Origin of the sequence: Kaistia sp. MMO-174 (assembly GCF_037147815.1) — a bacterium.
In the GTDB taxonomy this organism is placed as follows: domain Bacteria; phylum Pseudomonadota; class Alphaproteobacteria; order Rhizobiales; family Kaistiaceae; genus Kaistia; species Kaistia nematophila.
The window spans coordinates 56,091-112,174 of record NZ_JBBCUO010000005.1 but is presented as its reverse complement, the minus strand read 5'-3'; the positions used below and the strand labels follow the sequence as shown (position 1 = coordinate 112,174).

General features: G+C 67.6%; 55 protein-coding genes (2 of these 55 cut by a window edge). 26 read left to right on the top strand and 29 right to left on the bottom strand.

The window, feature by feature from the left end:
* Both WFK98_RS18385 and mutS read right to left on the bottom strand, forming a co-directional pair.
* Positions 1-1,634: the 5' portion of a [protein-PII] uridylyltransferase gene (locus tag WFK98_RS18385; protein ID WP_420909591.1), read on the bottom strand. It extends 1,153 nt beyond the left edge of the window; only the first 1,634 of its 2,787 coding nucleotides appear in the window; its start codon is at positions 1,632-1,634; the stop codon falls past the left edge of the window.
* A gap of 72 nt (positions 1,635-1,706) precedes the next feature.
* Positions 1,707-4,421: a DNA mismatch repair protein MutS gene (gene mutS, locus WFK98_RS18380; RefSeq protein WP_336801251.1), complete on the bottom strand. Its 2,715-nt coding sequence runs from the start codon at positions 4,419-4,421 to the stop codon at positions 1,707-1,709.
* A gap of 151 nt (positions 4,422-4,572) precedes the next feature.
* Between mutS and WFK98_RS18375 the strand changes: the two genes are divergently transcribed.
* The gene (locus WFK98_RS18375) at positions 4,573-6,855 is read left to right on the top strand and encodes an NADP-dependent malic enzyme (protein ID WP_266336654.1); all 2,283 of its coding nucleotides are present in this window, start codon (positions 4,573-4,575) and stop codon (positions 6,853-6,855) included.
* Between the two features lie 56 nt (positions 6,856-6,911).
* On the opposite strand, the gene pncA is transcribed toward WFK98_RS18375, so the two are convergent.
* Positions 6,912-7,538 carry a bifunctional nicotinamidase/pyrazinamidase gene (pncA, locus tag WFK98_RS18370; protein ID WP_266336653.1) on the bottom strand — a complete coding sequence of 209 codons (627 nt, stop codon included), beginning with the start codon at positions 7,536-7,538 and terminating at the stop codon, positions 6,912-6,914.
* Between the two features lie 41 nt (positions 7,539-7,579).
* Positions 7,580-8,236: an alpha-ketoglutarate-dependent dioxygenase AlkB family protein gene (locus WFK98_RS18365; protein WP_336801250.1), complete on the bottom strand. Its 657-nt coding sequence runs from the start codon at positions 8,234-8,236 to the stop codon at positions 7,580-7,582.
* A gap of 232 nt (positions 8,237-8,468) precedes the next feature.
* Between WFK98_RS18365 and dnaK the strand changes: the two genes are divergently transcribed.
* The 6 genes from dnaK (at position 8,469) to WFK98_RS18335 (ending at position 14,730) form a co-directional block, all read left to right on the top strand.
* Positions 8,469-10,370, top strand: coding sequence for a molecular chaperone DnaK (gene dnaK / locus WFK98_RS18360; protein ID WP_266336651.1), 1,902 nt, complete (start codon positions 8,469-8,471; stop codon positions 10,368-10,370).
* A 138-nt stretch (positions 10,371-10,508) separates the two neighbouring features.
* Positions 10,509-11,645, top strand: a complete 1,137-nt coding sequence (gene dnaJ / locus WFK98_RS18355; protein WP_266336650.1) for a molecular chaperone DnaJ — start codon at positions 10,509-10,511, stop codon at positions 11,643-11,645.
* Positions 11,646-11,786: 141 nt separating this feature from the next.
* The gene (locus WFK98_RS18350) at positions 11,787-12,314 is read left to right on the top strand and encodes a class I SAM-dependent methyltransferase (RefSeq protein WP_336801249.1); all 528 of its coding nucleotides are present in this window, start codon (positions 11,787-11,789) and stop codon (positions 12,312-12,314) included.
* Positions 12,315-12,511: 197 nt separating this feature from the next.
* Complete coding sequence (pyrF, locus tag WFK98_RS18345; protein ID WP_336801248.1) at positions 12,512-13,219, top strand: orotidine-5'-phosphate decarboxylase; 708 nt, start codon at positions 12,512-12,514, stop codon at positions 13,217-13,219.
* 57 nt (positions 13,220-13,276) lie between these two features.
* The gene (gene dapB / locus WFK98_RS18340; RefSeq protein ID WP_336801247.1) at positions 13,277-14,089 is read left to right on the top strand and encodes a 4-hydroxy-tetrahydrodipicolinate reductase; all 813 of its coding nucleotides are present in this window, start codon (positions 13,277-13,279) and stop codon (positions 14,087-14,089) included.
* Between the two features lie 20 nt (positions 14,090-14,109).
* On the top strand, positions 14,110-14,730 hold the full coding sequence (locus WFK98_RS18335; protein ID WP_266336646.1) for a 2,3-bisphosphoglycerate-dependent phosphoglycerate mutase: 621 nt from the start codon (positions 14,110-14,112) through the stop codon (positions 14,728-14,730).
* A gap of 142 nt (positions 14,731-14,872) precedes the next feature.
* Here WFK98_RS18335 and queG read toward each other — a convergent pair whose 3' ends face one another.
* Positions 14,873-16,012: a tRNA epoxyqueuosine(34) reductase QueG gene (gene queG, locus WFK98_RS18330; protein ID WP_442907465.1), complete on the bottom strand. Its 1,140-nt coding sequence runs from the start codon at positions 16,010-16,012 to the stop codon at positions 14,873-14,875.
* A gap of 8 nt (positions 16,013-16,020) precedes the next feature.
* The gene (locus tag WFK98_RS18325) at positions 16,021-16,713 is read right to left on the bottom strand and encodes a glutathione S-transferase family protein (RefSeq protein WP_266336644.1); all 693 of its coding nucleotides are present in this window, start codon (positions 16,711-16,713) and stop codon (positions 16,021-16,023) included.
* A 154-nt stretch (positions 16,714-16,867) separates the two neighbouring features.
* Between WFK98_RS18325 and WFK98_RS18320 the strand changes: the two genes are divergently transcribed.
* Positions 16,868-17,674 (top strand): undecaprenyl-diphosphate phosphatase, encoded by an 807-nt coding sequence (locus tag WFK98_RS18320; RefSeq protein WP_266336643.1) that lies wholly within the window; start codon positions 16,868-16,870, stop codon positions 17,672-17,674.
* Between the two features lie 79 nt (positions 17,675-17,753).
* On the opposite strand, the gene WFK98_RS18315 is transcribed toward WFK98_RS18320, so the two are convergent.
* Entirely contained in the window at positions 17,754-18,725 is a 972-nt protein-coding gene (locus WFK98_RS18315) for a complex I NDUFA9 subunit family protein (RefSeq protein WP_336801245.1), read from the bottom strand.
* Positions 18,726-18,801: 76 nt separating this feature from the next.
* Positions 18,802-19,887, bottom strand: coding sequence for a heat-inducible transcriptional repressor HrcA (gene hrcA, locus WFK98_RS18310; protein WP_336801244.1), 1,086 nt, complete (start codon positions 19,885-19,887; stop codon positions 18,802-18,804).
* A 134-nt stretch (positions 19,888-20,021) separates the two neighbouring features.
* Between hrcA and rph the strand changes: the two genes are divergently transcribed.
* Genes rph through hemW form a run of 3 tightly spaced genes read left to right on the top strand, consistent with a single transcriptional unit; the run spans position 20,022 to position 22,547 of the window.
* Positions 20,022-20,738, top strand: coding sequence for a ribonuclease PH (gene rph, locus WFK98_RS18305; protein WP_336801243.1), 717 nt, complete (start codon positions 20,022-20,024; stop codon positions 20,736-20,738).
* Positions 20,735-21,385, top strand: a complete 651-nt coding sequence (locus tag WFK98_RS18300) for a non-canonical purine NTP pyrophosphatase (protein ID WP_266336639.1) — start codon at positions 20,735-20,737, stop codon at positions 21,383-21,385. The genes rph and WFK98_RS18300 overlap by 4 nt, the downstream gene beginning before the upstream one ends.
* Positions 21,386-21,389: 4 nt before the next feature.
* Positions 21,390-22,547, top strand: a complete 1,158-nt coding sequence (hemW, locus tag WFK98_RS18295; protein ID WP_266336638.1) for a radical SAM family heme chaperone HemW — start codon at positions 21,390-21,392, stop codon at positions 22,545-22,547.
* 346 nt (positions 22,548-22,893) lie between these two features.
* Here hemW and WFK98_RS18290 read toward each other — a convergent pair whose 3' ends face one another.
* Entirely contained in the window at positions 22,894-24,117 is a 1,224-nt protein-coding gene (locus WFK98_RS18290) for a penicillin-binding protein activator (RefSeq protein ID WP_336801242.1), read from the bottom strand.
* A 130-nt stretch (positions 24,118-24,247) separates the two neighbouring features.
* Between WFK98_RS18290 and rsmI the strand changes: the two genes are divergently transcribed.
* The 5 genes from rsmI to WFK98_RS18265 all read left to right on the top strand — a co-directional run bounded on the left by rsmI (position 24,248) and on the right by WFK98_RS18265 (position 29,416).
* Positions 24,248-25,237, top strand: coding sequence for a 16S rRNA (cytidine(1402)-2'-O)-methyltransferase (gene rsmI, locus WFK98_RS18285; RefSeq protein WP_336801241.1), 990 nt, complete (start codon positions 24,248-24,250; stop codon positions 25,235-25,237).
* Positions 25,188-25,592 carry a YraN family protein gene (locus WFK98_RS18280; protein ID WP_336801240.1) on the top strand — a complete coding sequence of 135 codons (405 nt, stop codon included), beginning with the start codon at positions 25,188-25,190 and terminating at the stop codon, positions 25,590-25,592. The genes rsmI and WFK98_RS18280 overlap by 50 nt, the downstream gene beginning before the upstream one ends.
* Positions 25,593-25,656: 64 nt before the next feature.
* Entirely contained in the window at positions 25,657-26,598 is a 942-nt protein-coding gene (gene gshB / locus WFK98_RS18275) for a glutathione synthase (protein ID WP_266336634.1), read from the top strand.
* A 114-nt stretch (positions 26,599-26,712) separates the two neighbouring features.
* Positions 26,713-28,245: a YifB family Mg chelatase-like AAA ATPase gene (locus tag WFK98_RS18270; RefSeq protein WP_336801565.1), complete on the top strand. Its 1,533-nt coding sequence runs from the start codon at positions 26,713-26,715 to the stop codon at positions 28,243-28,245.
* A gap of 334 nt (positions 28,246-28,579) precedes the next feature.
* The gene (locus tag WFK98_RS18265; RefSeq protein WP_266336632.1) at positions 28,580-29,416 is read left to right on the top strand and encodes a GNAT family N-acetyltransferase; all 837 of its coding nucleotides are present in this window, start codon (positions 28,580-28,582) and stop codon (positions 29,414-29,416) included.
* A gap of 30 nt (positions 29,417-29,446) precedes the next feature.
* Here WFK98_RS18265 and WFK98_RS18260 read toward each other — a convergent pair whose 3' ends face one another.
* From WFK98_RS18260 to hisB, 10 genes are all read right to left on the bottom strand, one after another.
* Positions 29,447-30,085 (bottom strand): trimeric intracellular cation channel family protein, encoded by a 639-nt coding sequence (locus WFK98_RS18260; protein ID WP_336801239.1) that lies wholly within the window; start codon positions 30,083-30,085, stop codon positions 29,447-29,449.
* Positions 30,086-30,098: 13 nt separating this feature from the next.
* Entirely contained in the window at positions 30,099-30,704 is a 606-nt protein-coding gene (gene grpE, locus WFK98_RS18255) for a nucleotide exchange factor GrpE (protein WP_336801238.1), read from the bottom strand.
* A 121-nt stretch (positions 30,705-30,825) separates the two neighbouring features.
* A complete protein-coding gene (locus WFK98_RS18250) occupies positions 30,826-31,725 on the bottom strand; it encodes a cation diffusion facilitator family transporter (RefSeq protein WP_266336629.1) in 900 nt (299 codons plus the stop codon).
* A gap of 120 nt (positions 31,726-31,845) precedes the next feature.
* Positions 31,846-32,799 carry a type I pantothenate kinase gene (gene coaA / locus WFK98_RS18245; RefSeq protein WP_336801237.1) on the bottom strand — a complete coding sequence of 318 codons (954 nt, stop codon included), beginning with the start codon at positions 32,797-32,799 and terminating at the stop codon, positions 31,846-31,848.
* 21 nt (positions 32,800-32,820) lie between these two features.
* A complete protein-coding gene (locus WFK98_RS18240) occupies positions 32,821-33,144 on the bottom strand; it encodes a phosphoribosyl-ATP diphosphatase (RefSeq protein ID WP_336801236.1) in 324 nt (107 codons plus the stop codon).
* A 12-nt stretch (positions 33,145-33,156) separates the two neighbouring features.
* The gene (gene hisF, locus WFK98_RS18235; RefSeq protein WP_266336626.1) at positions 33,157-33,945 is read right to left on the bottom strand and encodes an imidazole glycerol phosphate synthase subunit HisF; all 789 of its coding nucleotides are present in this window, start codon (positions 33,943-33,945) and stop codon (positions 33,157-33,159) included.
* On the bottom strand, positions 33,945-34,685 hold the full coding sequence (gene hisA, locus WFK98_RS18230) for a 1-(5-phosphoribosyl)-5-[(5-phosphoribosylamino)methylideneamino]imidazole-4-carboxamide isomerase (protein WP_336801235.1): 741 nt from the start codon (positions 34,683-34,685) through the stop codon (positions 33,945-33,947). The genes hisF and hisA overlap by 1 nt, the downstream gene beginning before the upstream one ends.
* The gene (gene hisH / locus WFK98_RS18225) at positions 34,685-35,335 is read right to left on the bottom strand and encodes an imidazole glycerol phosphate synthase subunit HisH (RefSeq protein WP_336801234.1); all 651 of its coding nucleotides are present in this window, start codon (positions 35,333-35,335) and stop codon (positions 34,685-34,687) included. The genes hisA and hisH overlap by 1 nt, the downstream gene beginning before the upstream one ends.
* Positions 35,332-35,808: a DUF2628 domain-containing protein gene (locus WFK98_RS18220; protein ID WP_336801233.1), complete on the bottom strand. Its 477-nt coding sequence runs from the start codon at positions 35,806-35,808 to the stop codon at positions 35,332-35,334. The genes hisH and WFK98_RS18220 overlap by 4 nt, the downstream gene beginning before the upstream one ends.
* A 9-nt stretch (positions 35,809-35,817) precedes the next feature.
* Positions 35,818-36,411: an imidazoleglycerol-phosphate dehydratase HisB gene (gene hisB, locus WFK98_RS18215; RefSeq protein ID WP_336801232.1), complete on the bottom strand. Its 594-nt coding sequence runs from the start codon at positions 36,409-36,411 to the stop codon at positions 35,818-35,820.
* 210 nt (positions 36,412-36,621) lie between these two features.
* Between hisB and hslV the strand changes: the two genes are divergently transcribed.
* From hslV to WFK98_RS18200, 3 genes are all read left to right on the top strand, one after another.
* A complete protein-coding gene (hslV, locus tag WFK98_RS18210) occupies positions 36,622-37,188 on the top strand; it encodes an ATP-dependent protease subunit HslV (protein WP_336801231.1) in 567 nt (188 codons plus the stop codon).
* Positions 37,189-37,197: 9 nt separating this feature from the next.
* Positions 37,198-38,502: an ATP-dependent protease ATPase subunit HslU gene (gene hslU / locus WFK98_RS18205; protein ID WP_336801230.1), complete on the top strand. Its 1,305-nt coding sequence runs from the start codon at positions 37,198-37,200 to the stop codon at positions 38,500-38,502.
* A gap of 168 nt (positions 38,503-38,670) precedes the next feature.
* Positions 38,671-39,618, top strand: a complete 948-nt coding sequence (locus WFK98_RS18200; protein WP_336801229.1) for a DUF1402 family protein — start codon at positions 38,671-38,673, stop codon at positions 39,616-39,618.
* Between the two features lie 17 nt (positions 39,619-39,635).
* Here WFK98_RS18200 and WFK98_RS18195 read toward each other — a convergent pair whose 3' ends face one another.
* The 4 genes from WFK98_RS18195 to WFK98_RS18180 are packed head-to-tail and all read right to left on the bottom strand — an operon-like array spanning position 39,636 to position 42,435.
* Complete coding sequence (locus WFK98_RS18195) at positions 39,636-40,016, bottom strand: helix-turn-helix domain-containing protein (protein ID WP_336801228.1); 381 nt, start codon at positions 40,014-40,016, stop codon at positions 39,636-39,638.
* On the bottom strand, positions 40,013-40,603 hold the full coding sequence (locus WFK98_RS18190; RefSeq protein ID WP_336801227.1) for a Smr/MutS family protein: 591 nt from the start codon (positions 40,601-40,603) through the stop codon (positions 40,013-40,015). Before WFK98_RS18190 ends, WFK98_RS18195 begins: the two co-directional genes overlap by 4 nt.
* The gene (mltA, locus tag WFK98_RS18185) at positions 40,600-41,697 is read right to left on the bottom strand and encodes a murein transglycosylase A (RefSeq protein ID WP_336801226.1); all 1,098 of its coding nucleotides are present in this window, start codon (positions 41,695-41,697) and stop codon (positions 40,600-40,602) included. Before mltA ends, WFK98_RS18190 begins: the two co-directional genes overlap by 4 nt.
* Positions 41,698-41,712: 15 nt before the next feature.
* The gene (locus WFK98_RS18180; RefSeq protein ID WP_336801225.1) at positions 41,713-42,435 is read right to left on the bottom strand and encodes a Tim44/TimA family putative adaptor protein; all 723 of its coding nucleotides are present in this window, start codon (positions 42,433-42,435) and stop codon (positions 41,713-41,715) included.
* Between the two features lie 267 nt (positions 42,436-42,702).
* Between WFK98_RS18180 and secB the strand changes: the two genes are divergently transcribed.
* Positions 42,703-43,188, top strand: coding sequence for a protein-export chaperone SecB (secB, locus tag WFK98_RS18175; RefSeq protein ID WP_266336614.1), 486 nt, complete (start codon positions 42,703-42,705; stop codon positions 43,186-43,188).
* 82 nt (positions 43,189-43,270) lie between these two features.
* Here secB and dnaQ read toward each other — a convergent pair whose 3' ends face one another.
* Genes dnaQ through WFK98_RS18150 form a run of 5 tightly spaced genes read right to left on the bottom strand, consistent with a single transcriptional unit; the run spans position 43,271 to position 46,966 of the window.
* Positions 43,271-43,990 (bottom strand): DNA polymerase III subunit epsilon, encoded by a 720-nt coding sequence (dnaQ, locus tag WFK98_RS18170; RefSeq protein WP_336801224.1) that lies wholly within the window; start codon positions 43,988-43,990, stop codon positions 43,271-43,273.
* 26 nt (positions 43,991-44,016) lie between these two features.
* Complete coding sequence (gene coaE, locus WFK98_RS18165) at positions 44,017-44,637, bottom strand: dephospho-CoA kinase (RefSeq protein WP_336801223.1); 621 nt, start codon at positions 44,635-44,637, stop codon at positions 44,017-44,019.
* On the bottom strand, positions 44,634-45,512 hold the full coding sequence (locus WFK98_RS18160; protein WP_336801222.1) for a shikimate dehydrogenase: 879 nt from the start codon (positions 45,510-45,512) through the stop codon (positions 44,634-44,636). The genes coaE and WFK98_RS18160 overlap by 4 nt, the downstream gene beginning before the upstream one ends.
* A gap of 9 nt (positions 45,513-45,521) precedes the next feature.
* Positions 45,522-46,118 carry a Maf family protein gene (locus tag WFK98_RS18155; protein WP_336801564.1) on the bottom strand — a complete coding sequence of 199 codons (597 nt, stop codon included), beginning with the start codon at positions 46,116-46,118 and terminating at the stop codon, positions 45,522-45,524.
* The gene (locus tag WFK98_RS18150; protein WP_336801221.1) at positions 46,115-46,966 is read right to left on the bottom strand and encodes a pyruvate, water dikinase regulatory protein; all 852 of its coding nucleotides are present in this window, start codon (positions 46,964-46,966) and stop codon (positions 46,115-46,117) included. Before WFK98_RS18150 ends, WFK98_RS18155 begins: the two co-directional genes overlap by 4 nt.
* A 437-nt stretch (positions 46,967-47,403) precedes the next feature.
* Here WFK98_RS18150 and hemE point away from each other — a divergent pair, with 437 nt between their 5' ends.
* The 3 genes from hemE (at position 47,404) to rho (ending at position 50,439) form a co-directional block, all read left to right on the top strand.
* A complete protein-coding gene (gene hemE, locus WFK98_RS18145; protein ID WP_336801220.1) occupies positions 47,404-48,426 on the top strand; it encodes a uroporphyrinogen decarboxylase in 1,023 nt (340 codons plus the stop codon).
* 96 nt (positions 48,427-48,522) lie between these two features.
* A complete protein-coding gene (hemJ, locus tag WFK98_RS18140) occupies positions 48,523-48,951 on the top strand; it encodes a protoporphyrinogen oxidase HemJ (protein ID WP_266336608.1) in 429 nt (142 codons plus the stop codon).
* Positions 48,952-49,173: 222 nt separating this feature from the next.
* Positions 49,174-50,439 (top strand): transcription termination factor Rho, encoded by a 1,266-nt coding sequence (rho, locus tag WFK98_RS18135; RefSeq protein ID WP_201401535.1) that lies wholly within the window; start codon positions 49,174-49,176, stop codon positions 50,437-50,439.
* Between the two features lie 92 nt (positions 50,440-50,531).
* On the opposite strand, the gene WFK98_RS18130 is transcribed toward rho, so the two are convergent.
* Positions 50,532-52,562 (bottom strand): thioredoxin domain-containing protein, encoded by a 2,031-nt coding sequence (locus WFK98_RS18130; protein WP_336801219.1) that lies wholly within the window; start codon positions 52,560-52,562, stop codon positions 50,532-50,534.
* A 116-nt stretch (positions 52,563-52,678) separates the two neighbouring features.
* Between WFK98_RS18130 and mnmE the strand changes: the two genes are divergently transcribed.
* The 3 genes from mnmE to rsmG form a co-directional block, all read left to right on the top strand.
* A complete protein-coding gene (gene mnmE, locus WFK98_RS18125) occupies positions 52,679-54,007 on the top strand; it encodes a tRNA uridine-5-carboxymethylaminomethyl(34) synthesis GTPase MnmE (protein ID WP_336801218.1) in 1,329 nt (442 codons plus the stop codon).
* 94 nt (positions 54,008-54,101) lie between these two features.
* Positions 54,102-55,985, top strand: coding sequence for a tRNA uridine-5-carboxymethylaminomethyl(34) synthesis enzyme MnmG (mnmG, locus tag WFK98_RS18120; protein ID WP_336801217.1), 1,884 nt, complete (start codon positions 54,102-54,104; stop codon positions 55,983-55,985).
* On the top strand, positions 55,982-56,084 hold the beginning of the coding sequence (rsmG, locus tag WFK98_RS18115) for a 16S rRNA (guanine(527)-N(7))-methyltransferase RsmG (protein ID WP_336801216.1). It continues 533 nt past the right edge of the window; 103 of the gene's 636 nt are visible here — the first part of the coding sequence; its start codon is at positions 55,982-55,984; its stop codon lies beyond the right edge, outside the window. The genes mnmG and rsmG overlap by 4 nt, the downstream gene beginning before the upstream one ends.

The window sequence follows — 56,084 nt, the reverse complement described above, 5'->3', positions numbered from 1 at the left end:
CGGCCCTTGGCGACATCGTGCAGGAACATCGCGACATAGAGCGCGGTGCGGTCCTGGATCGTCGGCATCACCGTGTTGGCGAGCGGATGCTCCTCGCTGCGCGCGCCGGCGTCGATCTCGGCCAGCACGCCGACCGAGCGGATCAGATGCTCGTCCACCGTATAGTGGTGGTACATGTTGAACTGCATCATCGCCACGACCTTGCCGAACTCCGGCACGAAGCGGCCGAGCACGCCAGCCTCGTTCATGCGGCGGAGCACGGTTTCGGGCTGGTTGCGCGAGGCGAGCAGTTCCACGAAGAGCCGGTTTGCCTCGGGATCGTCGCGCAGCTTGGCGTCGATCAGCTTCAGCGAGCGCGTCACCTCCTTCATCGCATCGGGATGGAAGGCGAGGTTCTGCTTGTCGGCGAGATGGAAGATGCGGATCAGATTGACGGGATCGCGCTCGAAGATGTCCGGCGCCGCCATGTTGATGCGGTCATGCTCGACGATGAAATCGCTCGTGCCGGTGATCTTGCGATGGCGGCGGCGCGAGCCGAAGTTGAAGAACCGGTTCAGGAGCGGCGCCGGCTTGGCGTTCTCCTCCTCCAGCCCGGCGCAGAAGATCATCGTCAGGTCGCCAACGTCCTTGGCGACGAGGAAGTAGTGCTTCATGAAGCGCTCGACATCCTTCATGCCCGGATGCGAGGTGTAGCCGAGCCGCACCGCCATCTCGCGCTGGACGTCGAAGGACAGCCGCTCCTCCGGCCGGCCGGTCAGGAAATGCAGGTGGCAGCGCACCGACCAGAGGAAATCCTCGGACTTGCGGAACAGCGCGAGCTCGGAGCGCGAGAACAGCCCGGCCTCGACCAGCGCGTCGCCGGAGCGGACGCGGTAGAAATACTTGGCGATCCAGAACAGCGTATGCAGGTCGCGGAGGCCGCCCTTGCCTTCCTTGACATTCGGCTCGACCAGATAGCGCGAGGCGCCCTGGCGCCGATGGCGCTCGTCGCGCTCGGCGAGCTTGGCGGCGATGAACTCCGGCCCGGTGCCCTTGACCACCTCGGCGTCGAAGCGCTGGGTCAGTTCGTCGAACAGCTTCTGGTCGCCCCAGAGGAAGCGCGCCTCGAGGATCGCGGTGCGGATCGTCATGTCGCCGCGCGACAGGCGGATGCACTCGTCGACATTGCGGGTGGCGTGGCCGACCTTCAGGCCGAGGTCCCACAGCATGTAGAGCACGAATTCGACGATGCTCTCGCCCCAGGGAGTCTGCTTGTAGGGCAGCACGAAGAGCAGGTCGATGTCGGAGCCGGGCGCCAGCATGCCGCGGCCATAGCCGCCGACGGCAACCAGCGCCATGCGCTCGGCCGAGGTCGGGTTCTCGGCCGGATAGATGTGCCGGGACGCCACCTCGTAGATGGCGCCGATGATCTCGTCCTGCAGGGCCGAGAGGCTGCTGGCGCAGACGCTGCCGCGCCCGTCGGCGATCAGTTGCGCCTCGGCGCTCGCGCGCCCCTCGCGCAGGCGCTGCTTCAGATGAGCGAGGACCGCCGCCCGGATGGCCGATTTCTCCAGCCCGGCCGCCAACGCGAGCAATTCCGCCGCGAGGGATGGGCGGTCGAGAAGCGCGGTATCGGATCGGGTCATGGAGGCAATCGGCCTTGAGGCGTGACGGGAGGCGAGGACCGTAAACCGCTTTTTCCGCGCACGCCAACAAAAGGCGGCGCCTCAGGCCCGGCGGGGCCGTAGCGCCTTCAACCGGTAGAGCGCCTCCAGCGCCTCGCGCGGGGTCATATCGTCCGGCAACAGCCCGTCGAGCACGGGACCGAGGGGATCTTCCGCAACGACGGGCGCCGGTTTCGCCACCAGCGCGGCAAAAAGCGGCAAATCGTCTATCAGCGTCGCGGCAGGGGATTTCCGGTCGGTTTCCTCCAGATGCGCCAGCACGTCGCGCGCCCGCGCCACCACCGAGGCCGGCAGGCCGGCGAGCTTCGCCACCTGGATGCCATAGGAACGGTCGGCGGCGCCGGCGACGATCTCGTGCAGGAAGACGACGTCGCCGTTCCATTCCTTGACGCGGACAGTGGCGTTCTCCAGCCTGGCCAGGCGCTGCGAAAGCGCGGTCAGCTCGTGGTAATGCGTCGCGAACAGGCCGCGCGCGCGATTGACCTCGTGCAGGTGCTCGATCGCCGCCCAGGCGATCGACAGGCCGTCGAAGGTCGCCGTGCCGCGACCGATCTCGTCGAGGATGACCAGCGAGCGGTCGGTCGCCTGGTTGAGGATGGCCGCCGTCTCGACCATCTCGACCATGAAGGTCGAACGGCCACGGGCGAGGTCGTCGGCCGCGCCGACGCGGCTGAACAGCCGGTCGACGATGCCGAGATGCGCGCTTTGCGCCGGCACGTAGGAGCCGATCTGCGCCAGGATGGCGATCAGGCCGTTCTGGCGCAGGAAGGTCGACTTACCGGCCATGTTCGGTCCGGTGATCAGCCAGATCAGGCCCGGGTCGCCCTCCTTGCGGGCGCCGAGGTCGCAGCCATTGGCGACGAAGGCGGCGCCGCCCTCGCGCTTCAGCGCCTGCTCGACCACGGGATGCCGGCCGCCCTCGATCGAGAAGGCCAGCGAGCGGTCGACCACCGGGCGGGCGTAATTGTCGGTCTCGGCGAGCGTCGCCAGCGCGGCGGCGACGTCGATGACCGCGAGCGCCGCCGCCACGGCGCGCAACGCGTCGGAGACGGCGACGACATGGGCGAGCAGCGCGTCGAAGGTCGCCTGCTCGACCGCCAGGGCCCGGTCGCCGGCCGAGGCAATTTTCGCCTCGAGATCGGCGAGCTCGGTGGTGATGAAGCGCATCGCCCCCGCCATGGTCTGGCGGTGGATGTAGCGGCCGGCATAGTCGGCGCCGAGCAGGCGCTCGCCATATTGCTGCGGCACCTCGATGAAATAGCCGAGCACGTTGTTGTGCTTGATCTTCAGCGCCTTGATGTCGGTCTCGGCCGAATAGGTCGCCTGCAGCCCGGCGATCACCTGCCGGCTTTCGTCGCGCAGCGCCCGCGTGGTGTCGAGATCGGCGTCATAGCCGGGCCGCACGAAGCCGCCGTCGCGCTTCAGGAGCGGCAGCTCGTCGGCCAGCGCCGCCGCCAGCTCGGCCGCGAGATCGTGCGGCGCGCCAGCCAGCACGGCACAGGCCTCCGCCAGTTCGTCGGGCAGCGCCTGACCGTCGCCGCCCAGGACCTCGGCGAGCCGCGCCGCCGCGTCGAGGGAGTAGCGGATGCCGGCGAGGTCGCGCGGGCCGCCGCGATTGAGCGACAGGCGCGACAGGGCGCGGGCGAGATCAGGGCTCGCCGCCAGCGCCTCGCGGATGGCGGCGCGGCGACGGCCCTGGCGCAGCAGATGGTCGAGCGCGTCGAGCCGGCGCTCGATCCGCTCCGGATCGGTGGAGGGGCTGGCGAGCCGCTCGGCCAAAAGCCGCGAGCCGGCGCCGGTGACGGTGCGGTCGATGGCGGCGAGCAGGCTTCCGCGCCGCTCGCCCGAGAGCGTGCGGACGAGCTCCAGATTGGCGCGCGTCGCCGCGTCGATCAGCATCACCGCGCCATCGCTCTCGCGGACCGGGCGCGACAGCGGCGGTCGCTCGCTGATCTGCGTCTTCTCGACATAGGCGAGCGCCGCCGCGGCGGCCGAAAGCTCGACGCGCGAGAAGGAGCCGAGGCCGTCCAGCGTGCCGACTCCGTAATAGGCGGCAAGCCGCGCGCCCGCGGTCGAGCCGTCGAAGAAGGCGCCCGGCAGCGGCGTCACCGACACGGGCAGCTCGCGCACATAGGGGCCGAGCTCGTCATCGGCGAAGAAGCTGTCCGGCACCAGCAGCTCGCGCGGATCGACGCGGGCGATATCGGCGGAAAGACGCAGCTGGTCGGTCTCGGCGAGGCGGAAATCGCCGGTCGAGATGTCGATCCAGGCGATGGCGAAGCGATCGCTGCCATCCACCGCGCCGCCGCGCAGGCGGGCGACCGAGGCGAGGTAGTTGTTGCGGCCGGCCTCGAGCAACGTGTCCTCGGTCAGCGTGCCGGGCGTGACCAGGCGGACGACGCCGCGCTTCACCACCGACTTGCCGCCGCGCTTCTTCGCCTCGGCCGGATCCTCCTGCTGCTCGCAGACCGCGACCCGATGTCCCAGCGCTATCAGCTTCTGCAGATAGTCGTTGGCGGCGTGGACCGGCACGCCGCACATCGGGATGTCCTCGCCGAGATGCTTGCCGCGCTTGGTCAGCGTGATGCCGAGCGCGCGCGACGCGATCTCCGCATCGTCGAAGAACATCTCGTAGAAGTCGCCCATGCGGTAGAAAAGCAGGCTGCCCGGGTTGGCTTCCTTGATCTCAAGGAACTGTTCCATCATGGGCGTCGGGCGGAGCGCGGCGGCGTCGGAGGTCGGGCTGGAGTCGAGCATGGCCGAACGCTAGCAAAACGTTGAAGGTGTTTCACCCTCGTCCGCGTGAAGGGCAGGCTTGAGATCACAGAAACCGGTGATATCGTCGCCGTCCACCAAACGAGACGGCTCATGCCGTCCGCCCCGGAAACGCCCACGCCGAGCTCCATACATGACCGAGACCAAACGCCCCGCCAAGAGCGGCCCTGCGCTGACCGACAAGGAGGCGCTGGATTTCCACGCCCTGGGGCGGCCCGGCAAGCTGGAAATTTCACCCACCAAGCCGATGGCGACGCAGCGCGACCTGTCGCTGGCCTATTCGCCCGGCGTCGCCGTGCCGGTGAAGGCCATCGCCGAGGACCCCTCCCGCGCCTTCGACTACACCACGCGCGGCAACCTCGTCGCCGTCATCTCGAACGGCACCGCCATCCTCGGGCTCGGCAATCTCGGCCCGCTCGCCTCAAAGCCGGTGATGGAAGGCAAGGCCGTCCTGTTCAAGCGTTTCGCTGACGTCGATTCGATCGACCTCGAGCTGGATACGGAGGACGTCGACGCCTTCGTCAATTCGGTGCGCTATCTCGGGCCGTCCTTCGGCGGCATCAATCTCGAGGACATCAAGGCGCCGGACTGCTTCATCATCGAGAGCCGCCTGCGCGAGCTGATGGACATCCCGGTCTTCCATGACGACCAGCACGGCACGGCGATCATCGCCACCGCCGGCATGATCAACGCGCTGCACCTGACCGGCCGTGACATCAAGACCACCAAGCTCGTCTGCAACGGCGCCGGCGCAGCCGGCATCGCCTGCATCGAGCTGGTCAAGGCGATGGGCATGCCGTCGGAAAACGTGCTGCTCTGCGACACCAAGGGCGTGGTCTACCAGGGCCGCACCGAGGGCATGAACCAGTGGAAGACGGCGCATGCGACGGCGACCGAGGCCCGCACGCTCGAAGACGCCATGAAGGGCGCCGACATCTTCTTCGGCGTCTCGGCCAAGGGCGCGCTGACGCCGGACATGGTCCGCTCGATGGCGCCGAAGCCGATCATCTTCGCGATGGCCAATCCCGATCCGGAGATCACGCCGGAGGAAGTGGCCGATATCCGCGACGACGCCATCATGGCGACCGGCCGCTCTGACTATCCGAACCAGGTCAACAACGTCCTCGGCTTCCCCTACATCTTCCGTGGCGCGCTCGACGTGCGCGCGACGACAATCAACGAGGAAATGAAGATCGCCGCGGCGCAGGCGTTGGCCGCGCTTGCCCGCAAGGACGTGCCCGACGAGGTCGCCGCCGCCTACCAGGGCGTGCGCCCGCGCTTCGGGCCGCAATACATCATCCCGGTGCCGTTCGATCCGCGCCTGCTGTCCGAAATCCCGGCCGCCGTCGCCCAGGCCGCGATGGAAACCGGCGTCGCCGGCAAGCCGATCGCCGACATCGGCGCCTACAAGATCGAACTCTCGGCCCGCCGCGACCCGATCGTCGGCACGCTGGCGCGCATCTATGAGCGCGTCCGCCGCAATCCGAAGCGCGTCGTCTTCGCCGAGGGCGAGGAGGAACAGGTGATCCGCGCCGCCGCCAGCTTCGTCGCCCAGGAGCTGGGCACGGCGATCCTGATCGGCCGCGAGGACATCATCCGCGAGACCGCGGCGAATGCCGGCATCGAGCTGGTCGACGGCATGGAGATCCACAATGCGCGGCTGTCGCAGCGCAATCCCGCCTATATCGACTTCCTCTATGCCCGCCTGCAGCGGCAAGGCTACCTGCACCGCGACAGCCAGCGCCTGATCAACACCGACCGCAACTATTTCGGCGCCACCATGGTGGCGCTCGGCGATGCCGACGCGATGGTCTCGGGCGTGACGCGCAACTATTCGACCGTGCTGCACGACGTGCGGAAGGTGATCGACACCCGCCCCGGCCACCGGGTGATCGGCGTCTCGATCGCGTTGGTGCGCGGCCGCACCGTCGTCGTCGCCGACACCGCCGTGCACGACATGCCGACGGGCGAGGAACTGGCCGACATCGCCATCGAGGCCGCCGGCGTCGCCAAGCGCCTCGGCTACGAGCCGCGCGTCGCCATGCTCGCCTATTCCACCTTCGGCCAGCCCGAGGGCGAGCGTTCGCGCCATGTGCGCGAGGCGGTGCAGATCCTGGAGAAGCGCCGCGTCGGCTTCGAGTTCGACGGCGAGATGGCGGCGGACGTCGCGCTCAATCCGAAGGCGATGGCGGCCTATCCGTTCTGCCGCCTGTCGGGCCCGGCGAACGTGCTCGTCATGCCCGCGTTCCACTCGGCCTCGATCTCGACCAAGATGCTGCAGGAACTCGGCGGCGCCACCGTGATCGGCCCGCTGCTGGTCGGCCTCGACAAGCCGGTACAGATCCTGTCGCTCGGCGCGCGCGACAACGACATCGTCAACATGGCGGCGCTCGCCGCCTTCAACGTCGGCGGCTGACGCAGATTTCGGGCGCGGACGGCCAGGCCGCCGCGCCCGTTACTTCCCGTGGCCGCTCAGCGCGCCACGCTGGCCGAATGGACGCGGCGAACGCCGGCGCGGTCCATCACCGCGATCGCCTTGGCCAGGGACCCCTCGGTGTCGATGGCGCGGCAGGCATCCTCGATCATCACCGTCTCGAAGCCGTGCTCGCGCGCATCCTGCGCCGTCCACGACACGCAGAAATCCGTTGCCAGGCCGACGACGAAGACCCGCTCGATGCTGCGCTCGAACAGGTAGCCGGTGAGGCCGGTCGGGGTCTTGCGGTCCGCCTCGAAGAAGGCCGAATAGCTGTCGGTGTGGGCGTGATAGCCCTTGCGGATGATCAATTGCGCGTGCGGGATGTCGAGGCCCGCCGCCAACGCCGCTCCCTGCGAGCCCTGGATGCAATGATCCGGCCAGAGCACCTGGGGCCCGTAGCGCAGGTCGATCGTCTCGAACGCGCTCCGCCCGGGATGGCTGGAGGCGAAGGAGATGTGGCCGGCCGGGTGCCAGTCCTGCGTGATCACCACATTCGCGAAGCGCCGCGCGAGATCATTGACCAGCGGCACGATAGCATCGCCATCCGTCACCGCCAGCGCGCCGCCCGGCAGGAAATCGTTCTGAATGTCGGTAACGATCAGCACGCTGTTTGAATCCGGCACGACGTTTCCTCTGTTGTCGCAGGAAGGTTCGAAGCCCTTAGTTAACCAACAATGGCCGGATCGGGAATAGCGCCGATCACTTTCGAGACCCGGCGCAACGTCAGATTGATCCGCCCGCCTTGCGACAGCAGGGTCGAGGTGGAGGGGTAGATCCGGTCCACCCCATGGAATGCAAGCCTCGATGCGCCGCCGAGCAGCACCACGTCGCCGGAGGCGAGCCGCAGCGAACGGGTCGGATCGCCGCGCTTGGCGCCGCCGATCCGGAACAGACAGGTGTCACCGAGCGAGACCGAAAGCACCGGCGCGCCGAATTCCGCCTCGTCGAGATCCTGGTGCAGGCCCATGCGCGCATCCGGCTCGTAGAAATTGACGAGGCAGGCCTCGGGCGGCGCGGGATAGTCGGCCAATTCCTGCCAGAGCTCGAGCAGCACCGGCGGAATGGGCGGCCAGGGCGCGCCGGTTGCCGGATGGCTCGGCTCGTAGCGGTAGCCGGCCTGGTCCGAGACCCAGCCGAGGCTGCCGCAATTCGTCATCCGCACCGAGAACGGCTTGCCGGTACGCGGCATGGTCGGACGGTAGAGGGGCGCCGCCGCGACGACGGCGCGGATCGCGTCGCGCAAGGCCTCCTGCGTCGCGCGGTCGAGCCTTCCCGGCACGACGCGGAACCCATCCGGCGGTGACGCGGGCGGTGCGGTCATCGGCATTTCCTCACATTCGGTCCGGCAACCGCAGCTTGCCCCTCAATCAAGCGAGAGAGCCGCCTTGCGGCCGTTTAGGCATCTTCTTATATACGCGCTGAACCTGCGAAGGCCGGCACGTTTTGCCGACACCGCGCAAATCACAGTGTTCATGGGGGCCGTACGGGCAGTTGCCCGGCACGGCGGAAGCCTCGAAGAGGGTCCGCACGGCCCGCCGACAAGGAGAGAGAATATGGCTAAGGTCATCGGCATCGACCTCGGAACGACGAATTCCTGTCTCGCCGTCATGGACGGCAAGACCCCGAAAGTCATCGAGAACGCCGAGGGCGCGCGCACGACGCCGTCCATGGTCGCGTTCACGGACGACGGCGAAAAGCTGGTCGGCCAGCCGGCCAAGCGCCAGGCGGTCACCAATCCCGAACATACCTTCTTTGCGGTGAAGCGCCTGATCGGCCGCCGCTACGACGACCCGATGGTCGAGAAGGACAAGCACCTCGTTCCCTACAACATCGTACGGGGACCGAACGGCGACGCCTGGGTCGAGGTCGAGGGCGAGAAGTACTCCCCGGCCCAGATTTCCGCCTTCATCCTGCAGAAGATGAAGGAAACCGCCGAGGCCTTCCTCGGCACGCCGGTCGAGCAGGCCGTGATCACGGTTCCGGCCTATTTCAACGACGCCCAGCGTCAGGCAACCAAGGACGCCGGCAAGATCGCCGGCCTCGAGGTCCTGCGCATCATCAACGAGCCGACGGCGGCAGCGCTCGCCTACGGCCTCGACAAGAGCGAAGGCAAGACGATCGCGGTCTATGACCTCGGCGGCGGCACGTTCGACATCTCGATCCTCGAGATCGGCGACGGCGTCTTCGAGGTGAAGTCGACCAACGGCGACACTTTCCTCGGCGGTGAAGATTTTGACATGCGACTGGTCGGCTACCTCGCCGACGAGTTCAAGCGCGAACAGGGCATCGACCTGCGCGGTGACAAGCTCGCCCTGCAGCGCCTGAAGGAAGCCGCCGAAAAGGCCAAGATCGAGCTTTCCTCGGCCCAGCAGACCGAAATCAACCTGCCCTTCATCACGGCCGACGCCAAGGGTCCGAAGCACCTCGCGATCAAGCTGACCCGCTCGAAGTTCGAAGCGCTGGTCGATGATCTGGTGCAGCGGACCGTGGCGCCCTGCAAGGCCGCGCTGAAGGATGCGGGCCTTTCGGCCGGCGAGATCGACGAAGTGGTTCTGGTCGGCGGCATGACCCGCATGCCGAAGATCCAGGAAATCGTGAAGCAGTTCTTCGGCAAGGACCCGCACAAGGGCGTCAACCCGGATGAAGTCGTCGCCATGGGCGCGGCGATCCAGGCCGGCGTTCTGCAGGGCGACGTCAAGGACGTGCTGCTGCTCGACGTCACCCCGCTGTCGCTCGGCATCGAGACGCTCGGCGGCGTGTTCACGCGCCTGATCGAACGCAACACGACGATCCCGACGAAGAAGAGCCAAGTCTTCTCGACGGCTGAGGACAGCCAGTCGGCCGTGACCATCCGCGTCTTCCAGGGCGAGCGCGAAATGGCGGCGGACAACAAGATGCTCGGCCAGTTCGACCTCGTCGGCCTGCCGCCGGCGCCGCGTGGCGTGCCGCAGATCGAGGTCACCTTCGACATCGACGCCAACGGCATCGTCAACGTCTCGGCCAAGGACAAGGGCACCGGCAAGGAGCAGCAGATCCGCATCCAGGCCTCGGGCGGTCTTTCCGACGCCGACATCGAGAAGATGGTCAAGGACGCCGAAAGCCACGCCGCCGAAGACAAGAAGCGCCGCGCCGTCGTCGAGGCGAAGAACCAGGGCGAGGCCCTGATTCATTCGACCGAGAAGTCGCTCGGCGAGTTCGGCTCGAAGATCTCGGCCGCCGACAAGTCGACGATCGAGACCGCGATCGCCGATCTGAAGACGGCGCTGGAGGGCGAGGATCCGGAAGCGATCCAGCAGAAGACCAACACGCTGGCCCAGGCTTCCATGAAGCTCGGCGAGGCGATGTACGCCGCGCAGCAGGCCGACGGCAGCGAAGGCAATGCCGAGAAGGCCGGCTCCGACGATGTCGTCGACGCCGACTTCGAGGAAGTCGACGACAACAAGAAGTCGTCCTGAGGCACGAATGCACGTCATGGAGGCCCGGCGCGCCGCGCCGGGCCTCTATCCTATCCAGGCGCGGGCCCAGCCCGTGCCCTCCACCCTTGAGTTCGGCTCGGATCCTGAGTTCCAACTCGTTTGCACCACGGGCGCCGAATGGCAAAAGTCGATTATTATGAGTTGCTGGGCGTCGCGCGCGATTGCGACGACAAGGGCCTGAAGGTCGCCTTTCGCAAGCTCGCCATGCAGTATCACCCGGACAAGAACCCGGGCGATCACACTGCCGAGGCCAAGTTCAAGGAAATCAACGAAGCCTACGAGATGCTGAAGGACCCGCAGAAGCGGGCGGCCTATGACCGCTTCGGCCACGCGGCCTTCGAAAACGGCGGCGGCGGCCCGGGCTTCTCCGGCGACTTCTCCGCCTCCATGTCGGACATCTTCGACGACATCTTCGGCGAGTTCATGGGCGGCGGGCGCCGCGGCGGCGGCGGTGGACGCTCCGGCGGCCGCGAGCGCGGCGCGGACCTGCGCTACAACATGGAAATCACGCTCGAAGAAGCCTTCAACGGCAAGACGGCGGAAGTACATGTTCCGACCAAGGTCGCCTGCGACGCCTGCTCCGGCACCGGCGCCAAGCCCGGATCGCACCCCAAGGTCTGCACCACGTGCGACGGCCACGGCCGCGTGCGCGCCGCACAGGGCTTCTTCTCGATCGAGCGCACCTGCCCGACCTGCCAGGGTCGCGGCGAGATCATTTCAGACCCGTGCGACAAATGCGCCGGCTCCGGCCGCAAGACGCAGGAGCGCACGCTCTCGGTCAACATTCCCGCCGGCATCGAGGACGGCACCCGCATCCGCCTGTCCGGCGAGGGCGAGGCCGGGCTGCGCGGTGGACCGGCCGGCGATCTCTACCTGTTCCTGTCGGTCAAGCCCCACAGCCTGTTCCAGCGCGAGGGCGCCGACATCTTCTGCCGCGTGCCGATCTCGCTGACGACGGCGGCGCTCGGCGGCCAGTTCGACGTGCCGACGGTGGATGGCGGCAAGACCCGCGTCAAGGTTCCGGACGGCACCCAGACCGGCAAGCAGTTCCGCCTCAAGGGCAAGGGAATGCCGGTCCTGCGGTCGAGCCAGATGGGCGACATGTACATCCAGGTGGTCGTCGAGACGCCGCGGAACCTGTCGCGCCGCCAGCGCGAACTGCTCGAGGAGTTCGAAAAGGCTTCCTCCGAAGAGACCAATCCGGAATCGGCCGGTTTCTTCGCCCGCATCCGGGACTTTTTCGGCGGCACCTGATCGCTGTGGACTGCCACAGGATTGCCGTGAACCATCGCGCATAGTTCGGTCGGTCAATGATTCGGGTGCTGCATGTCCTCAATCCAGAAGCGGAAGTTCAAGGCGCTTGTGGCGGACGAAGTCCGCTTCTTTCGGAGTTGGATGGGCAAGCCGCTTTCGATGGGCGCCGTCAGCCCGTCCGGCAAGGCGCTGACCCGGCTGATGGCGAGCTTCGTCGATCCCAACGACACGCTGCCCGTCATTGAGCTCGGGCCCGGCACCGGCGTCGTCACCCAGGCCCTGCTGGAGCGGGGCGTGGCGCCGGAGCGGATCGCCTCGATCGAATACAGCGCCGACTTCTGCCGGCTGCTGGAAACGCGCTTTCCGGGCGTTCGGATCATCCAGGGCGACGCCTATGCCTTCGACCCGTCGCTCGCCGGCATCGTCGACGGCCCCGTCAGCGCGGTCATCTCCAGCCTGCCGCTTCTGACCCAGCCGCCGAAGCGGCGCAGCGCCCTGATCAGCGCCGCCTTCGCCCGCCTGAAGCCGGGACAGCCCTTCATCCAGTTCTCCTACGGGCTGAACTCACCCATTCCGCCGGATCCGGATCTCTTCTCCACCTCGCATACCGGCTGGGTGATGAAGAACGTGCCCCCGGCCCGCGTCTGGATCTATCGACGGACGCATTGAGTTCTGCGTCGCCCCGTGGCATTGCCTAACCGCATTCCCCGCCGATGATCGACCGAACCGCCTAGCGGACGGTCCGTCGCGCGAATGTGCTTGCCACGGGGGCGGCCGCCCCTGCTCCGCCTCTTGCCAACCCTGCGTTGTCGCGCGAATTGATCCCTGCGAGCCGCCCCGTCGCGGCGAACCATAAGGCCACGCCCATGCCCCTTCTCGATATCCGCGACCGCCTGATCGTCGGCCTCGACGTCCCCACCGTGGAAGCCGCGGAAGAGATGGTGGCGACGCTCGGCGACACGGTCACCTTCTACAAGGTGGGGCTGCAGCTGACCTTCGCCGGCGGCCTCGCCTTCGCGGAGCGGCTGGTCGACCAGGGCAAGAAGGTCTTCCTCGACGTCAAGCTGCTCGACATCGACAACACGGTCGAACACGCCGTGCAGAACATCGCCAAGCTCGGCATGCATTTCTGCACCATCCACGCCTATCCGCGCGCGATGCGCGCCGCCGTGCAGGGCAAGGGCGCCAGCGACCTGCGCCTGCTCGCCGTGACGGTGCTGACCTCGATGGACGAGAGCGACCTCGCCGCCGCGGGCTACGCCGTCGGTCCGGCCGAACTCGTCGCCCGCCGCGCCGCCGACGCCCGCGCCGCCGGCATGAATGGCATCGTCTGCTCGCCGGAAGAAGCCGGCGCCATGCGCGCCGTCGTCGGCGCCGGCATGGCCATCGTCACCCCCGGCATCCGCCCGGCCGGCAGCATGCTCGGCGACCAGAAGCGGATCGCCACGCCGGCCGCCGCGATCAAAGCCGGCGCCGATCATCTCGTCGTGGCGCGGCCAATCCTCGAGGCCGCCGATCCCCGGGCGGCGGCGAAGGCCATTCTCTCCGAAATCGAGACGGCTTCGGCAATCTAGTCTCCCGCACGGGCGATCTGCCTGCTATATGCGCTTGGAACCCGGGGGATACCTGCCATGACCGATATGGGTCTCGTCATCGTCGGCGCGGCCGGCCGCATGGGCCGGACGCTGATCCGGACCGTCACCGAAACCGAAGGCGTTGTTGTCGCCGGAGCGATCGAGCGCGAGGGATCGCCCTTCCTCGGCCAGGATGCCGGCGTGCTGGCCGGGCTGCCGCCGCTCGGCATCACCGTCACCGACGATCCGCTGCCCGTCTTCGCCAAGGCGCAGGGCGTGCTCGACTTCACCAGCCCGGCCGCCACCGTCGGCTTCGCCGAAGTCGCCGCCCAGGCCCGCATCGTCCATGTCGTCGGCACCACCGGCCTGGCGCCGGAAGATCATGCCGCGCTGGACGCGGCGGCGCGCCACGCCGTCATCCTGCAGTCCGGCAACATGAGCCTCGGCGTCAACCTGCTGGCGCAGCTGGTGCGCCAGGCGGCGAAGGCGCTGGACGAGGATTTCGACATCGAGGTGCTGGAAATGCACCATCGCCACAAGGTCGACGCACCGTCCGGCACGGCGCTGATGCTCGGCAAGGCGGCCGCCGACGGCCGCGAAATCGACCTGAACGAACACGCCGTCCGGGTCCGCGACGGCATCACCGGCCCGCGTCCGCGCGGCGCCATCGGCTTCGCCACCTTGCGCGGCGGCAGCGTCATCGGCGACCATTCGGTGATGCTCTCCGGCGAGGGCGAGACGATCACCCTGTCGCATCACGCCTCGGACCGCGCCCTGTTCGCCCGCGGTGCCGTCAAGGCGGCGCTCTGGGCCCATGGCCGCAAGCCGGGCCGCTATTCCATGGCCGACGTGCTCGGCTTCACCGACTGACCCCAAAAGGAGCCTTCCGTATGGATCGCCTTCTCGTGCTCGTGCGCCATGGCCAGAGTGACTGGAACCTGAAGAACCTGTTCACCGGCTGGCGCGACCCCGACCTGACCGAACAGGGCGTCGCCGAGGCGTCCGCCGCCGGCAAGCGGCTGAAGGCGCTGGATCTTTCCTTCGGCCTCGCCTTCACCTCCGAGCTGACCCGCGCCCAGAACACGCTGAAGCTGATCCTCGGCGAGCTCGGCCAGCCCGACCTGACGACGATCCGCGACCTGGCGCTGAACGAGCGCGACTATGGCGACCTGTCGGGCCTGAACAAGGACGACGCCCGCGCCAAGTGGGGCGAGGAGCAGGTCAAGATCTGGCGCCGCTCCTATGACGTGCCGCCGCCGGGCGGCGAGTCGCTCAAGGATACCGGCGCGCGCGTCTGGCCCTATTACATCTTCAACATCCTGCCGCCGGTGATGCGCGGCGAAAAGGTGCTGGTGGCGGCGCATGGCAATTCGCTGCGCGCGCTGATCATGGCGCTGGAAGGCCTGACGCCTGCCGAGATCCTCGAGCGCGAGCTGGAGACCGGCGTGCCGATCGTCTACCGCCTCAACGCCGACACCACCGTCGCCGAGAAGAAGGTCCTCAAGGGCTGATCCATGGGCCGGCCGGGGCGCGCGTTCGGTATGCGCCGAGCGGAAGTACAGCAAGCCCCTCACCCAGCCCTCTCCCGCTCGCGGGAGAGGGTTGGGTGAGGGTCTTGCCTTGCTTGCGACGGCGGGCCCCGTCCCGCCATGTTCAGCTCGCCGACTGAGCAGCCCGCCATTCCTCCAGGACCGTCGCGTCCGGCTCACTCTCCATCGCGGCAAGCCCCAGCGCGACGAGTTCGTCCGGCGCGAGCCGTGACAAGGCCCAGACGGCGGCGCCCCGGACCACCGGCGCCGGATCCTCGAGCAGCCTCCGCACCGCCTCCAGTAGGCCGGCATCGCCGGAATTGCCGATCGCCACCAGCACGTTGCGCACGAAGCGGTCGCGCCCGATCCGCTTCACCGGCGAGCCGGAGAAGAACGCCCGGAAGGCGGCATCGTCGAGCGCCGCCAGTTCGGCAAGCTTCGGCCCCTCATATTCGGGCCGCGCCTTCAGCTTCATCTCCGCCGACGCCTTGGCGAACTTGTTCCAGGGGCAGGCGGCGAGGCAATCGTCGCAGCCATAGATGCGGTTGCCCATCGCGACGCGGAACTCGCGCGGGATCGGCCCGGCATTCTCGATCGTCAGGTAGGAGATGCAGCGCCGCGCATCGATGCGGTAGGGCGTCGGAAACGCGTTGGTCGGGCAGGCGTCGAGGCAGGCGCGGCACTTGCCGCAATGATCGCGCTCGGGCGCATCGACGGGCAGCTCCAGCGCGGTGAAGATCGAGCCGAGGAACAGCCAGGAGCCGAACTCGCGCGAGACGAGATTGGTGTGCTTGCCCTGCCAGCCGAGGCCGGCGGCCTCGCCGAGCGGCTTTTCCATCACCGGCGCCGTATCGACGAACACCTTGACCTCATGGCCGGTGCGCGCGGCGAGCCGGCCGGCGACCTGCTTCAGCTTGCCCTTGATGATGTCGTGATAGTCGCGGTTGCGCGCATAGACGGAGATGTTGCCGCGATCGCGCGCCGAGAGCAGCCCGCGCGGATCCTCCTCCGGCCCGTAGTTCAGGCCGAGCATGATGACGGTGCGGACATCGGGCCAGAGCACCTTCGGATCGGCACGGCGCTCCGCCGTCTCTTCCATCCAGGCCATGCTGCCGTGATGGCCGTCCCTCAGGAAGGCCTGCAGACGCCCGGGCGCAAGCGGAATGGCGTCCGGTCCAGTGATGCGGACGACGCTGAAGCCCTCGGCGAGCGCATCGGCGACAAGCCGCGACTTTTCCGCCGCGAGTTGCTTCGGCGTCAACAGATCGGAAATCAGAAGTCCAGGTCGACGTAGTGCGGCGCCGGCGGCACGCCCCGGACCACGTCGTTCAGCAGCGACCGGAACGACGGTCGCGACTTCACCCGCGCGTACCACGCCTTCGCCGCCTCGTCCGCGTCCCATGGCACCTCACCGAGATAGTCGATGACGGAGATCTCGGCAGCGGCCGCGAAATCGGCGAGCGTCAGTTCGCGTCCCGCCAGCCAGTTCCGCCGCGCCGCCAGATAGCCGATGTACTGGATATGATAGCGGACATTGGCGCGCGCCGCGCGGATCGCGGCCGGATCGGGCGAGGTATGGCCCTCGCCCTGCTTCATCTGCCGCTTGTAGATCTTCTCGGTGACGAGATAGTTCGTCACTTCGCCATGCAGCTTGCCGGCAAACCATTCGACCAGGCGCCGCACTTCGGCGCGGTCGGCGGCATGCTCCGGCATCAGCCGGACCTCGCCCATGCGGGCGCCCTTGGTTTCGACAAGATATTCCGTGATCACGGAGCCGCCGGCGACGACCGTCTCGTTGTCATCAATGAAAATCGGCAGTATTCCAGCCGGATTCAGCGCCAGAAGCGCCGCATTGCGAACCCAGGGTTTCTCTTCGACGAACTCGACGGCCTCGTCATATTCCGACAGGACCAGGCGGGCATAGCGCGAAGCGGCGGAAAAGGGATGATGATGGAGGAAGGACATCGTTACGCAGATCGAGAGCTGAAAATGCGAAGCGATTCTGCGGCGGTCTTGCCAGTTGCGAGAACGGCTCCAGCGCCCGCATATAGGCCGCGATTGTGGCGAGTATCAAGCCGAATCGCGGTTTCGACCTTCAACAGCAATCGCAGGAGCGATGATGGATATCCCAGGTTTGCTGGATGCGCTCGTACTCGGCCTGATCGAAGGCCTCACTGAATTCATTCCCGTCTCCTCGACCGCGCATCTGCTGCTGGCTGGCCATTTCCTCGGCTTCGACAGCCCGGGACGCGCCTTCGAGGTGCTGATCCAGCTCGGCGCCATCCTCGCCATCCTGACCGTCTATTTCGGGCGGCTGCTGAAGATCCTGCGCGACCTGCCCTCCGATCCGCGTACGCGCCGCTTCGTGCTCGGCATCCTGCTCGCCTTCCTGCCGGCCGCCGTCATCGGCGCGGCGGCGCACGGCTTCATCAAGCAGGTGCTGTTCGAGAGCCCGATGCTGATCTGCGTCATGCTGATCCTCGGCGGCTTCGTGCTGCTGATCGTCGACCGGGTCGACCTGAAGCCGCGCTATCACGACGCGATGGACTTCTCGCTCGGCATGTATCTCGGCATCGGCTTCGCCCAGTGCCTGGCGATGGTGCCCGGCGTGTCGCGCTCCGGCGCCTCGGTGGTCGCCGCCATGCTGTTCGGCAGCGACAAGCGCTCGGCGGCCGAATTCTCGTTCTTCCTGGCCATGCCGACCATGGTCGGCGCCTTCGCCTACGACCTCTACAAGACGCATGACCAGATCACCGCGGCCGGCGCCTGGAACATCGTGGTCGGCTTCGTCGCCGCCTTCGTCGCCGGCGTCTTCGTGGTTCGCCGCCTGCTCGACTTCGTCAGCCAGCGCGGCTTCGCCCCCTTCGCCTACTGGCGCATCCTCGTCGGCGCCGTCGGCCTCGCCGCCCTGCTGACCTTCGGCTGATCGCGGCTCCTTGCCACAACGAAAAAGCCCTCGTCCGGGTCCCGGACGAGGGCTTTTCAATGTCGGCGACAGCGCGGGACTAGGCCGTGCGCTTGTGATCGAACTGGCCGTGCGGCTTGAAGCGCTGCAGATAGGACGGCAGCACAGCGAGCAGATTGCTCGCATTGATGCCGATGCCCGAAAGCGTACGGCCCTCCGCCTCGGCGGCGGTGGAAACGATATTGTCGTGCTTCAGCAGCCGGACCTGGTCGGTGGTCAAGAGCGGGTTCGGCAGAAGCTGCGTCAGCACCGCGCCGTAATGCGCGACCGACCACGGCACCGACACCAGGAGCGGCGAACGCTCGATCTCGGTCAGGAGCAGCTCGAGGCACTGGCGGAAGGTCTTCACTTCCGGCCCGCCGAGCTCGTAGATCGTGCCGCCGGAGAGCTGGCCCTCGACGCCGCGCGCGATCGCCTCGGCGACGTCGCCAACGAACACCGGCTGCAGCTGGGTCTTGCCGCCGCCGATCAGCGGCAGGAAGGGCGAGATGCGGGCGAGATCGCCGAACCGGTTGAAGAACTGGTCTTCCGGTCCGAACACGATCGACGGGCGCAGGATGACCGCGTCCGGAACGGTCTCGAGCACGGCCGCCTCGCCCAGCGCCTTGGTGCGGGCATAGAGCGAATCCGACTTCGGATCGGCGCCGAGCGCCGACTGGTGCACCAGCGTCTGGATGCCGGCGGCGCGGGTCGCCTCGGCGACGGCGCGGGCGCCGAAATTGTGCAGCACCGAGAAGTTCTGCCGGCCGCTCTCGTTCAGGATGCCGACGAGGTTGACGACAGCGTCGGCGCCCTCGACCGCGCGGTCGACCGACCAGCGGTAGCGGAGGTTCGCCTGCACCGGCATGATCTGGCCGACAGCGCCGAGCGGCTGCAGATGACCGGCAAGATCGGGCCGGCGCACGGCGACACGGATGCGCCAGCCGCGCTTGGCCAGCGCGCGCACCACATGACGACCGATGAAGCCAGAGCCGCCGAAAACCGTGACCAGTTTGTCGGTACCCGTCGCCATGTTCTCGTCTCCGTTATCTTTGAAGCGTTCTCATATCGGCTTGCCGCGATGCTGTACAGACGCCAGACGGTCGCGCTCAGCCGATCAGCCGGCCGACCAGCTTGGCGGTATAGTCCACCATCGGCACGATGCGCGCATAGTTGAGCCGCGTCGGCCCGATGACGCCGAGCACGCCGACCACCCGGCTTTCGGAATCGCGATAGGGCGACACCACCAGCGACGAGCCGGACAGCGAGAACAGCTTGTTCTCCGAGCCGATGAAGATGCGGACGCCGTCACCCGCCTCGGCGCTGCCGAGCAGGCGCACCAGCTCGCGCTGCGTCTCGATGTCGTCGAACAGCAGGCGGATCCGTTCGAGATCCTCGGCGGCGCGCACGTCCTCGAGCAGATTGGCCTGGCCGCGCACGATCAGCGTGTCCGGCCGGCCGCCGGTCGCCTCGACCCAGCTGGCGAGGCCGGCATCGATCAGACGCGCCGTCAGCTGGTCGAGCTCGGCGCGCACGCGGACCTGCCGCTGGTTCAGCTCGGCGCGGGCCTCCGCCAGGCTGCGGCCGCGCAGATGCGTGTTCAAATAGTTCGCCGCCTCGACCAGGCTCGACGGCGTCGTGCCGGGATCGAGGTCGATCAGCCGGTTCTCGACCGAGCCGTCCTCGCCGACCAGCACGACCAGCGCCTTGCCCGGCTCGAGCCGGACGAATTCGATGTGCTTCAGCCGCTGGTCGCTCTTCGAGGCGAGCACGACGCCGGCGCCACGCGACAGGCCCGACAGCATCCGCCCGGCCTCGCTCAGCACGCCGTCGACGGTCCGGCCGCCGCCACCGCCGGCCACCCGGCTCTCGATGTCGCGCCGTTCCTCCGAGGTCAGGTCGCCCACTTCCAGCATGGCGTCGACGAACAGGCGCAGCCCGCTTTCGGTCGGCAGTCGCCCGGCCGAGGTATGCGGCGCATAGATCAGGCCGAGCCCTTCGAGATCCGACATGACGTTGCGGACGGAGGCCGGCGACAGCGCCATCGGCAGGATGCGAGCGAGGTTGCGCGAGCCGAGCGGTTCACCCGTCTCCAGATAGCTGTCGACGATGCGGCGGAAGATCTCGCGCGAACGCTGGTCGAGCGCCGAAAGCGCCGACGTCGCCGTCTCGGAAGTCGTGCGGTCGACGGGCAAGACGCTGGATCCTCTCCTCGAATGGTTCGAACTCTTTGATTAAGTGTCGATTTCCGCCCCCGGTTCAAGCAGGGCTTTACGTTTTGAGCCGGCGACCTGTACAAGCGGACCAACGAAACAGCCAGGAATATCCCATGCGACCTTCGAAACGCGCCGCGGACGCCCTGCGTGCGGTAACGCTTGAACGCGGCGTGGCCAAGCACGCCGAGGGCTCCTGCCTGGTCAAGTTCGGCGACACGCACGTGCTCTGCACCGCCAGCCTCGAGGACAAGCCGCCATCCTGGCTGCGCGGCACCGGCAAGGGCTGGGTCACGGCCGAATACGGCATGCTGCCGCGCTCGACCGGCGATCGCATGCGCCGCGAGGCGGCGACCGGCAAGCAGTCCGGCCGGACGCAGGAAATCCAGCGCCTGATCGGCCGCTCGCTGCGCGCCGTCGTCGATCTCGTTCATCTCGGCGAGAAGCAGATCACCATCGACTGCGACGTGCTGCAGGCCGATGGCGGCACCCGCACGGCCTCGGTCACCGGCGCCTGGGTGGCGCTCTATGACTGCGTCCAGTGGATGAAGTCGCGCGAGATGGTCGGCCCGAAGGTCATCCGCGACCACGTCGCCGCCGTCTCGGTCGGCATGTATCGCGGCACGCCGGTGCTCGACCTCGACTATGCCGAGGATTCGGAGGCCGAGACCGACGCCAACTTCGTCATGACCGGCGCCGGCGGCATCGTCGAGATCCAGGGAACCGCCGAAGGCAAGCCGTTCAACGAAGCCGAGCTGACCGCGATGCTGACGCTCGCCAAGGGCGGCATCGCCGACCTGGTCGAGCTGCAAAAGCTGGTGATCGCCGGATGAGCATGTCCGACCATCGCCTGTCGGCCGGCGACACGCTCGTGCTCGCCTCGCACAATCGCGGCAAGCTGCGCGAGTTCGCCGGCCTGATGGAGCCATTCGGCCTCAAGGTCGTCTCGGTCGGCGAACTCGGCCTGCCCGTTCCCGACGAGACCGGCACCACCTTCGAGGAAAACGCGGCGATCAAGGCGCATGCCGCGGCGACGGCGTCGGGCCTGCCGGCGCTTTCCGACGATTCCGGTCTCTGCGTCGACGCGATCGGCGGCGACCCGGGCGTCTACTCGGCCGATTGGGCCGCGCCCGACGGCGACTTCGCCCGCGCCATGCGCAATGTCGAGGAGAAGCTGCAGCTTGCCGGCGCCACCACGCCGGAGAGCCGCACCGGCCGCTTCGTCGCCGTGCTCTGCCTCGCCTTCCCGGACGGCACGACGCGCTATTATCGCGGTGAGGTCGAGGGCACGATGGTCTGGCCGCCGCGCGGCGAGCTCGGCTTCGGCTACGATCCGGCCTTCCTGCCGGAAGGCCATGCGCGTACATTCGGCGAAATGGAAGCGGAAGAGAAGCACGGCTGGTCGGCCGGCCGCACCGATGCGCTGTCGCACCGGGCGCGCGCCTTCGCGCTGTTCGCTGAAGCCGAGCTCGGGGCCTGAACCCATGGCGGCACCGATCGACCCCGGATTTGGCGTCTATGTGCACTGGCCGTTCTGCGCGGCCAAGTGCCCCTATTGCGACTTCAACTCGCATGTCCGCCACCAGGGTGTCGATCAGGAGCGCTTTGCGAAAGCCTTCGTCACCGAGATCCAGACGATGGCGGCCAAGTCGCCCGGCAAGACGGTCAATTCGATCTTCCTCGGCGGCGGCACGCCGTCGCTGATGGACCCGAAGACCGTCGGCACCATTCTCGACGCCATCGGCGCTGCGTGGAACGTCGCGCCGGACGCCGAGGTGTCGATGGAGGCGAACCCCTCCAGCGTCGAGGCGGAACGCTTCCGCGGCTATCGCGCCGCCGGCGTCAACCGCGTGTCGCTCGGCGTGCAGGCGCTGAACGACGTCGACCTGAAGGCGCTCGGCCGGGTCCACAATGTCGAGGAGGCAATGCGCGCCATCGACATCGCCCGCGCCACCTTCCCGCGCCTCTCCTTCGACCTGATCTATGCCCGCCCCGGCCAGACGCCGGACATGTGGCGGGCCGAGCTGCTGCAGGCGCTCGACCGCGCCTCCGACCACCTGTCGCTCTACCAGCTCACCATCGAGCCGGGGACGATGTTCGAGAAGCTCTACGCGGCCGGCAAGCTGGCGATCCCGGACGAGGACACCGCCGCGACCCTGTTCGAGATCACGCAGGAGATCTGCGACAAGCATGGCCGCCCGGCCTACGAGATCTCCAACCACGCGGTCCCCGGCGGCGAATGCCGGCACAATCTCGTCTACTGGCGCTATGGCGAATATGCCGGCATCGGCCCGGGCGCGCATGGCCGCCTCGTCATCGACGGCCAGCGCCACGCCACCGCGACGACGCTGCTGCCGGAAACCTGGCTCGGCCGCGTCGAATCCTGGGGCGACGGCATCGAGACGGATGAGATCCTGACGCCGGAAGAAGCCGGCGACGAGATGCTGCTGATGGGCCTGAGGCTGACCGAAGGCATCGATCTGCGCCGCTACAAGGCGATCGCCGGCCGGCCGCTCGATCCACGCCGCATGGCGGATCTGATCGAGCACGGCATGGTCGAGCAGCTCGACGAGAACCGCGTCCGCGCCACCCGCTCCGGCTCCTTCGTGCTCGACGCGGTGGTCGCCGACCTCGCGGCCTGAGATCGTTCCTTCCAGCTTCTGAAGAAAAGGCCCTCGCCCCAGCCCTCTCCCGCAAGCGGTAGAGGGGGCCGGCCTGCGCCCGTCCGGCGGCCGGTGCCAAATGCTCTCCCTCTCTCACCTCTCCCACACGGGGAGGTCTGACCGAAGATCCGGGTGAGGGGTTGAGATCTCACCGGCGAGGGCTGAACCCCTCACCCGTCGGCCTGCGGCCGTCGACCTCTCCCCATGGGAGAAGTGAAGATCCCCCGCCTGCCGCAGCGTCCATAGAGACCGCCGGCCCAAAAGCGCTCGCTCGCTTGCGGGAGAGAGGTGGGTAAGGGTCTCGCTTGCCGCCTCGGCGAGCCGGCTACGCCCCCGTGCGGGCAAAGGTCTGCGGCGCCGGGGCGATCATGACCGGGGTGCCGCCGCCGAGCTCGTAGATCGCCAGCTGACGCTGGTTGGTGCCGTCCGGCAGGAAGCGGAAGGCGCCGTCGACGCCGATGAAGCCGTTCGGATTGGCCAGCATGTCGGCGGTGAAGCGCTTGTCGCCATAGCGGGCGGCGAGTCCGGCGGCGAGGCTGGTCGCGTCATAGCCGAGCGAGGCGGTGCGCAGCGGCGGCGCGCCGAAGACACTCTGGTAGCGAACGGCGAAGGCGGCATAGCCGGCGCGGTCGGGCGCCGGATACCAGCCGCCGCGCAGCGTCGGCTCGGCGGCGATGCGCGGATCGTCCCACTGGCCGGAGCCGAGGAACTTGACCTGGCCTGGCCTTATGCCGCGCGCGCTCAGGATCTGCGCCAGGAACGGCGCGGCGTCGCCGGCGTCGGGCATGAACACGGCGTCGACCTGGCCGCTCTGGATCACGGTGGCGAGCGCCTCGGCCTTCTGCTGCATGGCGACGCGATCGAGGCCGTAGCGCTCGATGGCGACGACCCGGGCTCCATTGGCAGTGGCAGCGCGCTGCAGCGCCGCCTCCATCACCGTGCCATAGCCGTTTTCCGGCAGGATGGCCGCGATCGAGCGTTTCCCCTGCGAGGCGGCATAGCCGATGACGCGGTCGGCGTCCGATTGCGGCAGGAAGCTCAGGAGATAGACGTTGCGCGCGGCGACGCTGGTATCGGTCGAAAACGCAACAATCGGGATGCCGGCGGGCCTTGCCACGGAGGCGGCCGCTGCGACGGAGGGCGAGAAGAGCGGACCCATGATGAGCTCCGCTCCCTGCGAGATCGCCTCGGTCGCCGCCTGACGGGCGCCCTCCGGCGTGCCGCGATCATCCTTGATGAGGATCTGCAGATTGGCGCCGCCCTGGAATTCGCGCAGCGCCAGGTCGGCGGCATTCTTCAGGTTGGCGGCGATGACGCCGGCATTGCCGGTGGCCGAGGAGGGCAAAAGCAGCGCCACGCGAACCGTGCCGTTGCCGAGCGTGTCGCCGACGACCGGCTGGCCCCCCGTCGCAGACGGCGTCACGCCGGCTCCGGTGCCGGGTCCGCCGACGGTCGAGGCACAGGCGGCCAACAGGCCGAGCGCGGCGAAACAGGATGCGAACAACCCTGCCCTGCCACCGTCCAGCCGTTCGGAACGGAACCAACCCACACGCCTTCTCCTGTTCAATCGCAAGATGTAACTGTACTGGAAAGCCCATGGTTGTTCAGCGGCAAAGAGCGGCGGTCTCGGTGAATTCAGGTCTGGTGTCACTTCTCCACAACGTCGGCGCGGGCGCGTCATGAGCGGTCCCGGACAGGCGGAAACGCCGGAAGCAGGGCACGGCGAAAGCCGCGCCTTCTATCTGATCGACGGCCAGCGCCTGCGCGCGCCACGGATCGAGCCGGGCCTCTACATCGTCTCGACGCCGATCGGCAATCTGCGGGACATCACGCTGCGCGCGCTCGCGACCCTCGCCGCCGCCGACGTCATCGCCTGCGAGGACACCCGCGTCACCCGCGTGCTGACCCGCCACTACGGCATCGACACCGAGCTATTCGCCTATCACGAGCACAATGCCGACCGGCAGCGCCCGAAGCTGCTGGCGGCACTCGCAAGCGGCAAGGTGGTGGCGCTGGTCAGCGACGCCGGCACGCCGCTGGTCTCCGATCCCGGCTTCCGGCTGGTCGGCGACGTGCTCGCGGCCGGCCATCGCGTCGTGCCGATCCCCGGCGCCTCGGCGCTGCTGACGGCGCTGGTCGCGGCGGCGCTTCCGACCGACACCTTCCTGTTCGCCGGCTTCCTGCCCAACCGCACCGTCGGCCGCAAGAAGCGGCTCGCGGCGCTTGCCGACGTGCCCGGCACGCTGATTTTCTATGAGTCGCCGCATCGAACCGCGGATTCGCTCGCCGACATGGCCGAGACGCTCGGCGGCGACCGCCCGGCCGTGGTGGCGCGCGAACTGACCAAGACTTTTGAAACCGTCCGACGCGGAACGCTCGCTTCCCTCGCCGAGGCCTTCGGCAGCGAGCCGTCGCCGAAGGGCGAGATCGTCATCCTGATCGGCCCGCCGATCGATGCCGAGCCCGATGCCGACGAGGTCGACACGCTGCTGGCGCGGCTGCTGGAAAGCCACCCGCTGAAGGAGGCGGCGTCGCTTGCCGCCACCGCCACCGGCCTGCCGAAGCGCGACCTCTACCAGCGCGCGCTGGAGCTGAAGGCGGAGGCCGCAGAGGCCGAGGATGACGAAGACGGCGCCGACCCGGACGCCGACGACGATGGCGCGGCCTGACCGCCGCGCCTCGGAACGACGCGGCCGTTTCGCCGAAACGGTCGCCGCCCTCTATCTCAACCTCAAGGGCTACCGCACCGTCGCGCGACGCTTCCGCAGCCCGCTGGGCGAGATCGACCTCGTCATGCGGCGTGGCGACCTGCTCGTCTTCGTCGAGGTCAAGGCACGGCGCGAACTGGACACCGCCATTCTGGCGATCACGCCGGCGGCGCGCGACCGCCTCATCCGGGCGGCGCAGAGCTTTATCGGCCGCCATCCCGAGACGGCAGGGCTGGCACTCCGCTTCGACATCGTCGCGATCCTGCCGCGCCGGCTGCCGCACCACATCGTCGACGCTTTTGCCCGGGATCGCTGACGACGGCATTGCCATTCGGCCCCGCCACACGACATAAGAGGCCTATTCCGCATTGGGGGCCTATATGTCGCTTTCCGTCGCCGTCCAGATGGACCACATCGCCAGGATCAACATCCGCGGCGATTCCACCTTCGCCCTGATGCTGGAAGGCCAGCGGCGCGGCCACAAGCTCTACCACTACACGCCCGACCGCCTGTCGCTGAACGACGGCCGCGTCGAGGCGGCGATCGAGGCGGTCACCGTCCGCGACGTGCCGGGCGACCATTTCTCGCTCGGCGAGGCGGAGCGGACCGATCTCTCGACCATGGACGTCGTGTTCCTGCGCCAGGATCCGCCCTTCGACATGGGCTACATCACGACGACGCATCTGCTCGAGCGCATCCATCCGAAGACGCTGGTGGTCAACGACCCAGCCGAGGTGCGCAACGCGCCGGAGAAGATCTTCGTCACCGAATATCCGAAGCTGATGCCGCCGACGCTGATCTCGCGCGACGCCGACGAGATCCGCCGCTTCCGCCAGGAGCATGGCGACATCATCATCAAGCCGCTGTTCGGCAATGGCGGCGCCGGCGTCTTCCGCCTGTCGGAAGGCGACCAGAACCTCGCCTCGCTCTTGGAGATCTTCTCGGCCGCGTATCGCGGCGAGCCCTATGTCGTGCAGCGCTACCTGCCGGCGGTGCGGGCCGGCGACAAGCGCATCATCCTGGTCGACGGCGTCGCCGTCGGCGCCATCAACCGCGTGCCGGCGGATGGCGAGTCGCGCTCCAACATGCATGTCGGCGGCCGGCCGGAGCCGATCGAGCTGACCCGGCGCGACCGCGAGATCTGCGAGGCGATCGGACCGGACCTGAAGAAACGCGGCTTCGTCTTCGTCGGCATCGATGTCATCGGCGACTACCTGACCGAGATCAACGTCACCTCGCCGACCGGCATCCGCGAGGTGAAGCGCTTCGGCGGCGCCGACATCGCCTCGCTGGTCTGGGACGCCGTCGAGAGCAAGCGCTAGGGTTAACGGATTGCTACCAGGATCCGCGCCGGCCGCCGGCGCGGATGTTCACGACCTGTTCTTGTATTCATCCGAAAGTTGACGTAGCGTCATTCCGCAACGGGGATGACGGATATGGTCGCGCATGTCACGACGGTGGCGTTCCAGGGCATCGAGGCGGTGCCGGTCGACGTCCAGATCCAGATCGCGCCGGGCTTTCCCGGCATCGTCATCGTCGGCCTGCCGGACAAGGCCGTGGCAGAAAGCCGTGAACGGGTGCGCGCCGCCCTGCACGCCTCCGGCCTCGCGCTGCCGCCGAAGCGGATCATCGTCAATCTGGCGCCGGCCGACCTGCCGAAGGAAGGCAGCCACTACGATCTGCCGATCGCGCTCGGCCTGATGGCGGCGCTCGGCGTGCTGCCGGGCGACCAGCTGGCCGATTTCGTCGCGCTCGGCGAACTGGCGCTCGACGGCACCATCGCCTCCGTCGCCGGCGTGCTGCCGGCGGCGATCGGCGCCAACGCCATCGGCCGCGGGCTGATCTGCCCTTCCGCCTGCGGCCCGGAAGCGGCATGGGCCGGCGGCGGCATGGAGATCCTGGCCCCGCGCAGCCTGATCGCCATCGCCAACCACTTCAAGGGCACGCAGGTGCTTTCGCGGCCCGAGCCGGCGCTGAAGCGCGACGGCGCGGCGCTCGCCGACCTCGCCGACGTCCGCGGCCAGGAGAGCGCCCGCCGCGCGCTGGAGATCGCCGCCGCCGGCGGCCACAACCTCCTGATGGCCGGGCCGCCCGGGGCCGGCAAATCGATGCTGGCGAGCCGCCTGCCCTCGCTGCTGCCGCCGCTGTCGCCGAAGGAACTGCTTGAGGTGGCGATGATCGCATCCATCGGCGGCGAACTTGCCGGCGGCAAGCTGACCGACCGGCGTCCGTTCCGCGCGCCGCACCATTCGGCCTCGATGGCGGCGATGGTCGGCGGCGGCCTGCGCGCCCGGCCGGGCGAAGCCTCGCTCGCCCATCACGGCGTGCTCTTCCTCGACGAACTGCCCGAATTCACGCCGCAGGTGCTCGATTCGCTGCGCCAGCCGCTGGAGGCCGGCGAGGTGATGATCGCCCGCGCCAACCATCGCGTCCGCTATCCCTCCCGCTTCCAGCTGGTCGCCGCCATGAACCCGTGTCGATGCGGCATGGCAGGCGAGCCCGGCATGAGCTGCAAGCGCGGCCCGCGCTGCGCGGCCGACTATCAGGCGCGGCTGTCCGGCCCCTTCCTCGACCGCATCGACATGCGCATCGACGTGCCGGCGGTGACCGCGAGCGACCTGATCGGCGCGAGGCCTTCGGAGAGCAGCGCCGTCGTCGCCGAACGGGTTGCGGCGGCGCGCGCGCTGCAGGCCGAGCGGTTCGAGGCGCTGGGGATCGACGACATCCGCACCAACGCGCAATGCGGCAGCGCCCTGGTCGAGACGATCGCGACGCCGGACAAGGCCGGGGCGAAGCTGCTTGCCGAGGCCGCCGAGGCGCTGCGCCTTTCGGCGCGGAGCTATCATCGCGTGCTGAAGGTCGCCCGCACCATCGCCGACCTCGACGGCGCCGAGACGGTCGGCCGGCCGCATCTCGCCGAGGCGCTCCGCTACCGCATCGCCGGCGACCGGCTGCTGGCCGCCGCCTGAGCGCGGCCGGAGGCCCGGCCGGCGACTCTGGATCGGCCCGATATTTCGACGGCTTGCCGGCTGGACGCGCCATCGCCGTCAGCGACCGGGCCCGAACGACGGAACCGCGGACGGCCAAGACCGAGAAAGCGCTTCGTCACCGAACTGTCGGAGAACTGTGTTCTTCTCCGCAACGGGGTCAGAAATCCCGGCGGGAAAGCGCTGGGGACCAGCAGGAGAAGGTCAGATGGTCAAGCGCGGCAATGCGGCGACCCAGCAGGTTCTGCGCGTATCGGAAGCGATCATTGCTTTGCCGGCTCTATCGAAGCGGGCAATTGGCGGTATAAGACTCCCGATGCCGAAAGCCCTTCGCCCTGCTGCCATCCTGCCTGAAACGCTCGGTCGAATCGGAGCGCTGGAAGTGCGCCTTGCCGCCACGCCGCGCGAGGTGAAGAAGGCGCAGAAGCTGCGCTACAAGGTCTTTTACGAGGAGATGTCAGCGATCCCCGACGTGCAGGCGCAGCTGTCGCGCCGCGATCGCGACGGTTTCGACAAGATCTGCGACCACCTGCTCGTCATCGACCACGACACCCGCCTCGCTTCAGGCGAGGCGGCGATCGTCGGCACCTACCGCCTGCTGCGCCAGGAAGTGGCGAACCGCCACACCGGCTTCTACACGGCGAACGAATTCGACATCGGGTCGCTGCTGGAGCGGCATAGCGGGCTGAATTTCCTGGAGCTCGGCCGCTCCTGCGTGCTGAAGCCCTACCGCACCAAGCGCACGGTCGAACTGCTCTGGCACGGCATCTGGAGCTATGTCCGCAGCCACGGCATCGACGTGATGGTCGGCTGTGCCTCGCTCGAAGGCACCAATCCCGATGCGCTGTCGCTCCCCCTCTCCTTCCTGCACCACAGCGCCCGCGCCCCGGCCGAATGGACGGTGAGCGCGCTGCCGCACCGCCGCGTGCCGATGGACCGGATGGCAGAAGACGCGATCGACATGAAGGCGGCGCTGAAGACGCTGCCGCCGCTGATCAAGGGCTATCTGCGCCTCGGCGCCTATATCGGCGACGGCGCCGTGGTCGACCGCCAGTTCGGCACGACGGACGTGCTGATCGTGCTGCCGGTATCGGCGATCAGCGAGCGCTATGTGAACCACTACGGCGTCGACGCCACCCGCTACGCCGCCTGAAGGCCGGCAACCGCGGCTCCGGATGCGGGCCTAGCGGGGCGGAAAGGCGCGGCCGGGACGCGACCGGTAGGTCGGCAGCGTCCAGCCGAAGGTCAGTGCGCCTGCCCGCACCGCGAAGGCCGAAAGCGCACCCAGCACGGAAGCGGTCCAGAACGGCACGTCGAGCAGGATGGCGAGCACGAACAGGGTCGCGCCCACCACCGTCGCTGTCACATAGATTTCCCGGCGCAGGATCACCGACGGCTCGCCGGCGACGATATCGCGGATGATGCCGCCGAAGGTCGCGGTGACGACGCCCATCACCACCGCGCCGAAGGGGCTGGCGCCCGCGTCGAGCGCCCGCGCCGCGCCCATGACGCAATAGCCGGAAATGCCGATCGCGTCGGCCCAAAGCAGCAGGCGGTAGCGATATTCGACGAAGGGCGCGACAAAGTAGACGAAAACGGCGGTCGCGACGCAGAGCACGACCGGGGCGGGCTGGGTGATCCAGAACACCGGCGTCGCGCCGAGGATGACGTCCCGCAGCGTACCGCCGCCGACGCCGGTGATCGACGCCAGAAAGGCGAAGCCGACGATGTCGAGCTGCTTGCGAGACGCCGCGAGCGCCCCGGTCAGGGCAAAGACGAAAACCCCGATGAGATCGAGGCTGTAGAGCACGGGAGCATCCACAGCCTCGTCCGCCTCAGACGGAGTTGGGCGAGGAATCGCCGGCTTCGGTCTTCGCTTCCCTCGGCTTCGGCGCGCCCTTGGCAACGCCGACCATGGCCGGGCGCAGGACGCGGTCGCCAATCACGTAGCCGGACTGGACAACCTGCATGACGGTGCCGGCCGGCTGCTCGATGGTCGGGACCTCGAAGACGGCCTGGTGCAGATGCGGATCGAACTTCTGGCCGAGCGGCTCGAGCTTGCGGACGCCGTGGCGCTCCAGCGAATTGACGAGATCGCGCTCGGTCATCTCGACGCCGTCGATCAGCGCGGTCAGCGCCTCGTTGCCGCCGCGCGCCTCATCCGGAACCGCCTCGATGGCGCGGGCGAGGTTGTCGCCGGCGGTCAGCATGTCGCGAGCAAAGGCGGCGATGGCGTACTGGCGCGCATCCGCGACCTCGCGCTCGGTGCGGCGGCGCAGGTTTTCCATCTCGGCGATGGTGCGCAGGACGCGATCCTTCAACTCGGTCGCTTCAGCCTCGAGCGTCGCGATGCGAGCCGCCGCGGCGTCGCCATCCGCAGCCGTCGCGGCCGCGTCGGCGGCTGCTTCGGTGGAGGAGACGGGCTGGGTATCGTCAGACATGGCGAACTCTCTTTTGATCAGAACCAAAGGTTAGGCCCGATATCATGAGTTTGGGGCAGAAAATCAAGCTCTGCGCCCCTCCGCCGCGCCGCGATATGGGGCGGAAACGGACGGAAGGACGCTAGAGAACGATCACGCCGTGATGCAGCGCCTCGGCCTCGGGCTCGATGTGGATCAGGACTTCCGAGCCCTCGATCGCCTTGTTCAGCGCCGCCTCGATGCGATCGCAGATGACATGGCCGGCGGCGACCGTCATCGATCCCGGCACGACGAGATGGAACTCGATGAAGATGGCGCGACCGGCATTGCGGGTGCGGAGGTCGTGCACCTCGATCGCGCCAGTCGCCTCGGTCGAAATGATCGAGCGGATCTCGCTTTCCACCTCGCCCGAGACGGCATGATCCATCAGCCCGCCGACGGAATCGCGAATGACGCGCCAACCCGACCACAGGATGTTGACGGCGACGATGACGGCGAGCAGCGGATCGAGCACCACCCAGCCCGTGAGCGCCACCAGCACGAGGCCGATGAAGACGCCGACCGAGCTGATGACGTCGCTGGTCAGGTGCCAGGCCTCGGCGATGAAGGCAGGCGAGCGGCGGCGGCGGCCGAAACGGAACAGATACATCGCCCAGGCGCCGTTGATCGCCGTGGCGACCAGATTGATCGTCAGGCCGATACCGGCGTTTTCGAGCGCCCGCTTCTCCTCATAGGAGATCCAGGCCTCGCGCAGGATGAGCAGCGCCGCCACGACGATCAGCACGCCTTCCAGCACGGCGGAGAAATACTCCGCCTTGTGGTGGCCGAACTGGTGGTCGCTGTCGGCCGGCTTGTGGCTCAGCCGGATCGCCCAGAACGCCGCCACCGCGGTGGCGAGATTGACGATGCTCTCCAGCGCGTCCGAATAGAGCGCGACGCTGCCGGTCTTCCAGTAGGCCGCATATTTCAGCGCCATCACGACCAGCGCGATGACGATCGAGGAGAGCGCGACAAGCGTTATCCTGTCGTTCCATTTCGGCATGATCGTCCTCGGTGTGTCGGCGGTTTCGGCGCATTAACACCGCCGGCAGGAGGCTTCAACGGCTATCTTCGCAACTGCGAACGAGTGGCAATCAGAGCTGCCGGAAACCCAGCAAATGCCTCAAAGACGACGCAGCGCGACCCGCTCGATCAGGTGGCTTTCCCCTTTGCTGAGGATAAGGTCGGCGCGCGGGCGGGTCGGCAGGATGTTCTCGTAGAGATTGACCCGGTTGATGCGAGACCAGAGCCGGTCGGCGATCGCCAGCGCCTCGGCGTCCGACACCATCGCATAGCGGTGGAAGTAGGAGTTCGGGTCCTGGAACGCGGTTTCGCGCAGGCGCTGGAAACGCTCGACATACCAGCGCCGGATGTCGGCCTCCTCGGCGTCGATATAGATCGAGAAATCGAAGAAGTCGGAGACGAAGGGCACCGCCGTGCCGTCGCGCGGCAGGCGCGGCGCCTGCAGGACGTTGATGCCTTCGACAATCAGGATGTCCGGCCGGTCGATGGTGATCCGCTCGCTCGGCACGATGTCGTAGACGAGATGCGAATAGACGGGCGCGGAGACGCTGCCGAGCCCGGCCTTGATGTCGGACAGGAAGGAGAGCAGCGCCGGCAGGTCGTAGCTCTCCGGGAAGCCCTTGCGCTCCATCAGCCCTTCGCGCTCGAGCACGGCATTGGGATAGAGGAAGCCGTCCGTGGTGATCAGGTCGACCTTCGGCGTGTTGGTCCAGCGCGCGAGAAGCGCCTTCAGCACGCGCGCGGCGGTCGACTTGCCGACCGCGACGGAGCCGCCGATGCCGATGATGAACGGCGTCTTGCCCTCATTGGCGCCGAGGAAGGTGCGGGTGGCGTTGTAGAGCCCCTGCGTCGCGGCGACATAGAGGCTGAGCAGGCGCGACAGCGGCAGGTAGATCGTCACGACCTCGTCGATCGAGATCGGATCGTTCAGACTGCGCAGGCGGAAAAGATCCGCCTCGGTCAGCGTCAGCGGCATGTCGGCCCGGAGGCTCGCCCATTCCTGACGGCCGAAGGTGCGATGCGGTGCGTGCTCGATCCGCGCGGACTTGTCCATGTTCTTCTCCCCGACCGCGAACTACTCCGCCGGCCGCGACGCCTTTTCCTGCAGTCCGGTCTGCCGGGTGCGGCCCTCGAGCTCCTGCATCACCGCGTCAAGCGGCAGATCGGACGCCTCGAGCATCACCAGCAGATGGTAGAGCACATCGGCCGCTTCCGCCGTCAGCTCGGCCTTGTTGCCCTCGGTCGCGGCGATGACGGCCTCGACCGCCTCCTCGCCGAACTTCTTGGCGCAGCGCGACGGGCCCTTGGCCACCAGCTTGGCGGTGTAGGAGCCGGGATCGCCCGAATGGGCGCGGTTCCGGATGATGGCCGCGAGGTCGGAAAGCGTGAAATCGGACATGCCCTGCCCTCCTCAGCCGTCGAGCCGGACGGGAATGCCGGCCGCCGCCATGTGTGTCTTCACCTCGCCGATGGTGAACTGGCCGAAATGGAACACCGAAGCCGCCAGCACCGCGCTGGCATGGCCTTCGACGACGCCATCGACGAAATGATCGAGCGCGCCGACGCCGCCCGAGGCGATCACCGGGATCGGCACCGCATCGGCGATGGCGCGGGTGAGCGCGAGGTCGAAGCCGTCGCGCGTGCCGTCGCGGTCCATCGAGGTCAGGAGGATCTCGCCGGCACCCAGCGCCGCGACCTCGATCGCATATTCGATCGCGTCGATGCCGGTCGCCTTGCGGCCGCCATGGGTGAAGATCTCCCAGCGGTCGTGGTGGTCGCCGCTCATGCCGCGCCGCTTCGTCTGCTTGGCGTCGATGGCGACGACGATCGCCTGGGCGCCGAACTTCTCCGCCGCGCGAGCGACGATCATGCGGTCCGTCACGGCGGCCGAGTTGATCGCTACCTTGTCGGCGCCGGCCAGCATCAGCGCGCGGATATCCTCCACCGCCCGGACGCCGCCGCCCACCGTCACCGGCATGAAGCAGGCTTCGGCGGTACGCGCCACGACATCGAGGATGGTGCCGCGGTTCTCGTGCGTCGCGGTGATGTCGAGGAAGCAGAGCTCGTCGGCGCCGGCGGCGTCATAGGCCTTGGCGGCCTCGACCGGGTCGCCGGCGTCGATCAGGTCGACGAACTGCACGCCCTTGACGACGCGGCCGTCATGCACGTCCAGGCAGGGAATGATGCGGGTCTTGAGCATCAGGCGGTCTCCCGCGCTTCGCGGATCAGCTTCAGCGCCTCGGCCGGGTCGAGCCGGCCGTCATAGAGCGCGCGGCCGGAGATCGCGCCCTCGAGGATGGCGCAATCCGGCTGCAGCAGGCGCTTGACGTCGTCGAGCGAGGCAAGGCCGCCTGAGGCGATGACAGGGATCTCAACCGCGCGGGCCAGCGCCAGAGTCGATTCGATGTTGAGGCCCTTCAGCACGCCGTCGCGATCGATGTCCGTGAAGACGATCGCCGCGACGCCGGCATCCTCGAACCGGCGCGCCAGCTCGATGGTGGTAAGCTCCGAGGTCTCGGCCCAGCCCTCTACCGCGACCTTGCCGCCGCGCGCGTCGATGCCGACGGCGACCTGACCCGGATAGGCCTTGCAGGCCTCGCGGACGAGGTCGGGATCGCGTACGGCGATGGTGCCGAGGATCACGCGGGCGATGCCCTTGTCGAGCCAGGCCTCGACGCCGCCGCGGTCGCGGATGCCGCCGCCGAGCTGGACCGGCATCTTCACGCGCTTCAGGATCGCCTCGACGGCGGCGCCATTGACCGGCTGGCCGGCGAAGGCGCCGTTCAGGTCGACGACGTGGAGGTATTCAAAGCCCTGGCTCTCGAATTCATGCGCCTGGGCGGCGGGGTCGGTGTTGAACACCGTCGCCTGCTCCATGTCGCCGAGCTTCAGGCGAACACAGGCGCCGTCCTTCAAATCGATGGCGGGAAAGAGGATCATCAGGGCTTCCACTTCAGGAAGTTGGCGAGAAGGGCGAGACCGAGCTTCTGGCTCTTCTCGGGATGGAACTGCGTGCCGGCGACGTTGCCGGTGGTGACGATCGCCGTGACCGGGCCGCCATAGTCGGCGGTGGCGATGACGTCGCCCGGCTGCTCGGCAAAGAGCTGATAGCCGTGCAGGAAATAAGCGTGCCAGCCATCGTCGCCGAGCGCGATGCCGTCGAGCAGCGGATGCGAGCCGGACGCGTTCAGCGTGTTCCAGCCCATATGCGGGATCTTCAGGCGCGGATCGTTCGGCTCGATACGCCGGACCTCGCCCTGGATGCGGCCGAGGCCCCTGGTGACGCCGTATTCGATGCCGCGCGTCGCCAGCAGCTGCATGCCGACGCAGATGCCGAGGAACGGCCGGCCGCGCGCGTCGATCGCCTCGTTGATCGCCTCGATCATGCCGTCGACGCTGTCGAGATTGGTGCGGCAATCGGCGAAGGCGCCGTCGCCGGGCAGCACGATGTGATCGGCCCTGGCGACGACGTCAGGGTCGGCGGTGACGACGACAGGCGCCGTCGAGCCGTTGCGCGCAGCGGCGAGCTCCAGCGCCTTGGCGGCCGAGCGGAGATTGCCGGCGCCGTAGTCAATGATCGCAATGGTCATCGGGTTGTCCCCGGGGTCGGAAAGAGGCCAACGATGTCGGCCGAGAAATGGGGTTGCGCGAGCGGAGCGGCAGCCGGTCCGGAAGGGCCCGGCGTCGCGTCGTCGGCACGGACGAAGAAACGGATCTCCGCCTCTTCGAGCGAACGGCCATCGGCGATGCCCTGCTCCCTGAAGCGGCGGCGCGCCAGCGTCCAGCGCCGGAGCGTGTTGCCCTCGAAGCCGAGATAGAGCGCGCCGAGCAGCCCGAGCGCCGCCGCCGTCGGGGCGCCGAGCGTGCGGCCCACCCATTCGACGCCGACGGCGAACAGGGCATAGAAGCAGAGCACCAGCCACAGGCGCCGATAGAGCATCCAGATCACCGGGATCAGGAAAGCCGCCCAGCAGAAACCGTCCCTGACGAAGACCATGCGCTCGGCCTCGCGCATCCCGCCGGTCGCGGAAACGGGCGGTGCGTGCACGGTGTAGGTCGTCATGACGCTCCCTCAGTCGCCTAGCTTGCCCTTGGTCGACGGCACGCGGTCGGCCTGGCGCGGGTCGATCGACGCCGCCACCCGAAGCGTACGCGCCACCGCCTTGAAGCAGGTCTCGGCGATATGGTGGTTGTTGTCACCATAGAGGTTTTCGATATGCAGCGTGATGCCGGCGTTCTGGGCGAAGGCCTGGAAGAATTCCTTGAACAGCTCGGTGTCGAAATCGCCGACCTTGGGCCTCGTGAACTCGACCTTCCAGACCAGATAGGGCCGGCCGGAAACGTCGATGGCGCAGCGGGTCAGCGCCTCGTCCATGGCGAGGTGGGTATCGGCGTAGCGGGTGATGCCGCGCATCTCGCCCAGCGCCTTCCTGAGCGCCTGGCCGATGGCGATGCCGACGTCCTCGACGGTGTGATGCTGGTCGATATGCAGATCGCCCTTGCAGCGAATGGTAAGGTCCATCAGGCCATGGCGAGCCAGTTGATCGAGCATATGGTCGAAGAAGCCGACGCCGGTTGCGATGTCGGCGCGGCCGGTGCCGTCGAGATCCAGCGTCACCGCGATCTCGGTTTCCTTCGTCTTGCGCTCGATCGTGGCGCTACGCATATCTGCTTTCCTTCTCGGTCCCTGCTCGGTCCAGCGATCTGGGCGCATTTCGCTCAGGACAGCCGGCTTTTATCAGGCGTTTCCCCATAGCGCCATAAGGTTGAGCAAGCCTTTGCATCGACCGAGGAGGCGCCTACATAAGACGCTCTAGCCAACAGGGATCGCCGCGGGGCCTGATGGGACCAAGGCGATCCGCCACGAAAGCAGATCATGACACATCCCCAGAATGACAGCCCCTATGCGGCGTGGCACGGGACGACCATCATTACCGTCCGCAAGGGCGACAAGGTCGTCATCGCCGGCGACGGCCAGGTTTCGCTCGGCCAGACGGTGATCAAGCACACCGCCCGCAAGGTGCGCCCGCTCGGCAAGGGCGGAGTCATCGCCGGCTTCGCCGGCTCGACCGCCGACGCCTTCACCCTTTTCGAGCGCCTCGAGGCCAAGCTCGAGCAATATCCCGGACAACTGACCCGCGCCTGCGTCGAACTCGCCAAGGACTGGCGAACGGACCGCTATCTGCGCCATCTCGAGGCGATGATGCTCGTCGCCGACAAGTCCACCAGCCTGGTGCTGACCGGCAATGGCGACGTGCTGGAGCCGGAAGGCGGCGTGATGGGCATCGGCTCCGGTGGCAACTACGCCCTCGCCGCCGCCCGCGCCCTGATGGACAGCGATTTGACCGCCGAACAGATCGCCCGCAAGGCGATGGCGATCGCCGCCGACATCTGCGTCTACACCAACACCAGTGTCACGCTCGAGCAGCTCGACGCGGCCTAGGGAAACTCCATGACCAATTTCTCTCCCCGCGAGATCGTCTCCGAACTCGACCGCTACATCATCGGCCAGAACGACGCCAAGCGCGCCGTCGCCATCGCGCTCCGCAACCGCTGGCGCCGCCAGCAGCTCGAAGGCACGATGCGCGAAGAGGTGCTGCCGAAGAACATCCTGATGATCGGGCCGACCGGCGTCGGCAAGACCGAGATCTCGCGCCGCCTCGCCAAGCTCGCCGGCGCGCCCTTCCTCAAGGTCGAGGCGACCAAGTTCACCGAGGTCGGCTATGTCGGCCGCGACGTCGAGCAGATCGTGCGCGATCTCGTCGAGATCGGCATCGGCCTGACGCGCGAGAAGAAGCGCAAGGACGTCGAGGCCAAGGCCCATCTTTCGGCCGAGGAGCGCGTGCTGAACGCGCTGGTCGGCGAGGCCGCCAGCCCCGCCACCCGCGAGAGCTTCCGCAAGAAGCTGCGCGCCAACGAGCTCGATGACAAGGAAATCGAGATCCAGGTGCGGGACCAGTCAGGCGGCATGCCGCAATTCGACGTTCCCGGCATGCCGGGCGCCTCGATCGGCGTGATGAACATCGGCGACATGCTCGGCAAGGCCTTTGGCGGCAAGACCAAGACGCGCCGCGTCACCGTGCGCGACAGCTACAAGGTGCTGATCGACGAGGAATCCGACAAGCTGCTCGACGACGACCAGCTGACTTCAGAGGCGATCGCCGTCGTCGAGAATGACGGCATCGTCTTCCTCGACGAGATCGACAAGATCTGCGCCCGCGAAGGCCGGTCGGGCGATGTCTCCCGTGAAGGCGTGCAGCGCGACCTGCTGCCCCTGATCGAGGGGACAACGGTTGCCACCAAGTACGGGCCGGTGAAGACGGATCACATCCTGTTCATCGCCTCGGGCGCATTCCACATCGCCAAGCCGTCGGACCTGCTGCCGGAACTGCAGGGTCGACTGCCGATCCGCGTCGAGCTCAACGCGCTGACACAGTCCGACTTCCGCCAGATCCTGACGGAGCCGGAATCGAGCCTGATCAAGCAGTATATCGCTCTGATGCAGACGGAAGGCGTCAACCTCGTCATCACCGAGGATGCAATCGACGCAATCGCCCGCATCGCGGTCGAGGTTAACGCGTCGGTCGAGAACATCGGTGCCCGTCGCCTGCAGACGGTGATGGAGCGGATCCTCGACGAGATCAGCTTCGCCGCGCCGGATCGCTCCGGCGAGACGGTGACGATCGACGCCGCCTATATCGAGGCGCATATCGGCGATCTCTCGCGCAACATCGACCTGTCGCGCTACATCCTCTGACGAGAACTGCCGCCCCCGCGCCAGCCGCGCGGGGGCGGCAGCCGACGCGGCGTTATCCGGGCCAGTGTGGCAGGTAAGCCGTATTCGCGGCCGGATTTCCGATGCTATAAGCCGGGATCGGCCGATCCGTCCCGGGTGCGGTCATGTTGACCGACCGACGGAATTTCCATGCGTCTCCTGCGCAGTGCCCTGCTCGCCTCCCTGATCCTTGCGACCACCCTGCCCGCTTTCGCCGTCGTCGCGGTGCCACCCGGCAACCGCTCGAAGCAGCAGCCGACGATCGACATGAGTTCGATCAAGCGCGCCGGCGAGACCAAGGAAAGCTTCGAGGCGAAGTACCGCCGCATCTATTCGCTGCTGCAGCGCGACAAGGGCCTGATGCGCTCGATCAAGCGCGCCGCCGCCACCTATGGCGTCGATCCCGTCCACCTGGTGGGCGCCATCGTTGGCGAGCACACCTACAATGTCGGCGGTCTCGACAGCGCCCAGGCCTATTACGTCAAGGCCCTCGCCTATCTCGGAACCAAGGACCTCTCCTTCGGCTACCAGGGCGAATCCGTCGCCGACTTCGTCGCGCGGCCACAGTTTTCCGAATGCGACGGCCTTTCCAGCGCCTATGACCTGTGGACCTGCCGAGAAGACGTCTGGGACAAGGAATTCCGCGGCAAGAAGGTCGATGGCAAGTCGTTCCCGCGCGACCGCTTCTCGAAGGTGTTCTTCCAGCCGCTCTTTGCCGGCCAGACCTTCGGCCTCGGCCAGATCAATCCGCTGACCGCCCTCACCGTCACCGATATCGTCCACCGGAAGAGCGGCCTGCCGCTGCTCAACGCCGAACAGGCGCCGCAGCTCTACCAGGCGATCATGGATCCCAACATGTCGCTGGACTACATGGCGGCGATCATCCGCCTGTCGATCGATGTCTATCGCGACACGGCCGGGGTCGACATCTCCAACAATCCCGGCATCACCTCGACGCTTTACAATGTCGGTGACGTCAAGGTCCGCGCCCGGGCGCTCGCGGCCGATCGCAAGCGCAACAAGAACGCCTTGCCGCAGGAAAACTACTATGGCTGGCTGGTGAACGACCGCATCGACGAGCTGCGCAAGTTGCTCTGAAGAGCCTTTGCTTCGGCTCAGGCGCCGTCGACATGATCGCGCGCCGCAGCGTCGCGAACCGCTTTCTTCAGATCCCGCAAGGACTTGGCGCTGAGGCCACGGATTGTCGATGCCAGCAGGTGGGCGAGCTCGGTCGCGGCCGGGTCGAGGCCGGCCGTATCGACGACGACGCGCGGATGCGACGTCTCTGCCAGGCGCTGCAACTCCTCGGCCTCGTCCCAGATCACGTTGAAATAGGCGATGATGCGCTGGACCATGAACCAGCTCGGACTGCCGCGCCGGCCATGCTCGAGCGCCGACAGGTAGGAGCTCGACACCTGCAGCCCCTCGGCCATCGTCTTCAGCGACAGCCCGCGCTCGTCGCGCATGGCGCGCAGCTTTCGTCCGAACGGCGTCACACGTCGCCTGCCTTGTGCGCCGTCCGCTTCTTGCGGATGCGCACATAGAGAGCGCCGCCGCCGCCATGGCTGCGATGCGCCTCCTCGAAACCGATAACGATGTTGCGCAGGCCGGGCTCCGCCAGCCATTGCGGCACGCGCCGCCGGAGCACGCCACGCTCATTCATGCCGAACGGGTCATCGCCGCCGACCTTGCCCTTGCCGGTGATGACGATCACCAGCTTGGAGCCGCGCGATTGCGCGTCGATCAGAAAACCACGCAGGCGATCATGCGCGTCGAGCTGGGTCAGGCCATGCAGATCGATGCGGCCATCGATCTCGATCGTGCCGCGCGCGACGCGGGTCAGCGTCCGGCGCTCGATCGGATGCAGGGGCGGCGGAGGCGGCGGCACCGCCTTGCCGATCTTGCCGGCCTTGGCGGGCATCGCCGTTCCCTTCGCCGTCGCGGCTGCGACCGGCGGCATTTCGGCCGGCGGTTCCGGCGGCTCGACCATCGCATCCTCCGGCCGGAGCGGCGCCACGGTGCGGGCGACGGTCGCCCAGAGCGTGCGCTCCTCGCCGGACAGATTGCGCTTGCGACGCGTCATGGATCGCTCCGCGGCGCCAGCACGACGAAATCGCCGGCGGCCTGCATGCGTCCCGCGATCCGGCCGGCCTCGTCGCCGGAACCGAAGAAGATGTCGCCCCGCGCCGGGCCGAGAATGGCGGACCCGGTATCCTGCGCCATCATCAACCGCCGATACGTGACGCCGCCCTCGGCTGCCGGCAGGCGCGTGTCGATCCAGATCGGCGCATGGAAGGTGTGCAGCGTGCGATCGACGGCGAGGCTGCGGCCGGCCGTCAGCGGCACCTTGGCGGCGGCGATCGGGCCGAGCTCGGGATCGATCACCGGCGCCTCGCGGAAAAAGATGTAGGAGCGGTTCTGCCAGATCACCTCGGAGGCCTGGTCGGGATGCTCGGCGAGCCAGGCGCGGATCGTCTGCATGCTGACGCCGCCCTTCGGCAGTTCCTGCCGGTCGAGCAGGACCTTGCCGACCGAGGTATAGGCATGACCGGATTTGGCAGCATAAGTCACGCGTAGCAACGCGCCGTCCGGCATGCGCAGGCGGGCCGCGCCCTGGATATGGATGAAGAGCGCGTCGACGCGGTCGGCGACATAGGCGAGCTCCAGGCCACGACCGTCGAGCGCGCCGCGCTCGATCTCGCCGCGGTCGAAGAAGGGCTCGAACCCGGCCGTCGTCCTGCGGGCAAAGCGCATGCCGGGCTCGAGGCCCGGCGGCGGCGCCTGCTCGTCGACCTCGACCAGCTCCGCCGGCGGCCCCAGCAGCGGCACGCGAAACGTCTCGTCGGGATGCCGCGAGGCGGCGACTTCCGGCTCGTAGAAGCCGGTGAAGAAACCATTGCCGGCGGCCGACGCCACCCGCATCGGCTGGAAATGGGTCTCGAAGAAGGTCCGGGCCTCGCCGGCGACAATCTCCGCCGGCATGGCGGCGGCGATCCGGGCGATCCGGGCGAGGGCGGTACCGTCGATGCCGAGGCTGCGGGTCTTCGGCTCGTTGGCGGCGGCGTAGACGGCGCTCAGGCGATAGGCGCGCCACGCCGCGGCATGGTCATCATCCTGCCAACCCTCGATCGCGCCGAACGGCAAAGGCACAAGCCGGGCGTTTCCTTCCGTGGACACGAGCGAGGTTCCCGGTCATTCAACGGTTTCGGTGGCGACGAGCAGCCAGTTGGGATCGCGCGAGCCGACGTCGCGCGCAAAGGTCCAGATGTCGGTGACATCGGCGATGTGCACGGGATCGCCGTCGACGACCTCGCCGGCCTTGTCGCGGGTCGCCGAGATCAGCTTCGACACGAACTTGACCGAAACCTGCGCCGTGCCGCCCTTGAGCGCCGCATCGACCATCTCGACCTTCTCGAAGCCGACGAAATTGAACTCGACCGTCTCGCCGCGCGACTCGCGATCTCCGATGGCGCTGACGAAGCCGTCATAGACCTCGCGGCCGAGCAGCGGCTTCAGCGTCTTCTGGTCGCCGCGGGCGAACGAGGTGACGATCATCTCGTAGGCGGTGCGGGCGCCGTCGATAAACTGCTGCGGATCGAAATTGCGATCGGCCGCCATGATCTGGCCGAGCGCCGTCGCGAGCGGGGTGCCGGCGGGCGCGATGGCGGCGATGCGCTGGTCGTCGGCCGTCGCCCCGGCGGGCGCGGGGGCGACGTCGTCATTGGCGCGACGGGGCAGGGGGATGACCTTGTCGTCGGCGCTGGCGTCCGGTTCGCTCGCCTTGCGGCGGGTGAACGGATCAAAGGGCGGGCGCTCATTGCCGGTCCGCTGGCCAAGCACGCCACGCAGCTTGAAGAAGATCACCACCGCGAGGACGAGGAAGATCAGCGTGTAGATATCGACGAAGCCGTTCATGCCGAAGGCATCCTGTCCTATTCCGGGGGCGTCCATGAAGCCGATTGCGCGATCGGCCGGCACGGACCCAATGTGGTAATCGTTGGGCGTCGATCCAAGTCCGTCAAGACCACAAAGGCCGACCGGGCGGGAATGCCGGGGTCCGGCCCTCTGCGCGTCTTCGACGAGCTCGGCACAGCCGCTTGTATCACCGAGACGGAAGTGTTAGCGAGCCCACTTGTTGAGATCGGGCCATTCGGCCGGATTGTTCCAGGGGAGCCGCCTTCAATGGCCGATGATAACGAAAATGGCGCGGGCCAGCTCGCCCAGCCCAACCTTTCGATCCTGCTGCAATATGTGAAGGACCAGTCCTTCGAGAACCCGGCCGCGCCGCGCTCGCTCGGCCCGCGCCGCACGGCGCCGCAGATCAACATCGGCATCAATGTCGGCGCCACGCCGCTGGACGGCGACGACTACGAGATCGAACTGCGCCTCGAAGGCCGCGCCACCGACGGTGACCAGGCGCTGTTCGTCGCCGAGCTGGTCTATGCCGGCGTGTTCCGCGTCTCGAACGTGCCGCAGGAAAACCTGGCCCCGATCCTGATGATCGAGTGCCCGCGCCTGCTGTTCCCGTTCGCGCGCCAGATCCTCGCCGACATGACCCGCAATGGCGGCTTCCCGCCGCTGCTGGTCGACCCGGTCGACTTCACCCAGCTCTACCGCCAGCGCCTGATGGAAATGGCCGCCGCCCAGCAGGGTTCGCGTCCGAGCTGATCGAACTTCGATCACCCGAGATGAAAAAGCTCCCGAGCCGGCGGTTCGGGAGCTTTTTTGTTGCCTGCCCGGAAAGCCCGGGTCAGCCCGGCTCGACTTCCTCGGGCATATAGGTCTTCCACAAGGCGCTGTCGCCCATCTTGGCGATGAAGGCGCGATGCGCCGCCTGCTCTTCCGCCGTGACGCGAAAAGCGCGCGGCACGGCCCGCTGCTGCGGCGCGGCCACGACCGCCAGGCCGCCATCGACGGTCACCTCGGCGACGGCTTCCGGCACCAGGACCAGGTCCGGCTGGCGGCCGCCGATCAGCTCCAGATAGACGTCGGCCAGAAGCACGGAGTCGATCAGGCCGCCGTGGACGGTGCGCGAGCTGGTATCGATGCCATAGCGCGAGCAGAGCGCGTCCAGCGTGTTCGCCGCCTTCGGATGCTTGCGCCGCGCCAGCGCCAGCGTGTCGATGACGCGCTCGGGCGGAATCGGTGGCTTGCCGAGCCGGGCGAATTCGGCGTTCAGGAAGCTGATATCGAAATTGGCGTTGTGGGCGATCAGCGTCGCGCCGTCGATGAAGGAGAGGAATTCGTCGACGACGGCGCCGAACAGCGGCTTGTCGGCGAGGAACTCGTCCGACAGGCCGTGCACGCGGAACGCCTCTTCCGGCATGGAGCGTTCCGGATTGATGTAGACGTGATAGTCACGACCGGTCGGCAGGTGGTTGAACAGTTCGACGGCGCCGATTTCGACGAGCCGGTCGCCCTTCAGCGGCTCCAGGCCCGTCGTTTCGGTATCGAAGACGATTTCGCGCAAGGCTCAGCTCCGGTTCGTTCCAGTCATCATGGCATGTCGGCGGGCGGATTGGATCCGCTTGCCGCCCGCGCCGCCAGCGCGCGAACGATATCGGCCACGCAACGGGCCGAAGCCGCCTTGCTGCCGCCGGTATCGACAATGAAATGCGCCCGCCGCCGCTTCTCGGCGTCCGGCATCTGGCGCGCGAGAATGGCGGCCAGCCGCTCGGCCGTCATGCCCGGCCGCTGCAGCACCCGCTCGGCCTGGATATCGGCCGGCGCGCTCGCGACCACCACGACGTCGACCCGGCCCTCGGCGCCGGTCTCCAGCAGCAGCGGCACGTCGACGACGAACAGGGACCGCCCCTCGGCGCGGGCCGCCGCCATCCGCTCCTGTTCGACCGCCTGTACCATCGGATGAACGATCGCCTCGAGATCGGGCAGGGCGGCGGGATCGTCGGCCAGGATGGCCGACAGCTTGCCGCGATCGACCGCGCCGTCGGTGATCGCATCGGGGAACCGCTCCGCAACGCGCGGCACGGCAGCGCCGCGATAGAGCGCGTGCACGACGGCATCGGCGTCATGCAGCACGGCGCCATGGGCGGCGAACAGGCGGGCCGTCGTCGACTTGCCCATGCCGATCGAGCCTGTGACGCCGATGACGATCACGCCGCCACACCCGTTTCCGTCACGCCCATGTCGGCGAGGATCAGGCGCCGGAGTTCCGGTGTCACCACCGGGCGGCGGCCGAACCAGCGCTCGAAGCCCGGCACCGCCTGGTGCAGCAACATGCCGAGGCCGTCGACCGTCTTCAGGCCGCGCGATCGCGCCACCTTCAGGAGCGGCGTCTCGAGCGGGATATAGACGATATCGGTGACGAGAAGATCGTCGCGCGCCGCGGCGAGATCGATCACCAGCGGCGGCTGGCCTTCCATCCCGAGCGAGGTAGTGTTGACCAGAAGCGAGGCCTGCGGCAGCAGGGCAGGGAGATCCTCCCAACCGGCCGGGTGGATATCGCTGCCGAAACGCTCGGCCAGCGCCCCGGCGCGGTCGCGCGTGCGGTTGATGACATGGATCGGCGCGAAGCCGCGCGCCTGCAGGGCCCAGATCACCGCCCGGGCGGCGCCGCCGGCGCCGAGCACGATCGCCGCGCCCGGATTGGCGTCGAAGCCCGGCGCCCCATGATCGAGATTGGCGATAAAGCCTTCCGCATCGGTATTGGAGCCCATCAGGCGCCCGTCTTCCAGCCAGACCGTGTTGACGGCGCCGAGCGCGGTCGCCACCGCATCGGCGTGATCGACGGCGGCGAAGGCCACCTCCTTGTGCGGGACCGTGACGTTGCAGCCGACAAACGGGCCCGTGGCGAACCCGGCGAAGAAGGCAGCCGCCTGCTCTGGCTCGACCGGATGGCGCACATAGTCGCCGGCTAGTCCCAGTTCGGACAGCCAATGGCGATGGATGATCGGCGAACGCGAATGCTTGACCGGCCAGCCAATCACGCAGGCGGTTGGAACGGCGGCGGTCGGAGAAGCGGAAATCGTCATGTCGCCTCGTCAGGAAGGAAGCACGCCACGCTGGCGCAAAATGTCGAGCAGCGGCAGCAGCGGCAGACCGAGAATGCTGAAATAGTCGCCATCGATGGCGGAGAACAACTGGATTCCGACGCCTTCGAGCAGATAGGCGCCGACCGACCATAGCGCCGTCTCGCCGGCTTCATCCAGATAGCGATCAATCGCGGCGTCGGTAAGCGGGCGCATGGTGAGGCTCGCCGTGCTGACATGCTCCCAGACGATGGCGCCTTCGCTCGCCAGCGCGACCGCCGTGCGCAACCGGTGGGTCCGGCCGGCGAGCCGCGCGATCTGCCGGAATGCATCGGTACGATCCGCCGGCTTCACGAAACGTTCGCCCTCGAGATCGAGCACCTGATCGGCGCCGAGCACGACCGCGCCGGGCGACGCGGCGAGCGCCAGCGATTTGGCCCGGGCAAGCGCCTGCGCGATCTCGGTCGGGCTGGCGCCGGCCGCCAGCAGCGGCATTTCCAGCGCGCGCTCGTCGACGCCGGGCGACCGCGCCTCGAAAGCGATGCCGGCATTGCGGAGGAGGGCGATGCGGGTCGAACTGGTCGATGCGAGGATAAGCGTCATCGTCAGTCCCCCACCGGGCCGAGGCCATCCTTCGCCGCGCCCTTGTTGCGCAGCGCCAGGATGGCGGCGGCGGTTTCCTCGATCGAGCGGCGTGTCACGTCGATCACCGGCCAGCCCTTGCGGGCGCAGATCTTGCGCGTCGAGGCGATCTCGTTGGCGACCGCGGCGCGATCGACATAGGGATCGTCGTCGCCGAAGCCCGAATTGGTGAGCAGGCGGTTCTCGCGCATCTGCACGATGCGGTCCGGCGTCGCCACCAGGCCGACGATCAGCGGCCGGGTCGCCGCCTCCAGTTCCGCCGGCAGGCCGATCCCCGGCACGATCGGGATATTGGCGGTGCGCACGCCGCGATTGGCGAGATAAATGCTGGTCGGCGTCTTCGATGTCCGGCTGACGCCGATGATGACGATCTCGGCAAGGTCGAGATCCTCCGGCAGCTGACCGTCGTCATGCATCATCGTGAAAGTCAGCGCCTCGATCCGGCGGAAATAGTCGCCATCGAGCGAATGCTGCGCGCCGACCCGCCCCTGGATCGAGGCGCCGAGATAGGACTGAAACACCTGCAGAACCGGATCGAGCACGGAGAAGCAGGGAACGCCGATGTCCCGGCAGCCCTGTTCGAGCATCGACGCCATAGACCGATCCACCAGGGTGAACAGGACGATGCCCGGCTCCTGACCGATTTCAGAGACGAGGCGCTCGATCTGCTTCGGCGCACGCACCATGGAATGCATGTGCTCGATCACCTCGACACCGGGATATTGGGCCGAGGCGGCGCGGCCGACCGTCAGCAGGGTCTCGCCCGTGGCGTCGGAAATCAGGTGGAGGTGCAGGTGGCGAAGCTCGTTTTTCACACTGTCATCCCCAGGGCTGTGGACAGGAACGGGAGAACTCGGCGGCCGGACGGTCAGAGCCCGACTTGTCCCCGATGGCCGGAAAATGATCAACAGCCGCTGAGGCTGGGGAAAGAGATTCACAGCTGTCGAGGCAAATGGGGATTAGGGATTTGTTAACCAATTCCTTGCGTGGATATTAACAGTCCGATTCAGGCACCCGGATTTGCGGTCGCGATCGGATAATCCGGTGCTGACTCAAGGAGATGATCCGAAACGACCCGAGCGGTTCCCGGATTGGATTCACAGGCCGTGGAAAACACGTCCGGGTTGCGCGGTCGTCTCGGTCGCATTGTGGACAGCCGTGAATGCCGGTAATCCACCGTCAAAGAAAAGAAGAAACTACAGATAGATCTCTTTCTTTGGTGATGGTGGTGCAGAACGACCCGACGGCTTTGATGACGAAGGCGCGCCTTTTGCGCGTGCTCGATGGCGAAGCGATCGCCCAGCCGCCGATGTGGCTGATGCGACAGGCCGGCCGCTATCTGCCGGAATACCGGGCGCTGCGCGCACAGGCCGGATCGTTCCTCGATCTCTGCTACACGCCGGAACTGGCGACCGAGGTGACGCTCCAGCCGATCCGCCGCTTCGGCTTCGATGCGGCGATCCTGTTTTCCGATATCCTCGTCATCCCGCATGCGCTCGGCCGTGACGTCCGTTTCGTCGAAGGCGAGGGACCGCGGCTCGATCCGATCGAGCGCGCGGATATCGACCGGCTCACGACCGATGCCGTCCTCGAGCGGCTGGCGCCCGTGCTGGAGACCGTCGGCGCGGTTCGCCGCGAATTGGCTCCGGACAAGGCGCTGATCGGCTTCTGCGGCGCGCCCTGGACGGTTGCCACCTACATGATCGCCGGCAAGGGGACACCGGACCAGGCACCATCGCGCCTGCTCGCCGCACGCGACCCCGAGGCGCTGGACCGGCTGATCGACAAGCTCGTGCAGGCCTCGATCGTCTATCTGGTGGCGCAATTGCGCGCCGGCGCCGACGCCGTGCAGGTTTTTGACAGCTGGTCGCGCGTGCTGTCGCCGGCGGCTTTCGAGCGCTGGTCGGCCGGACCGATCGCCCGGATCGTCGCCGGCGTTCGCGCCGAGGTTGCCGGCGCCCGCTTCATCGGTTTTCCGAAGGGAGCCGACCGCGGCCTGGCCGATTTCGTCGAGACGACGAAGGTCAACGCCGTCGGCGTCGACTGGACGGTGCCGCTTGCCACCGTTCGCCGGGAGATCGACGGACGCGCCGCCATCCAGGGCAATCTCGACCCGATGGTGCTGGTGGCCGGTGGCGCGCAGCTGGACGAAGCGGTCGACGAAATTCTCGAGGCGATGCGCGGGGCCAGGCTGATCTTCAATCTTGGTCACGGAATTGTGCCGCAGACGCCGATCGAGCATGTCGAGCGGCTGGTCGAGCGCGTCCGCCGCTAGGCGCGGCGGCGGGCTCCGATATTGCCGTGGCCGCGTTTTCCGCGCGCCGGCCGGTATCCATTTCGTTCGAGAACGCGCTTAGGGCAGGGGAAACAGATGGCCTATTACGACTGGATCAAGGCGCTGCACGTGATCTCGGTGATCGCCTGGATGGCGGGCATCTTCTATCTGCCGCGCCTGTTCGTCTATCACACCGGCGCCGCGATCGGATCCGACAAGTCCGAGACGTTCAAGGTGATGGAAGCCAAGCTGCTCAGGATGATCATGAATCCGGCGATGATCCTGACCTGGATCACGGGACTGACGATCGTTCGCCTCGGCGGCTGGGAGCAGCAGCCCTGGTTCATGGCGAAGTTCGTGCTTGTCATCGCCATGTCGGCTTTCCATATGTGGCTTGCGTCGTGCCGCAAGGCGTTCGCGGCGGACCGCAACACCCGTTCGGAGCGGGCCTACCGTCTGGCGAACGAGATTCCGACCGTCCTGATGGTGCTGATCGTCATCCTGGTCGTGGTCAAGCCGTTCTAGATTTCTGCGAAATTGCGACGTTTCTGACGCTTGCCGTGGAACCGGCGAGCGATTATGGTGCGCCATCTTGTCGAAGCAGACGGATGCCGGTTGACCTGCCAGGGTCGACCGAAGCGTCGCGCCGGCGGGCCTTGTCCCCGCCAGGCTGAAGTTCTGCCAATCCCCATTTTCGATACCATTCGACCCTTCCTTTCTTGAATCCCAACGAGATTCACAAAACCCATGCGTGAAATGAAACTACAGGACCTCAAGTCCAAATCCCCGACGGAGCTGCTGGCCTTCGCCGAGGAACTTGAGGTCGAGAATGCGAGCACGCTGCGCAAGCAGGAGCTGATGTTCGCCATCCTGAAGCAGTTGGCAGACAACGACGTCGAGATCGTCGGACAGGGCGTCGTCGAGGTCTTGCAGGACGGTTTCGGCTTCCTGCGCTCCCCCGACGCCAACTATCTCGCCGGACCGGACGATATCTATGTCTCTCCCTCGCAGATCCGTCGCTTTTCGCTGCGGACCGGCGACACGGTCGAGGGCTATATCCGCAGTCCGAAGGACGGTGAGCGCTATTTCGCCCTGCTGAAGGTCTCGACGATCAATTTCGAGGACCCGGACAAGGCCCGGCACAAGGTTCACTTCGATAATCTGACGCCGCTCTACCCGAACGAGCGCTTCAAGATGGAGCTCGAGGTTCCGGCCGGCAAGGACATGACGCCGCGCATCATCGACCTGGTTGCGCCGCTTGGCAAAGGCCAGCGCGCCCTCGTCACCGCGCCGCCGCGCACTGGTAAGACGGTGTTCCTGCAGAACATCGCCCACTCGATCGCCCAGAACCATCCCGAGTGCTACCTCATCGTCCTGCTGATCGATGAGCGCCCGGAAGAAGTCACCGACATGCAGCGCTCGGTGAAGGGCGAGGTCATCTCCTCGACCTTCGACGAACCCGCTACCCGCCACGTCGCCGTCGCCGAGATGGTGATCGAGAAGGCCAAGCGCCTGGTCGAGCATGGCCGCGACGTCGTCATCCTGCTCGATTCGATCACCCGCCTCGGCCGCGCCTACAACACGGTGGTGCCGTCTTCCGGCAAGGTGCTGACCGGCGGTGTCGACGCCAACGCGCTGCAGCGGCCGAAGCGCTTCTTCGGCGCCGCGCGCAACATCGAGGAAGGCGGCTCGCTGACGATCATCGCGACGGCGCTGATCGATACCGGCAGCCGCATGGACGAAGTCATCTTCGAAGAGTTCAAGGGCACCGGTAACTCGGAAATCATCCTGGACCGCAAGGTGGCCGACAAGCGGACATTCCCGGCGATTGACATCACCCGTTCCGGCACCCGCAAGGAAGAGCTGCTGGTGCCGCCGGACGTGCTCAAGAAGATGTACGTGCTGCGCCGCATCCTCATGCCGATGGGCACGGTCGACGCGATCGAGTTCCTGCTCGACAAGCTGCGCCAGACCAAACACAACTCCGATTTCTTCGATCAGATGAACACCTGATCGGCGAGATCGCCAGAAATCCAGAATGCGAAATGGCCGGGCTCGTCCCGGCCATTTCCGTTTTCGGATCCGGTTAACGCGTTAGCCTTTCGTTAGCCATGCGGTAACCAGGCGCCGTGCAATTCGGCGACGAGCGCTTCCGGCTCGATGATCGGCAGCGAGCAGTTGCCTTCCCGGCAGACATAGGCGGTCGCCCGGCCGTCGATCGCCCGTTTGCCATGCGCCGGGTGGCTGGCCGGCAGGTCGCGATCCTCGGGCTGGACGTCGAGCACGAAGGTTGGCCGCCAGTCCTCGCGCAGCGCGCGCCGGAGTCCGGCGCCGTCATCGGTCGCCGAGGTCAGGATCACCACCGTGCGCACGGCGAGGCGGAGGTCCAGTCCGGAGAGCAGGCTCGCCGTGCCGAAGACGTTGCGGTTGATGATCGGCGCGGCGGCGGCGAGCACGCGGTCGGCGCGGTCGCGGAAGCGGTCCTCGCCGGTCAGCGCCCAGAGCCGGACCAGGCTGTCGACGGCAAGGCCGTGCGGATTGGGCGAGGCGTCGTCGATCCGCTCCGCCTTGCGCAGGATCAGCGCCTCGGCGTCGTCGGCGGTGAAGAAATAGCCGCCCTGGCCGTCGCCATGATGCGCCTCGAGCTGGTCGAGATAGCCGATGGCGCGGTCGAGATAGGCGCTCTCCTGTGTCGCCTGGTGCAGGGCGATGGCGGCGCGGGCGAGCGAGGCGAGATCGGACGAGAAGCCGGGATGGACGGACTTGCCGTCCCGCGTCGCATGGCCGGGCCGGCCGTTGCGGGAAATCGATTCGGCCAGGAAACGAAACGCCGTCGCGGCGAGTTCGGTCCAGTCCGGCCGGTCGAGCAGCCAGCCGGCGGTTGCGAGCCCGGTGATCGCATAGCCGTTCCAGTCGACCAGGATCTTGTCGTCGAGGCCGGGGCGCACGCGCGTCTCGCGCGCTGAAAGCAGCTTCGCGAACAGCGTTTCGGCGCGTCGCTCGTCATCGGTTGCGAGGGGGGCAGGGTGCCGCAATCGATTCGGGATCGAAACGCCCTCCCAGTTGCCGCCAGCCTGGATGTCGTAGAGATCGCCAAGGAAGGCGGCGTCCTCGGCCCCGAGCAGATGCTCCAGCTCGGTGCGGGTCCAGACATAGAAGCGGCCCTCATGGCCCTCGCTGTCGGCGTCGAGGCTGGCGGCGAAGGCGCCGCCCGGCAGCCGCATCTCGCGGACGAGCCAGCCGATCGTGGTCTCGATCCGGGCGCGATAGAGGGCGCCGGCGCCGCTGATGCCCGCGAGCAGGGCGAGCTGCTCGAGGAGAAGGCCATTGTCGGAAAGCATCTTCTCGAAATGCGGCACCAGCCAGTCGGCATCGGTCGAGTAGCGGGCGAAGCCGCCGCCGACATGATCGAAGATGCCGCCGTTGCTCATGCCGATCAGGGCTGCGTCGACGGCGCGCGCCATGTCGCTGTCGCCGGTGCGGTGGGCGCTGCGGGTGAGGAAATCGATCACCGCGGTGTTCGGGAATTTCGGCGCGCCGCGCGTGCCGCCCTTGTCGAGATCCATGATGCCGAGGATGGCGCGCGCCGCCTCGTCGAGCAGCGGCCGGCCGAGCGGCGGCCCCTCGCCCACCGGGCGCGGCTGCAGATGCGCCGCGATGCGGTCGGCCTGGGCGACGATCTTGTCGCGGTCCTCGGCATAGAAGCGGGCGATCTGCTCCAGCACGACGACGAAGCCGGGGCGGCCATAGCGCGAGGTCTTCGGGAAATAGGTGCCGCCCCAGATCGGCTTGCCATCCGGCGTCAGGAACATGGTGAGCGGCCAGCCGCCCTGGTCGCCGATCGCGTGCAGCGCCGCCATGTAGATCTGGTCGATGTCCGGCCGCTCCTCGCGATCGACCTTGATGTTGACGAAGAGACGGTTCATCACCGCTGCGGTCGCCGGATCCTCGAAGGATTCATGCGCCATGACATGGCACCAGTGGCAGGCGGCATAGCCGATCGAGAGCAGGATGGGCCGGTCGAGTTGCCGCGCCTCCTCTAGCGCGGCGGCGTTCCAGCCGCGCCAGTGGACGGGATTGTCCCGGTGCTGCAGCAGATAGGGGCTGGTCTCGAGGCGCAGCAGGTTTTCGGACATCGCGGCTTTCGCTGGCTGGAAGGCTTTCAACAATCAGCCGCTGAAGGTAGACCGCTGCGGCGGACACGCAAGCGCGAAGGCATCGGCCGGGCGGGCAGGACGACGAGCAGGACGGCATGACACAACGACGCGACGATACGATCTTCGCCCTTTCGAGCGGCGCCGCGCCTTCGGGCGTGGCGGTGATCCGGCTCTCGGGTCCGGGTGTTCGATTCGGACTCGAAACATTGATCAGCGATGTGCCGAAAGCGCGGATGGCAGCGCTGCGGACGCTGCGCGCGCCGGAAACGGGCGATATCCTCGATCGCGGACTCGTTCTGTTCTTTCCCGGCCCGGCCAGCTTCACCGGCGAGGATGTCGCCGAGTTGCAGGTGCATGGCGGCCGGGCGGTGATCGCCAGCCTGCTGAAGACGCTGGGCGGCCTACCCGGCTACCGCCAGGCCGAGGCGGGCGAGTTCACCCGCCGCGCCTTCGAGAATGGCCGCGCCGACCTGACCGAGATCGAGGGTCTGGCCGATCTGGTCGCCGCCGAGACGGAGATGCAGCGGCGCCTCGCCGTGCGTCAGGCCGAGGGCGGCCTGCGCAAGCTCTATGAGGACTGGCGGCGGCGGCTGATCCGCGCCCGCGCCCTGATCGAGGCCGGGCTCGACTTCGTCGACGAGGAAGACGTGCCGGACGACGTGATGGCGCCGGCCTGGCGCGAGGCGGCGGAAGTGGCGGCCGAGATGGCGGCGCATCTCGACGACCAGCATTTTGGCGAGCGCGTCCGCGATGGTTTCGAAGTGGTGCTGCTGGGGCCGCCCAATGCCGGCAAGTCCAGCCTCCTGAATGCGCTGGTGCGGCGCGAGGCGGCGATCGTCACGGCCGAGCCGGGCACGACGCGCGACCTGATCGAGGTCTCGCTCGACCTTGGCGGCCACGCTGTCACCCTGGTCGACACCGCCGGCCTGCGCGAGACGGAAAGCCTGGTCGAGCGCGAGGGGATCGCCCGCGCCCGCCGCCGGGCCGGCGCCGCCGATCTCGTGCTGGCGCTGTCGGACAACGACTCCTGGTCCGAAACGATTCCCGAAGGCGCGGTGAGGCTGCTTGTGCGCACGAAGCTCGACCTTGTCGATTCGGACTCGAAACTATCCGCCGGGACGGCCGACATCGCCCTGTCGGCGCGGACGGGCGAGGGACTGGATCATCTGGTCCGGGCGATCGGCACGGCGCTGGATCTGGCCCGGCCGATGCCGGCCGCGCTGATTACCCGCGCCCGCCAGCGCGACGGCATCAGCCGCTCGCTGGAGCATCTGCGCGAGCTGGAGCGCGAGGCCGGCCGCGCCATCGAGGTCAAGGCGGAACTCTTGCGCAGCGCCGCCGATGCGCTCGGTCGGGTCACCGGCAAGGTCGATGTCGAGGATCTGCTCGACGTCATCTTCGCCGAGTTCTGCATCGGCAAATAGGATCGTTTCGGCCCCTGTTCCACGTGAAACAGTTTTCGGCTTTGACGTCGTTCCGGCGAGCGATTAGGAAGGCCGCATCAGAGGGATCGGAACCATGACAAGCGCAGCAGAGGCGACCTTCGACGTCGTCATCATCGGCGGTGGCCATGCCGGAACCGAGGCGGCCGCCGCCTCGGCGCGGATGGGCGCCCGCACCGCCCTGGTCACCCATTCGCGCGATACCATCGGCGTGATGTCGTGCAACCCGGCGATCGGCGGTCTCGGCAAGGGTCATCTCGTGCGCGAGGTCGATGCGCTGGACGGCCTGATGGGCCGCGTCGCCGATGCCGGCGGCATCCAGTTCCGCATGTTGAACCGGCGCAAGGGGCCGGCGGTGCGCGGCCCGCGCGCCCAGGCCGACCGCAAGCTCTATCGCGAGGCTATGCAGGCGGAGATCGCCGCCACCGCCAATCTGACCGTCGTCGAAGGCGAGGCGGACGACCTGACGGTGGTCGATGGCCGCATTGCCGGCGTCGTGCTTGCCGATGGCCGCCGCATCGCCTGCGGCGCCGTGGTGATCACGACCGGGACCTTCCTGCGCGGGCTCATCCATATCGGCGAGACCAAGATCCCGGCCGGCCGGGTCGGCGAGAAGCCGGCGATGGGCCTCTCCGGCGCGCTGGAGCGCCACACCTTCAACCTGGCGCGGCTGAAGACCGGCACGCCGGCGCGGCTCGATGGCCGCACCATCAACTTCGACATTCTGGAGCGCCAGCCCGGCGACGACGAGCCGGAGCCGTTCTCGACGCTGACGGCGCGGATCGAGCGGCCGCAGGTCGACTGCTTCATCACCCGCACCACCGAAGCGACGCACGACGTCATCCGGGCCAACCTGCATCGCTCGCCGATGTATTCCGGCCAGATCGAAAGCCGGGGCCCGCGCTATTGTCCCAGCATCGAAGACAAGATCGTCCGCTTCGCCGAGCGCGAATCGCACCAGATCTTCCTCGAGCCGGAAGGGATCGACGACCCGACCATCTATCCGAACGGCATCTCGACCTCGCTGCCGGAGGATGTGCAGAAGGCGCTGATTGCCACCATCCCGGGCCTGGAGAATGCGGTCATCCTGCGTCCGGGCTATGCCATCGAATATGACCATGTCGATCCGCGCGAACTGACCGCGTCGCTCGAGACCAAGAAGGTGCAGGGCCTGTTCCTGGCCGGCCAGATCAACGGCACCACCGGCTACGAGGAGGCGGCGGCGCAGGGCGTCGTGGCCGGCCTCAACGCGGCCCGCCGCGCCGGCGGCCAGGACGGCGTCGCCTTCAGCCGCTCCGACAGCTATATCGGCGTGATGATCGACGACCTGATCACCCGTGGCGTCACCGAGCCCTATCGCATGTTTACCTCGCGGGCCGAATACCGGCTGTCGCTCCGGGCCGACAATGCCGATCAGCGCCTGACGCCGTTTGGCCTGTCGATCGGCGCCGTCGGCGCCCGGCGCGAGCAGGCATTCGCCGCCAAGCTGGCGCAGCTCTCGGAAGCGCGGCAGGCCTTTGCCGAACGCAGGCTGACGCCGAACGAGGCGGTCAAGGTCGGGCTCGGCGTCAACCAGGACGGCGTGCGCCGTTCCGCCTTTGACCTGCTGGCCTACCCGGATATCGACGCGGCGCGGCTGGTGCAGGTCTGGCCGGAGCTCGGCCGCTTCGCGCCGGCGATCCTCGACCAGATCGAGGCCGATGCGAAATATGCCGTTTATTTGAATCGGCAGCAAAACGATATCGAATCGGTGAAGCGCGACGAGGCCGTGCCGCTCGGCGACGACATCGACTATCGCGCCATCGAGGGCCTGTCGAACGAGCTGCGCCAACGGCTGATGCTGGTGCGTCCTGCGACGCTCGGCCAGGCCGGCCGCATCGAGGGCATGACGCCGGCGGCGCTGGCCCTTCTCCTCACCACGGCGCGTCGTCGCCCGCAAGCCATCCGGACCGTTGCATGACCGATACGATCGCGGCCGTCGAGGCCATCCTCCCCGTTTCACGTGAAACAGGCGAGCGGCTGGAGCGCTATGTGGCGCTGCTGCGCAAGTGGCAGCCCG

Excerpts from the sequence above, each read along its gene's own strand:
- hemW (WP_266336638.1), top strand. The coding sequence starts at position 21,390 with ATGGCGGCACCGATCGACCCCGGATTTGGCGTCTATGTGCACTGGCCG.
- WFK98_RS18320 (WP_266336643.1), top strand. The coding sequence starts at position 16,868 with ATGGATATCCCAGGTTTGCTGGATGCGCTCGTACTCGGCCTGATCGAA.
- hemE (WP_336801220.1), top strand. The coding sequence starts at position 47,404 with ATGACGAAGGCGCGCCTTTTGCGCGTGCTCGATGGCGAAGCGATCGCC.
- hslV (WP_336801231.1), top strand. The coding sequence starts at position 36,622 with ATGACACATCCCCAGAATGACAGCCCCTATGCGGCGTGGCACGGGACG.
- WFK98_RS18375 (WP_266336654.1), top strand. The coding sequence starts at position 4,573 with ATGACCGAGACCAAACGCCCCGCCAAGAGCGGCCCTGCGCTGACCGAC.
- grpE (WP_336801238.1), bottom strand. The coding sequence starts at position 30,704 with ATGTCTGACGATACCCAGCCCGTCTCCTCCACCGAAGCAGCCGCCGAC.
- WFK98_RS18130 (WP_336801219.1), bottom strand. The coding sequence starts at position 52,562 with ATGTCCGAAAACCTGCTGCGCCTCGAGACCAGCCCCTATCTGCTGCAG.
- WFK98_RS18250 (WP_266336629.1), bottom strand. The coding sequence starts at position 31,725 with ATGCCGAAATGGAACGACAGGATAACGCTTGTCGCGCTCTCCTCGATC.
- WFK98_RS18270 (WP_336801565.1), top strand. The coding sequence starts at position 26,713 with ATGGTCGCGCATGTCACGACGGTGGCGTTCCAGGGCATCGAGGCGGTG.
- WFK98_RS18220 (WP_336801233.1), bottom strand. The coding sequence starts at position 35,808 with ATGACGACCTACACCGTGCACGCACCGCCCGTTTCCGCGACCGGCGGG.
- WFK98_RS18190 (WP_336801227.1), bottom strand. The coding sequence starts at position 40,603 with ATGACGCGTCGCAAGCGCAATCTGTCCGGCGAGGAGCGCACGCTCTGG.
- WFK98_RS18265 (WP_266336632.1), top strand. The coding sequence starts at position 28,580 with ATGCCGAAAGCCCTTCGCCCTGCTGCCATCCTGCCTGAAACGCTCGGT.
- mnmE (WP_336801218.1), top strand. The coding sequence starts at position 52,679 with ATGACACAACGACGCGACGATACGATCTTCGCCCTTTCGAGCGGCGCC.
- gshB (WP_266336634.1), top strand. The coding sequence starts at position 25,657 with ATGTCGCTTTCCGTCGCCGTCCAGATGGACCACATCGCCAGGATCAAC.
- WFK98_RS18335 (WP_266336646.1), top strand. The coding sequence starts at position 14,110 with ATGGATCGCCTTCTCGTGCTCGTGCGCCATGGCCAGAGTGACTGGAAC.
- WFK98_RS18315 (WP_336801245.1), bottom strand. The coding sequence starts at position 18,725 with ATGGCGACGGGTACCGACAAACTGGTCACGGTTTTCGGCGGCTCTGGC.
- hisB (WP_336801232.1), bottom strand. The coding sequence starts at position 36,411 with ATGCGTAGCGCCACGATCGAGCGCAAGACGAAGGAAACCGAGATCGCG.
- WFK98_RS18240 (WP_336801236.1), bottom strand. The coding sequence starts at position 33,144 with ATGTCCGATTTCACGCTTTCCGACCTCGCGGCCATCATCCGGAACCGC.
- rsmI (WP_336801241.1), top strand. The coding sequence starts at position 24,248 with ATGAGCGGTCCCGGACAGGCGGAAACGCCGGAAGCAGGGCACGGCGAA.
- WFK98_RS18200 (WP_336801229.1), top strand. The coding sequence starts at position 38,671 with ATGCGTCTCCTGCGCAGTGCCCTGCTCGCCTCCCTGATCCTTGCGACC.
- mutS (WP_336801251.1), bottom strand. The coding sequence starts at position 4,421 with ATGCTCGACTCCAGCCCGACCTCCGACGCCGCCGCGCTCCGCCCGACG.
- rph (WP_336801243.1), top strand. The coding sequence starts at position 20,022 with ATGCGACCTTCGAAACGCGCCGCGGACGCCCTGCGTGCGGTAACGCTT.
- WFK98_RS18280 (WP_336801240.1), top strand. The coding sequence starts at position 25,188 with ATGACGAAGACGGCGCCGACCCGGACGCCGACGACGATGGCGCGGCCT.
- WFK98_RS18365 (WP_336801250.1), bottom strand. The coding sequence starts at position 8,236 with ATGACCGCACCGCCCGCGTCACCGCCGGATGGGTTCCGCGTCGTGCCG.
- WFK98_RS18325 (WP_266336644.1), bottom strand. The coding sequence starts at position 16,713 with ATGTCCTTCCTCCATCATCATCCCTTTTCCGCCGCTTCGCGCTATGCC.
- WFK98_RS18160 (WP_336801222.1), bottom strand. The coding sequence starts at position 45,512 with ATGACGATTTCCGCTTCTCCGACCGCCGCCGTTCCAACCGCCTGCGTG.
- hisF (WP_266336626.1), bottom strand. The coding sequence starts at position 33,945 with ATGCTCAAGACCCGCATCATTCCCTGCCTGGACGTGCATGACGGCCGC.
- coaA (WP_336801237.1), bottom strand. The coding sequence starts at position 32,799 with ATGGACAAGTCCGCGCGGATCGAGCACGCACCGCATCGCACCTTCGGC.
- rho (WP_201401535.1), top strand. The coding sequence starts at position 49,174 with ATGCGTGAAATGAAACTACAGGACCTCAAGTCCAAATCCCCGACGGAG.
- hisH (WP_336801234.1), bottom strand. The coding sequence starts at position 35,335 with ATGACCATTGCGATCATTGACTACGGCGCCGGCAATCTCCGCTCGGCC.
- dapB (WP_336801247.1), top strand. The coding sequence starts at position 13,277 with ATGACCGATATGGGTCTCGTCATCGTCGGCGCGGCCGGCCGCATGGGC.
- WFK98_RS18300 (WP_266336639.1), top strand. The coding sequence starts at position 20,735 with ATGAGCATGTCCGACCATCGCCTGTCGGCCGGCGACACGCTCGTGCTC.
- dnaJ (WP_266336650.1), top strand. The coding sequence starts at position 10,509 with ATGGCAAAAGTCGATTATTATGAGTTGCTGGGCGTCGCGCGCGATTGC.
- hisA (WP_336801235.1), bottom strand. The coding sequence starts at position 34,685 with ATGATCCTCTTTCCCGCCATCGATTTGAAGGACGGCGCCTGTGTTCGC.
- secB (WP_266336614.1), top strand. The coding sequence starts at position 42,703 with ATGGCCGATGATAACGAAAATGGCGCGGGCCAGCTCGCCCAGCCCAAC.
- WFK98_RS18180 (WP_336801225.1), bottom strand. The coding sequence starts at position 42,435 with ATGAACGGCTTCGTCGATATCTACACGCTGATCTTCCTCGTCCTCGCG.
- mnmG (WP_336801217.1), top strand. The coding sequence starts at position 54,102 with ATGACAAGCGCAGCAGAGGCGACCTTCGACGTCGTCATCATCGGCGGT.
- WFK98_RS18350 (WP_336801249.1), top strand. The coding sequence starts at position 11,787 with ATGGGCAAGCCGCTTTCGATGGGCGCCGTCAGCCCGTCCGGCAAGGCG.
- pyrF (WP_336801248.1), top strand. The coding sequence starts at position 12,512 with ATGCCCCTTCTCGATATCCGCGACCGCCTGATCGTCGGCCTCGACGTC.
- dnaK (WP_266336651.1), top strand. The coding sequence starts at position 8,469 with ATGGCTAAGGTCATCGGCATCGACCTCGGAACGACGAATTCCTGTCTC.
- hslU (WP_336801230.1), top strand. The coding sequence starts at position 37,198 with ATGACCAATTTCTCTCCCCGCGAGATCGTCTCCGAACTCGACCGCTAC.
- hemJ (WP_266336608.1), top strand. The coding sequence starts at position 48,523 with ATGGCCTATTACGACTGGATCAAGGCGCTGCACGTGATCTCGGTGATC.